This window comes from Paraburkholderia unamae (assembly GCF_003268775.1).
Taxonomy (GTDB): domain Bacteria; phylum Pseudomonadota; class Gammaproteobacteria; order Burkholderiales; family Burkholderiaceae; genus Paraburkholderia; species Paraburkholderia unamae.
The window spans coordinates 1-57,671 of record NZ_QLSU01000043.1; the positions used below are offsets into that span (position 1 = coordinate 1).

Here is a 57,671-nt window from a genome sequence, read left to right on the forward strand (position 1 = left end):
TTATGTCGGCGTGGAAGCGAAGTTCGGCTGGTGATGAAAGGTATCGACAAGGGGAACGTGATGAGCACGCATCTGCATGAACTGGAACTCGCGCGGTTGCGTGCCGCCGTGCGTGCGAATCTCGACGACGCGCGCGTGTGGCGCTGGTACGCCGACCTGATGGAAGACGAGCGTGTAAGCACCACACGCACGCGCGACGGCTGGCAGATCACCATCGACGGGCGCTGCACCGTGGAAGATGAATCGTTCGATCGCGCGGTGCGGCTTGCGGCGCGCACGTGGCTTGATATTCCGCGCGCGCCGCTGACGCTGCGCCGTCGTCGCAAGCGCGCGGTGAAGGCGGCAGTCGCGCTGTTTCCGCAGATTATCTAATCATCTAATCATCTAATACGCACGCGCCTCCGACCGCCGTGGCGCGTGCTCAATTCAGGCTGTTCCGGTCGTCCTTCACCACGATCCCCAGTCGATGCGCGAGAAGGACAAGCTCTGCGAATGAATTGGCGCGCATCTTGCGCATCGCGCTGCTGCGGTACACCCGCACGGTGACTTCGCTAATGCCAAGCTCATCCGCGATCTGCTTGCTCAGTTTTCCGGCCGCGGCGGCGGCCATCACTTCGCGCTCGCGCTCGACCATCGCTTCGAAGCGCACGTGCACGTCGTTATCCTGCCGCTCCTGAATCAACCTCGCGGCGTCGCGTTCCAGCGAGATCGCAATGGCGTCGAGCAGATCCTGATCGCGAAACGGCTTTGTGAGGAAGTCGATGGCGCCCGCTTTCATCGCCCGCACGCTCATGGGAATATCCGCATGACCGGTGACGAAAATCACCGGAATGGGGTCGTGCTCCGACTTGAGCAGGTCTTGCAGCGCCAGGCCGCTGCTGCCCCTGAGCCGGATGTCGAGTACGAGGCAGCTCGGCCCCGCGCTGCGCTTGCATGTGAGGAAGTCCTGCACGTTCAGAAAGCCCTGTGCGTCGACGCCAACGGAGCGTGCGAGCAGGCAGATGGCCTCGTTCATGATGATGTCGTCTTCGACGACATATACCGTGAAGACTTCGCTGGCTAGTTCGTGGTCTGAGAATGTCGCTGATTTCACGATTCAACCCGGATGGCGTGGGACGCCTGGATAGGCAAGAGGCTAACGCGCGTCACCGAGAATGTCTTGAATGTTAATGCTGCGGGCGCTGGGGCATGATGTCGCGTCAGGCGACGGGCAGCGTCATGACAAACTCCGCGCCGTCCTGCACGTTGAACGCATCGAGCGTGCCGTGGTGGCTCTCGACGATGGAGCGGCAGATCGCCAGCCCCATGCCCATGCCCGAAGACTTCGTCGTATAGAGTGGATCGAAAATCCGCTCCAGCACGTCGGCCGGAATGCCCGTGCCGCGATCGCGCACGGACATCACGACTTTGCCTTCACTGACTCGCGTGGCGATCGCGAGCGTGCGCGTTTCAAGCGCCGTTTCGCTCATCGCCTCCACGGCATTGGTAAACAGATTGAGCACCACCTGCTGTAGCTGGATGCGATCCGCCTGAACGATCGCGTCGCGTGCCTCCAGTTGGGTGGCGACGCTGATTTGCTGAGCCTCGGCTTCGGGGTGGAGCAGGTCCAGCACGTCGCGCACGACGTCGTCCATGCGTAGCGGCGCGAGAACAGCGGGTGCCTGCTTGGCGAGTGCGCGCAAGGCGCGAATGATTTCGACCGCGCGCAGGCTCGTTCGCTTGATGTGGGCGAGGCCCGCCGCGACTTCCTCGAGATTGGGCGTGGCGCGCTGCAACCAGCGCAGGCTGGCGTCGACCGACGTGGTGATCGCGGAAAGCGGTTGATTCACCTCGTGGGCGATGGAGGCCGCCACGTTGCCCATCACCGTGAGATGCGAGGTGCGGGCGAGTTCGTCGCGCGCGGAGCGCAGGCTGACTTCCGCATTCAGGCGGTGCTCGCTTTCCTCGACGAGCTTCTCGTAGAGTCGCGCGGTTTCGAGCGAAACCGCCACCTGCGGCGCGAGCACTTCGAGGTCCGCGACGCGGTTCGGGTCAAAGACGCCCGGCGCGAGATTGTTCTCCAGATAGACGACGCCAACGAGCGAGCCGCCACGCAGGAGCGGCATGCAGAGCACCGAGCGTTGCATGCGCCCGGCGGAAGTCCGCGCGCGCAGCGATGGCGATTCGATGCTCGCTTCCGCGAACACCAGCGTCTTGCGCGTGCGCACGACGCTGTTGAGCACGGCCAGCGGCAATGCGTCATCGTCGGGTGCCACGCCGCTTAGCGTGACGACCACGTGATTCGATTCCACGCGCGCCGACGCTTCGATTTTCGGCCCGTCGTCGTGCATGAGCAGCAACAGGCCGTATTGCGCCCCGGCGTACATGGTGATGCCCGTGAGCAGCTTTTCGACCAGACGATCGGTCACAGCTTCGCCCGAGATCGCCTTCGCGGCTTCGACGCCCAGATCGACAAAGGGCTGCTGGCGCGCTGCATTGCGCGGGCTCGCTTCGTCGGCTGCCTGGGACGCCAGTTGCGGGTGGCGCTCGTGAATACGCTCCTCGGCAAACGCCGCGCCCCAGCGTCGATAGCAGATCGCCGCCTGACGCAAGTGATGGCGCGCGGAGGACTCCAGCGCGTGCGTCATGCAAAGCTCGCCTGCGAATTCGTGCGCGAGCGCCTGTTCGTGCATGAATCCCGCTGCTTCAGCGGCTTGCGCGGACTGCTCGTAAGCCACCAGCGCGCCGAAGGCATCGCCCTGGAGCCGCGCGATTTCGGCGTCGATCAGGAGGAGCTTGTTGCGAAACGTCGCACCGTTCTGATTGGCCCAGCGCGCGAACTGGCCGCGTTGCGTGCGAAGCTCGAAAAGCGCGCTGTCGTGCGAGGTGTATTGGCCGCGGGAAATCGCGATCGCGCCGTACAAGTGGCAATCGGCCACGTTGATATGCGCGGGCACGGTCCAGGCAAGCGCGCTCGCATTGTCGAGGCGAGTGCGCGCGGCGGAATAATCCCCGGCGAATACCTTCGCGAGGCCGTCGTAGAAGTACAGGAAGAAGCGGGCGATTTGCGAAACCGCCGCGCCGGTCTGCTCAGGGCGATCCGTGCTGTTGTTTCCCCGCTGCAACTGGTGGACGAAATCGCGTTGCGCCAGCAGGACCGCTTCGATATCGCGGTACTGGATGATCGCTGTGAGCTCGAGCCCCCGTTCGACCTCTTCGTCGACGAGCGATAAATTCTCGCCCATGGCAATCAGGTCGGAAACGATGTGATTGCACGCGTAACAGGCCATGCCGATGTCGCCCGAGGCGCGTCCGAGCACGCGCGCCTGCCGCACGTGCTCCAGGGCGAAGGAGAGCGGGCGTGTCCATACGCTGACCTGATCGATGGCCACGAGCGTGGCCACGCGCTGCGCTTCGAAACCGTGCTGATCGACCAGCGCCAGCGCCGCCTGCCCGTAGGCGAGCCCTTCGTCGGCGGCTTCGTACATGCCCGCGAACAGGACGCCGAACCACGCGAGGCCATACGGCGACTCCGGCGTCACGCCATGTTCGAGCGTGAGTTCGACCATCTTGGCGAGATGCAGGATGCCGAGTCCGTCGGTCACGAAGAACGAGGACGTGAGCGTCGCGAGCAGGCCCATGACCACCTGATTGCCCCGGTCCTCGCTGCGCGGGAGATGGCGCACGCTCGCAATCGCGCGGCCCCGCAGCGCGATCTGCACCGACTCGCACGCGGCGCGCATCTGCTCGGCGGTGGGCGAGCGGTGCAGATGCACGCCAAGCAGCGAAAGCCCGGTCAGTGCGGTGGACAAGGCGCCTTCGTAATCGGATTGCACGGTCTGCAAGACGGCCTTGAGCCGGTGCACGTCGGCGCGGTCGAGAATCGCGAGCGGGTGGGCGAGCAACGCGTCAATGCGTTGTTGGGCGTCCGTGAGTCTGGCCTGCGCCAGCAAACACTCGCAGTGCAGCAGTTGGGCTCCGTAAGTCAGGCCGTAGTGGTTCGACCACCACTGGTCATCCACCATGCCGAGGGCCGCGTCGGCGTACTCCGTCGCCTGGTCGAGCGCAGCGGCGTTACGCGCTCGCTTGCCCGCCAGAATCAGTACGCGCACATAGGCCACCCGCGTTTCGGAATTGAGCGCCTCTTTGGGCGCACGCTCGATCTGACTGGCAATATCGAACGCATACTCGGGAAGACGCGCACACCAGTAGTCGATCATCACGGAGGCGATACGTGCGTGATAATGCGGCTTCGTTTGCGCTTCGATGCGCGCGTAAGCGGATTCGAGCACGCGATCGTGCAAAAACGCATAGGCGTCGGGTTGGGCCGCCAGCAGATTCGCGTCGACGAACGGACGAAGACGCTCATGAACCTCGTCCGGCGTCATGCCGCTGATTTGCGCGAGCAACGCCACGTCACAGCGCATCCCGACGCAGGCGAGCCACTCGACCAGTTTCGTGCTTTCCTGCGGAAATCGATCGAAGCGGCGAATCAGCAGGTCGATCACGTTGTCGGAGTAAAGGCGCTGCGCGATGCTCGCTTCGTCCCACATCCAGGCTGCGGCTTTGATGCTGTAGCTCAGCACTTCGTCGTCGATCAGCATGCGCAGGAGCTGGCGCGAGAAGAACGGATTGCCGGCCGTTTTCGCGTGAACGGCGCGCGCCAAAGGCTCGACGCGCTCGGCCGCTTCGCTGAGCGTCGCGCCGATCAGCGCGGCGAGGTCACGCACCGAAAGCGCGTGCAGGCGCACTGGCGTCACGCGCATCGTCTTGCATGCGTCGAGCTCGCGCCGCCACTGGAGCTGGCCCGGTCGGTCGACGGAGAATTCGCGGTGCGCGCAAAGGAGCAGCACGTTCGACGGCGGTTCCGCAGAGAATGCCCTCAGGAACGCGAGGCTCGCGGGGTCGGCCCACTGGACGTCGTCGAAGAAGAGGACGAGCAGCGCGCCCGGCTGCGCGAGCGCCGCGAACGTGTGCAGCAGGGCGCGCACGAGACGCGCCTGGGCGAGCGGCGCGGCCACGTCGGCAAGCGGCGCGCCGGCGCCGATGATGTGTTCGACTTCCGGTACGAGTTCGGCGATCGCTCGGCCTTGCCCTTCCAGGCGTTGGGTCCAGCGCTCACGAACGGACGCGAGCAGGTTGTCGTCCTCGCCTAGCAGCGCCTGCGTCAACGCGCGCACGATCTGGACGATCGGCGCGTAAGGAATATTGGTGCGAAGCTTGTCTGACTTGCCGGACGCGAATCGGGAGCCGCGCCGCTGCACGTCGTTGAAAAGCGATTCGGCGAGCGCCGACTTGCCGCAGCCGCCGCTGCCGGAAATCAGCACGATCTCGGTCTTGCCGGTTGCGGCCACGCGCGCAAGGGCATCGTCGAGCAGGGCTTTCTCGGTTGCCCGGCCAAACAACCGGCTCGACATGCTGAGGAGATGAGACGAGGCCCCGGCATCCACGGCATAGGGGGCCTCGCCGCCAGACGCGCAAAGCGAGTCGCAGATGCGTTGCAAGTCCGCATAGGCTGCGGCGGCCGTGGCGTAGCGTTCGCGCGGGTCTTTCGCGAGCAGCCTGAGCAGGACTTCGGAGAGCGGCTCGGGCACGTCCGCGCGGCGGCGGCGCGGATGAACGGGTTCGATTGCCAGGCGCGCGTGATACCAGCCCGCCGCGCTTTGCGCGTCGATGGGCAGTTCGCCGGTCAGCAGGGTGTAGAGCGCCACGCCCAGCGCATAGAGGTCCGCGCTTTTGTGATCGGCAGGGGCGTCGTTGAGCGCGACTTCCGGAGCCAGATAGGGCTGTGCGCTCAAGCGCTCCCGGTAGGCTTGCGGCGGCGCGGGATCGAAACCGGTCAGGCTGATCGCGCGGGTGGCAACGTCCGCTTCCACGCCGGCTCGGCCTTTATCGATCACGATGCTGGACAGCTTCAGATCGCCGTGGCAAAGGCCCGCTGAGTGCGCTTCGCCTAGTGCGCGCGCGGCGCCCGCGGCCACGGCGAGAAACGCTTCGAGGCTGAGTTGCCGAGGGTCCAGAGACGAAGCGAGCGTGCTGCTCGCGCATGCCTCGTACACGACAACGATGCGCTCGCCACCCCAGAGGGTCGCCACCGGTGGCAGGCCCCAGGGCAGGCGAATTCGCGCGCCTACGGCGAGTTCGCGCTTCAGGCGCTCGGAGCCGATTGCCGACGTGTTCGGCGCATGGCGCGCGAGCCAATACCTGCCGTCACCGGTCTCGCCGAGCAGGCTGGTCGTCACGCCGTCGGCATGGTCGAGTTCGCGTTTCTCGCAGCGCTCGAACCATGCGATGTCGAATGGCACGCCCGGGAAAGCGGCGTCCGCTGCCGCGCCATTCCCAATCTGTGCGGCAACCGAGCCGGAGGGCTTTGCGTGCGTGGTCATGTTACGGCCATGCGTATGTCGAGTTCCTGAACGATCGATAAGAGATTGGCGAACAGGGCGCGGCCGGCTGCGCCTTGTTTCTCGCCTGCCCGATTTCGATGGATTTTCACCATGACTTCGCTAATGCCTTCTTCACGAAGCGACTGCGCACGCGTTTCCTGTATGGGCAGCCTGTTGGCTTCGCGCTCGCCGGCCGTGGATGTGCCGTTGCAAGAACCTCGTGGAGCAGTATTCAAGGAATACCACAATGACCTATTCCTCGCGCGTAAGCGGAAGTATGCGGGACGGACGCCGGCAACTCCAGCGTTTGCCGCCCGCGTTCATAACACTTAAGAATTTTTAGCGAATTCAGGCGCGGTCGTAATGATTGAGCAAGGCGACTCAATCGTTAGCGCAGGGTTTAGGAAAATCGTCCGCGTGCCAAAATGTGGGACAGGTTATTCTGGAATCCGGCAAGCCCGCTTTTAATGCGAGTAAAGCTTGCTGCTTGAGTCGCGCAGTGGCCGAAGGTTGGCGTGATCGGCTGCAAGGGCGCGCGAAAACGGGCTCTGCGGCGCAACCGGGACACGCTCGCCGGACTCGGCCGACCGCTCGGCCGCATAGGTTCGCACGACGGGAAAGAGCGAGTAGAGCCGATTCGCCCCTTCCGCATGCGAATTCAGCAGCGATTTCGCGGCGAGTCCGTGCACGCATTCCAGAGCCGTGTCGCGCTGAATGCCGTCGACCGCGGCGACTTCGCACGCGCTTGCCAGGTCGAATGGGCCTTCGAAAGCGGCCAGACGATGCAGCACCGCGCGTTCGGCTTCGCCAAGCCGCAGATAGCTCCACTCGATCGACGCGCGCAGGGTGCGCTGGCGAGGATGCGCGGTTCGCGACCCGCCTGCGAGACCCAACGCGCCACCCTGTAGCTCCTGCGCGAGCGCCTGTGCGCCCAGCAACGCGGCGCGCGCAACCGCGAGTTCGAGCGCGAGCGGCAAGCCGCTCAGGCGCCGGCAAACGTCGGCGATTGCGGCGAGCGTTTGCGGGTTTTGCGGAAATTCGGTTCCCGTGGCTCTCGCGCGATCGAAGAACATCGTCACTGCACCGCTGGCGAGAATGGCCCCTTCGTCTGCACCTTCATGGGGCAGTGAAAGCGGCGGGACCGCGTAAAGGTGTTCGCCCTTTGCGCGCAGCGGCTCACGGCTGGTCGCGACCAGCACCGCATTGCGGTTCGCGGCGAGAATGGACTCGCAGAGTGCGGCGACGGTTTCGACTTCACGCTCGCAATTGTCGAGCATGAGCACGATGCGCCGGTCGCCAATCTCGCTCGTGATTTCCGCAATCGCGGCGCTGCCGTCGCGAAGCTCCTGCAACAGCATGGGCAGACGCTCTGCATAACAGGAATAGCGATCGATATGGTCGGCGAAATCGGCGTGGCAAAAAGCGGCGCGATTGTCCTCGGCCCACGCTTTCGCCACGGTGAAAGCAAGCCGCGTTTTGCCCACGCCGCCGGGCCCGGTTAGCGTGACGAACGATTCATGATGAAGCCGTTCGTATAGGCGGCGTGCCTGATCTTCGCGGCCGGCGAGCGCCCACGCGCGCTGGCGGACTTCGCTGCCCTGGTCGAGCACAGCCGCTGCCGCAACCGTGCTCGCAGCGCCCGATGGCTGCGCCGTGGGGCGCACAAGCTGATAGCCTCGCCCGGAGACGGTGCGAATCCATCCTTCGCCAAGCAGCTTGCGCAGCGCCGAAATGTGGACCTGAATATTATTTTCGACAACGAAGGTCGTGGGCCAGACGAGCCGCAAGATTTCGTCTTTGGTCACGAGGGCGCCCTCGGCACGAATGAGCAACTCGAGAATGTCGAACGCCCGTGCGCCCAGCGCCAACGGCTCTCCGTCGAGATACACCTGGCGCCTCCCGAGGGAGACCGAAACTCGACCTAAAACGTACACGTTCTGCCTCCCTTCTTTAAGGCTGAATGGCGCGTGGCCAAATGGGCGGGGGAATTGAGTGCACAAGTGTAAACGCGCTTCATTGCAATGTGTTGCGTGTTACGTTTTAAATGGAGATGCTCTCGACAAATCGAATGAATGCGCGAACTTTGCGCGACAGGCGCCGGTTGGGAAGGTAGGTCGCGTAGACGAAAGCTTCGCCCGCGTCGGCCGTGATTTCCCGGTCCTCGAACAGCCTCACGAGGCGTCCGGCCGCGACGTCGGGCGCGACGAGCCATTTGGGCAGCAAGGCCACGCCCTGGCCGCCAATCGCGGCGCCCGCGATCATGTCGAGGTTATTGGTCACGAGTTGACCGGTCACGATAACGGGCTCGATCGCGTCGCCCGAGCGGAAATTCCAGCGTTGCCGTCGACCCGGCTTATAGGCGAATTGCAGGCATTCGGCGCGCGCCAGGTCCGTTGGCGTTGCGGGGCGTCCATGCCGCTCCAGCCACGCCGGGCTTGCCACGAGAAAGCGTTCGCTTTTGCCTAGCGTCTTGACGATGAGGCGGTCGTCGAGGTCGGGCACGCCGACGCGCAGGGCCACATCGAGGCGGTCGTTCACGAGATCGAGGTGGATGTCCGACACCACCAGGTCGACGGTGATCCTGGGATAAGCCTGAAGAAACTCGGGAATGCGCGTGGCGAGGTGAAGGCGCCCATAGGTGGCGGAGACCGAAACACGCAAATGCCCCGTGAGTTCGGTGCCGCGATCGATCACGCTGCTATCGGCATCGTTCAGGTCGGACAGCACCTGGCGCACCTGTTCGACATACGCGCATCCCGCGTCGGTGAGCGAGACGTTGCGCGATGTTCTCGTGAGCAGGGGCGTGCCGAGCGATGCCTCCAGGCCGTCCATGATGCGCGCGATTGAAGACGTCGTTTTGCCGAGCTCCTGTGCCGCCGCCGTGAATCCCCCGCAATCCGCGACTTTCAGCAAGGTACGCAGGGCTAACAACTTGTCCATTTCGGTTCCCGATTGGCCTGTGGGCCCGTTCGATTTTAAGTCAACCCGGTGTCTGGACGAAAAGAGGCGCGCGCGAAAACGCGCGCGCCTGCGGGGCTTTTCTTGCGTCCCTTTTCTTTTGCCCCTTTCTCGTCCCTTTCTCGTCCCTTTAGAACTTGTGCTTGATCCCCAGCGTGACGACGAGCTGGCGATTGCCGCTGGCCGATCCGTAGCCGAGTATGGTTGCGTGGTGAGCATCGCCCGCGGCTCGCTGCATGAACGTGAGCATCGAAAGATCCGTGCGTTTGGACAGCGAATACACGACGGCAAGGTTCAGTTCGTGCCACATGGGAATTTCGCGCGGGTGATCGTAGACGCCGCGCGTGAACACATAGGCGGCACCGAGCAGCAACCACGGTCGCACGTAATAGCGCGCGCTGACGTTGAAGTTGTTGAGCGTGAGGTGCGTGGCGTCGAGATAGTCGTAATTGACGTTGCTGTACATCGCGCCGAATATGGCCGACCCTGCCGTATAGAAACCACCGGTGCCGAAGATCTTCTGGCGGCTCGCGTAGGCCTTCGGGTCCGCCGCGCTGTGCGTAAAGATCAGATAGCTCGCCGAGTAATCGTTATCGACCGCGCCCGGCTGATTCGTCGAGCTATACGGCGAGTCGTATTGCGCGTAGGCGACGTTCCAGTTCAAACCGCCAAAGTCGTAACTCGCGCCGAAACTGAATGCGCGATTGTTCGAGAATCCGCCGGGCGCGTTGCTGAATCCGTAAAGCGCGGTCGCCTTGAAGCCCTTGATGTTCGGCGTCACGTACTTGAGCGAATTCTGGATTCGAATATTGTTGAACGTGTTGTCGCTGTCGCCAACGCTGCCTAGCCAGCTCCACGCCGTGTTCGGCCCAAGGTAATCGACCACGGCGTCATATTGACGGCCGGCCGTGAGCGTGCCCCATCGCTGGCTGGAAAGACCCACATAGGCCTGGCGTCCGAACAGGCGGCCGCTCTGGCTCGCGCTGCCGTTGTAGGGATTAAAGCCATTTTCCAGCGTAAATACCGCGCTATTGCCGCCGCCCAGGTCCTCGGTGCCGCGCAGGCCCCAGCGCGGGCTTTGATTCTGTCCGCTCAGCGCTTGCCAGGTGTGATGGCCGGATTGATTGGGCGACCACGCAATGCCCACGGAAATGAGACCGTACAGGGTCACGGTGCTTTGTGCGTTGGCTGCGCCGGCATGCGCGCCGGCCAGACAAATCAGTGCGAGTGCGTGTGTTTTTAGTTTCATTCTGGATTCCGGTCATTCCGCGGACCAAAGCGCGTTCAATGGACGTGACGATTCCCGCGTCCGCACGCGAGTGCGCGGACGCCGCTATAACGCGTAGCGAAAACGGGAGATCAGGAAGCGACGGGACTGACAGCAGCGCGGCGAATCACCTTTTCGCCTGCGTCGGTCTGGACACCCACGGCGTAGAGGCCGGAGTGCTGCTTGTTGTAGCGAATTTCAAACGGAAAGTCGGCGGGGCGCGCGATATCGCCAAGCCAGCGCGCGAGCGCGTCTTCGTCCTCGCCGATTTCAATCCAGTTGAGGCCTTCGCCGCGCACCGATCCCGAGCCCGGCACGACCGGCAGCGTGGCCGGATGCGGACCGTTCGTCATCTTGAAGTACAGGTTCGGCTTGCCCATGGGCCAGGCGGTCAGCGCGCTCGGCGTCTGCAAGGCAGAGCTGCGGTTGCCGTTCATCATCTGGCGGCCGGCCTCCTTGCCCGTGGTGTTCGGATCGACCACGGTATTGTGATGACGCGCGAAGGCCTCCAGTTCATCGAGCGTGTCGGCGCGCAAACACCAGCCAACGAAACAGTCGCCCGCTTGCGTTTGCCGCGCGAAGAACTCCGCGAGCGGCTGCCCGCGCTTGAGGATCGTATGATCGACAATGCTTTCGACCTCGATGTAAATATCTTCGGCGAGCGGCACGACGCGATGCCCGATGCCATAGAGCGGGAAAAATCCGCCGTCGTAATTGCCGATGCCGGTTTCCTGGCTCAGTCGAAATGTGGCTTCGTACACGTTTTGCGCGGCGAGGCAAATATGATCGAAGTGAATCATCGTGAGTGCATTCCTTGTTGTGGTGTGATGAGAGGGCGAGCCGTTGCTGCCTTGCTTTGCTGCGTTGAATTCGGGCCAGGCTTACTGGTTATGAAGCGATGGCTCGATTTGTGGCGAATTCGGTGACGAATTCGCGTTTTCCGTTGAAGCTTCGTTCTGTCCGTATCGAGGCATCATGGCGAACACGGCCGAGGCGGCGATGGCGAGCACCGCGCTGAGCATGAGGCCGGGCTGGTAGCTGCCGAACTGGTCGGCGAGCCAACCGATGGAAAACGGACCGATGCCGGCGACGATGCAAAGCGAGCCGTATTGCCACGCGTAGACGCGGGGAAACACGCGCAGGCCGAAATAGCGCGTGCACATGTACGAGACGAGATCGATTTCGCCGCCGAACGTCCAGCCCACGGAGAACGCGTAGAAGGCCGCGTAGCGAATGCCGCCGAAGTGGATCGCGAGTAGACCGGCCGCGCCGACCAGACACGAAAAGACCATGAGCCAGGACGCCTGAACGTAGTCGGAGAGCCACCCGCAGATCAGTCGCACGCAGATCGTGCCGATGCCGACCAGGCTGATGTATTTGGCGGCCGTACCCGGCGCGGCGCCGGACTCCGTGAGCAACGGCGCCATGTGCTGGGCGTTGCCGGAAACCACGAGGGTGGAGAGCGTGAAGGCGACGAACATCAGCCAGAATGCGCGGCTGCGTTTGGCCTCGGAGAACTCGCGCTCGAGCGCTTGCATGTCGACGGGGCCGGGTTTCCCGGCGCGCTGTGGCGGCGCTTCGGACGCCGTTGTTTCTGCGCGACGATCACGCAGCACCAGCAGCGCGATGGGCACGCCGGTCGCGGCCAGCGCGGCCAACGCCATGTAGCCGACATGCCAGCCTTGCTGGTGAATCACGGCGGCGATCAACAACGGGAACGCCGCGCCGCACAGGCCCAGGCCGACCTGCGTGAGGCCGAGCGCAAGCCCGCGGCCGCGATCGAACCAGCTGCTGACGACGCGCGTATAAGGCAGGCCGCTCGTGCCGCCGCCGACGAAACCAAGGAGTCCGATCAATCCGATATAGGTGACCGGGGAGCGCGCGCCAGCTGCAATCGCGAGAAAGCACAGCGCGAGCGCCAGGGCGCTGGCGGCGACGGTGCGCGCCGCGCCGAAGCGCGACAGCATGCGCCCCCAGAACTGCAATCCCAGGGCGAGGCCAAGCGTGAACGCCAGATAGCCCGCGCCATACTGTGTTTTCGTGAGGCCGAAGGCGTGTTCCAGGTCTTTGGCAAACAGGCCAAGGTTATAAGACCCCAAGCCGATCACCCCGACACCGAGGCCGGCCGTGCAAGCGATCAATTGAGGCCAGCCTCTGTAAAATTCGTCAAGCTTGCGCATACATTTCCTGTGTCTGGATTATTTCCGGCCGCCGAGCGGATCGAGGCCGATGGTGTCGTGCCGACGCACGCGTGAAATAAACCGGGGTTATCGTTCAAGCGCCGATGCCGCTGCATCGACGGGCTCAAGAATAGGGCCGACAAAAAGCGCGATAAACGGGGGATGGTGCGAACGCCGCGTTGCGTTTTCTGCAATGCACGGGCGCGAAGACGGGCATGCTCGGGTTGCGAGATTCGGCGCGAGATTCGTGGGTGCAACCGGCGACTGGTGAAATGGATAAATGGAATACGCCGCGCGGAAAAACGCGCGAGCGCAGGCCGAACCGAACGAACCACGCCGGCTCAAGGAAGGGAGGCGGACGCGCGACGCCCCGCGCGGTGGCGGGACGCTCGCGTGTCGAGGCGGGAGGGGCGGCTAGATGCGCAGCAGTCGCGCGGCGTTGCGGCCCACGATCATGTTGCGTTCGGCGTTGTCGAGCGGCACGCGGTCGAGAAAGCGCACGGGTTGTTCGTAACCCATGTCGAAGCAGTAGTCGCTGCCAAGCACGAGTCGATCCACGCCGACGTTCTTGATGAGAAACTCCAGCACGGGCCCGGAATGCGAAACCGAGTCGTAGCTGAAGCGGCGCGCGTAGCTGCTGGGCTGCTGGGCGAGCTTGCGCGTTTCGGGCCGCACATTCCACCCGGCATCGATGCGCCCCAGCAGGATCGGCAAGGCGCCGCCCGCGTGCGGCAGCGTGATTTCCAGCGTGGGATAGCGGTCCATCACGCCGCCGAGAATCAGATGCGACGCGGCAATGGCGGTGTCGAAAGGATTGCCGAGCAGATTGCTCAGATAGTAGTCGGCGAGGCGGCTACCGCCCACGGTTTGCTGTGGATGCAGAAAGACCGGCAGCCCCATCTGCGCGATGCGGGCGAAAATCGGATCGAAACGCGGATCGTCGAGATCTCGATTGTCGATATTCGTGCCCATATACACACCGCGCACGCCCGGCAACGCCGCTGCGCGATCGAGTTCGTCGAGCGCGTCGTGCGCGTCCAGCATCGGCAGCGTCGCCAGTACGACGAATCGTGTGGGGTGGGCGCGATAGACGTCCGATGCGGCCGCGTTCCACGTCTTCGCCAATCGCGCATTGAACGCGCGGTCGCCCCAGTACGCCATGGGCACGCTCAGGGAAAGCGCCTGAACGTCCACGCCGCTCGCGTCCATGTCCCGCAGGCGCTGGTCGACGTCGATGAACTTCATCGGCAACGGGCCAAGGCCGCCCGCCGGCGTCTTGAAGGTGAACGAGTGGCCGTCGCACACGAAACTGCCGCCGTAGTTCGAGCCTTCCTTACCCACGAGGTCGCAGTACGATTCGGGGTAGTAGTGCGCGTGAACGTCGATCGAACGCTGCGAGGTGGGTGCAACCGCCGGTCGTGTCGCTTGTGTCGCTTGTGCGGCCTGCGCGGGTTTGCCGCTCACGCCGAGTGCGGCTCCCCCGGCAACCGCGCCCAGTGCGCCGAGCAAGCGGCGGCGTGTCGGGGAAATACAGCACGTGCAATCCATACGTTGTCTCCTTCTGCTTTTGTGTTGAGTGTGTCTTGAGAGGCTTACGCACCATGCGTGGCGCCCATTTCACATCTGACGGTTTGCGAATCGAACAGCATGCGCTCGCGTTGCGCGCGCGCCGAGCGGTCGGTGACCGAGAAAAACCACGTGCCCGCGAATGCGCAGATCATCGAAAAGAGCGCGGGATACTCGTACGGATAAGCCGCATGAGCGTGGCCGAGCACCTGCACCCATACCGTCGGGCTGAGTATGGTCAACGCGACGGCGACGGCGAGTCCAATCGTGCCGCCCGCCACGGCGCCGCGCGTGGTCATGCCTCGCCAGTAAATCGACAGCAGCAGCACCGGGAAATTCGAGCTTGCGGCAATCGAAAACGTCAGGCTGACGATGAACGCGATATTCTGCTTTTCGAAAGCGAGCCCGAGCAGAATGGCGAGTACGCCCAGAACGAGGGTGGTGATGCGCGAGACGCGCATTTCGTCGCGCTCGGAAGCGTTGCCACGGCGCAGCACGTTCGCGTACAGATCGTGCGAGATCGCGGAAGATCCGGCGAGCGTGAGACCCGCCACGACGGCAAGAATGGTCGAGAACGCAACGGCGCAGATAAAGCCGAGAAAGACGTTGCCGCCCACCGCGTGCGCGAGATGGATCGCGACCATATTGACACCGCCGATCACCGCGCCCGAAGGGGTGTGATAGCTCGGCTGCGTTGCCACGAGCGCGATCGTGCCGAAGCCGATCACGATGATGAGGGCGTAGCCGATGCCGACGATGCCCGTTGCGTAGAGAATGCTCTTGCGCGCGGCCTTGACGTCGCGGACCGTGAAAAAGCGCATCAGGATATGCGGCAAACCGGCGGTGCCGAATATGAGCGCGAGGCCTAGCGAAACTGCCGAAACCGGATCGGAGACGAGACCGCCCGGCCGCATGATCGCGTCGTGCGCCGGATGCACGGCGACGGCCTGCGCAAAGAGCGCATTGAGGCTGAAGTCAAAGCGCGCGAGCACCATGAACGCCATGAACGCCGCGCCCGCGAGCAACAGCACCGCCTTGATGATCTGGATCCACGTGGTGGCGAGCATGCCGCCGAAGAACACATAAACGACCATCAGCACGCCGACCATCACCACGGCCACGCTGTAGTGCAGGCCGAACAGCAGTTCGATCAGCTTGCCCGCGCCCACCATCTGCGAGACGAGATAAAGCAGCACGATGACGATGGAGCTCGACGCCGCGAACGCACGGATCGGGCGCTGCGCGAGACGCCAGGACACGACGTCCGCGAGTGTGTACTTGCCGAGATTGCGCAGCGGCTCCGCGATGAGGAACAGAATGATCGGCCAGCTTGCGAGAAAGCCGATCGAGTAGATCAAGCCGTCGTAGCCGCTCGTAAATACCAGCGCGGAGATGCCGAGCAGCGAGGCGGCCGACATGTAGTCGCCCGCAATCGCCCAACCGTTCTGGAGCGCGGTGATCTTGCCGCCCGCCGCGTAGTGGTCGGATACGCTGTTATTCTTGCGCGCAGCCCATTTGGTGATGAAGAGCGTGGAGGCGACGAACACGAGGAACATGCCGATGGCGAGCGTATTGTGGCCTTGTGCGATGGACGAAGCCGGCGCGGCTTGCGCCGCTACGGGCAGGATCGCCAGCGCAAAACAGGCGAGGAGTGCCAGGCGTTTCATGACTTTTCCCCTTTGGCGCAGGCTTCGACCATCGCGTCGTGTACGCTGTTGGCGCGTGCGACGTAGATGGCCACGAGCGCGAACGTGAATACGAACATGCCGAAGCCGACCGGGAACCCCCAGGTCATCGGCTCGCCTTGCGTGATGGGCATGCCAAGCCATTTCGCGTTGAAGGCAAGCGACAGGATGAACGCGAAATAAGCGCTGAGCATCAACGCAGTGAGCCCCCACGAGAAGGTGCGGCGCGTTTTCACGAGCGCGGTGAAGCGGGGGTTGCCGACCAGTGTCTGCGGGGGATCGGCGGGCAGGGCCGCCTCTTCGTGCCCGTATGCGCCGTGAGAGGAAAGAGTGTGTTCCACGTTGTCTCCGTTTGCGTCGTGTTTGAATCGCGCGGCGTCGCGTGGGGCATGCATCGCTGTGGCGCGCCGCGCTTGCGTCGTCAAGCCGCCCAGGGAACGGCCGTCTCGCGCATCACCGCTTCGGGCGTGCGGTAACGTTCGGCCATCTCGCGCTCCGACTCGTCCTTGAGTTGCGCCTGCATGTACGCGCCAAGGTGGCGTGCATGCTGAACAATGGCGGCGCCGAACTTGGTGCGAACGGCGCTATAGGCTTCGAGCGCGCCGCGCACGTCGGCGCCTTCGCGCAATGCCTTCACGAGTTCCATCGCGTCGCCCGCGGCCTTGGTCACGCCCATGCCGCAGTGCGGGCGCGCGACGAACGCGGCGTCGCCGAGCAGTGCGATGCGGCCAAAGGCCATGCGCGGCACTTCGAGGTCGAAAATAGGCTGGAAAAGCGGCTGCGCGGCCTTCGTCACGATCTCCGCGAACTGCGGCGCGAGCAGCGCATGCGCGGCGTCTTCCATGTCGGCCAGCACGTCGTCGCGAATCAGCGTGGGCGGGATGCCGCCTTCCCAGCGCTTGCCCGACGCGTCGGTGAGCATGTCGCGCAGCGCCGCCTGCTCGTCGGTCGCGCGGTACCAGACGAAGTTGTAGCGCCGCTCGCCGGGCCGCGTGCTGTTGGCGTGGCCGGCCACCGGGTAGCCAAGAATCTGTTCGCGCGGGGGCAGGCAGAACGCGAACTTGTCGAAGAGGGCCGCGTGCGTGGGCGCGGAGATGGCCGCTTCATCGACAAGACCGCGCCATGCGACATAGCCCGCGTACTGCAAGGCCACGCGCGGCAAGAACTGCTCGCGGATTGCCGAACGCAGCCCGTCCGCCGCGATCACGAGATCGGCCGTGTGCGTCGTGCCGTCGGCCAGTGTGACGGTGGCGCGCTCGGCGTTTTCGTCCACGCGCACAACCGACATGCCGGGGTGATAGTGAGTGTCGTCGATCGAGCCGCGCAACACGCTGTACATCTTGCCCCATGCGGTAAGCACCTGGGGCATGTCGCAATCGGAGATCAGTTCGCCATCCTGAGCGAATGTGGCGCGTTTGTCGACGCTCACGCCGATCGTGTCGTCAAAGCGGATGTCCGCCGCGCTCAGCGCCGCAAACAGCTCCGGATGCGTGACGATGCCTGCGCCGCGCCCAGAGAGCGCTTCCGGCACGCGTTCGAAAATCTTCACCGTCCAGCCGTCGCGCGCGAGCAGGTTGGCGGCGAACAGGCCGCCAAGCGAGCCGCCCACCACGATCGCGGTGCCCTTCGTAGTCTTGCCGTTCATCTCAGTTCCCTGCCTTTGCCAGATCGCCTGCTTCGTTCAGTGCTGATAACGCTTTTTCCTCGCCGTGTTCGACTTCAGCGGCGGGGAAGTTCAGTTCGATGGTGACGCCCGAGGGGTCTTCCACGAAGATCTGGTGCAGGCCGAGGCTCGGCACCGTGCGGTCACGCCATTCGAGCCCTTCGGCGCGCAGCGTTTGCCACATCGCCTGCACGCCGGTTGCGAGAAAGGCGATGTGATCGACAGTTCCCGTGCCGCTTTCCACCAGGGCCTTGTCGCCCAGGTACGCAGTCAGTCCGTCGGGGTTGTCCGCGTCCACGCCGATGATGTGGACGATGCCGTAGTCGGCTTCGTCGCCGCCCCGGTAAAGCCATGCGCCGGGAAAGTCGAAGGGCGGGCGGTAGCCGCGCTTGAAGCCGAGCACGCGTTCGTAGAACTGGCACGAACGTTCGAGATCGGTCGTGCGGATCGAGTAGTGGGCGAGCCGGGAAATCGGCATGAGATGCTCCTCGTAATTTATCGATCGATAACTGATCGGTTGATAAATTGTAGGGAAGAACGCGCCTGAATACCAAGCGCAAAGGCGCGGGTGTTTACCCTGGAGCGGGCGGGCGCTCCAGGGGACATATCGCTCGAATCAGGCGAGGCTCAGGGCTTCATGGGGGCGCAGCAGGGCCGCGCCGCGCCAGTGGGGCGCGCCCGCGCGTTCGTACTGCGGCGGGTATTGAATCGCGTCGAGCGCATCGAGTCGTTCGGCGGCGTGCCACACCCAGCGCGGATCGTCCAGAAAAGCGCGGCCAATGGCGACGATATCGGCCTGGCCTTCAGCGATGATGGCTTCGGCCTGGTGCGGATCGACGATCATGCCGACGGTTCGCGTGACGATGCCGCTCGCGGCCTTCACGTGCTCGGCGAGCGGCACCTGGTAGCCCGGCGTGACCTTGATCGAGGCATGCGCCACGCCGCCCGATGTCACGCACACGTAGCTCACGCCGCGCGCCTTCAGGGCCGTGGCGAGCGTCGCCGCTTCTTCCACCGTGATGCCGCCCGGCAGCCAGTCCGAGCCGGTGATGCGAAAGCCGAGCGCAACGTGCTCGGGCAGCGCGGCGGCCACCGCGTCGGCGACTTCGAGCGCGAAGCGCATGCGGTTTTCGAGGCTGCCGCCGTATTCGTCGTCGCGCTGGTTCGCGAGCGGCGAGAGGAACTGATGCAGCAGGTAGCCGTGGGCGGCGTGGATCTCGACGATGTCGAAGCCCAGGCGCGTGGCGCGTCGGGCCGATTCGACGAAGTGTTCGCGAACCCGGGCAATGTCGCTCGCCGTCATGGCGCGCGGGGTGTGCCAGTCGGCGGCGAACGGGATGGCGGAGGGCGCTTCGGTCGTCCACGGTTGCTCGTTCTCGCCAAGCGCGCCACGGCCTTCCCACGGCCGTTGCGCCGACGCCTTGCGTCCCGCATGGCCAAGCTGGATGCCCCACCGCGCGCCTTGCGGCGCGACCGCGCGCGCCGATGCCATGACGCGCGCGAGCGCCGCTTCCGTTGCGTCGTCATAGAGTCCGAGGCAGCCGTGCGTGATGCGCGCGCGCGGCTCGATGGCGGTTGCCTCCAGCATGATCAGTCCCGCGTCCGAAATGCCGAGCTGCATGAGATTCATGAGGTGCCAGTCGTTTGCCTCGCCGTTCGTGGCGCTGTACTGGCACATGGGCGAAACGGCAATGCGGTTGGGCAGGCGAACCGGGCCGACATCGACGGGGGAGAAAAGCTTGCTGGACATGACGATCCCTTTGCGTAGTGTGTGACGTGGTGGGATTCGCGCTTTCGCGAATCCCGTAACGAAACCTTACGCGGCGAGCGTCATGCTGAGAATCACGGCAAAGTGGAAAGCGACGTTGCGTCCAGCGCAATATGGGCTAGATGCCGCAACTGCTCGCGCTTTGATTCGCCGCCTCAGCCTTGCCGTAGCGCACCTGCATGTGCGCGGGCACGAACACGCCGTTTTTCGCGGCGGTCAGCTCCGCGAGGATCGATATCGCGATTTCGGGCGGCGTGCGGCTGCCGATATGCAGGCCGGCGGGGCCGCTCATGCGTGCGATCTGCTCGTCATCGAGATCGAACTCGCGCAGACGGATGCGTCGTGCGTCGTTGTTGCGCCGCGAGCCCAGCGCGCCGATATAGAACGCGGGCGTTCTGAGCGCCTCCATCAGCGCGAGGTCGTCGAGCTTGGGATCGTGTGTGAGCGCAACGACCGCGCTGCGTTCATCCAGGCGCATGGCCGTCACCACGTCGTCGGGCATGTCGCGCACGAGCTTCACTTCGGGCACTTCCCATGTATCGGCGTATTCTTCGCGCGGGTCGCATACGGTCACGTGGTAGTCGAGTCCCACGGCCATGCGCGCGAAATATTGCGAGAGCTGGCCGCCGCCGATGACCAGCAGGCGGTAGCGCGGGCCGAGCACCGTGTGCAGGCGCTCGCCGTCGAAGCGCAGCCCTTCGGTCGCGAACGCGGGGCCCATGCGCACGGCCCCCGTGGCGAGGTCGAGCGTGCGGGTCACGAGCCGCCCGGCCTGCAACGCATCGAGGAGCTGCGGCATCTGGCTCGCAACGCCCAGGGTTTCGAGCACGAGTTCGAGGGTGCCGCCGCACGGCAGGCCGAAACGATGGGCTTCGTCGGCGCTGATGCCGTAGCGCAGCACGCGCGGCGGGCCCGCGTCGATTCCCGAGGCGCGCACCTGCGCGATCAGATCGTCTTCGATACAACCGCCCGAGACGGAACCGGCCGCGAGCCCGTCGTCGCGGATCGCCAGCATCGAGCCCGGCGCGCGCGGCGACGAGCCCCACGTCTTGACGACCGTCACGAGCAACACCTTGCGATGCTCGCCAAGCCACCGGGCCGCCGTTCTGACGACCTCCATGTTCACGCTGTCCATACGATCCCGCCGGGTAATGAGTGCGCGCTTCGCGCGCGGGGCGCGCGCGAAATCGCGGGTTGTTTGCGAAGTGGAACGTGTAGCTTAGGGAGGGCGCGGCGAGGCGGGAATCTGCGGCGAGCGCAATCCCGCGTTGCGGATTGCGCAACATGTGCAACATGCGCGACGTTCGCGTCAGCGCGCTCGTCCCCCGCAAGAAGCGCGAGGACGAGCGAGCGCGTCAGGACGCCGCTTTCGCCTGTTTTGCGCGGGGCGCTTTGGCCGCGGGCGCGGGCCGCAGATGCTTGAGCGCCGCCGGAACGCCGTTGAGGAAGGCGTCGATCTGCAAGGCGATCTGGGCTTCGAGGTCGTCGGGAACCGGCAGCCCGTAAATCCATTTGCGCACGCCGATATAGAAAATGCTGGCGTGCAGGCTCCAGATCAGTTCGAGATCGGCCGCGCGTTGCTGCGCATTGTTCGCGGGTTCGACGTCGTACGCCTCGCGAATCTCGTTCATCACGGGAACGAACACACGCTCGCGCAGGCGCGCGAGGTATTTCGAGTTGATGCCTTCCTTGGTCAGCCCCGCGAAGATGAAAATGCGGATCCACTCGCGGCGCAGGATGATGCGGGAATAGCCGTGATAAAACGTGACCATGCGTTCCTGAATGGGAATCGTGCGGTCGAGAATCAGCTTTTCCCACGACGAGTCCCACTGGTAGACCTCGTCGTACACGCGGTCGATGAGCGCTTCCTTGCTGGGGAAATAGCGGTAGAGCAGGGGTTGCGTGACCCCGATCTGGCGCGCCAGCTCGCGCGTGCTGCCCGAAAAGCCGTGCGTGGCGAAGTGGTCGATGGCCTTGAGCAGGATCTGCCGCTCGCGCACTTCGGGTGCGAGGCGGCGCGCCGTGGCGGGTTGCGCCTGCGGCGTCGCGGCTTCCTCCGTTTTCTTTCGCGGCATGCTGGATCACCACTGGTTGCGTCGTGGGGATCATACAAAGATTGCCCGCCGATGGCTAGCGGGCGCCATGCCGCGCCCGCCCGTTCCCGCGAGCGCGCTCATGAAAGACGCTGCCCCTGCAAGGCCGGAATGTCCGCATAGAGCGCCGAGAGCCATTCGATGAACACTTTCAGCTTCGGCGGCATGTGGCGATTGGGCGGATACACCACGGAAACCGGCCGTGGCGGCGTGTTGCACTCGGGCAGCACCTCCCGCAACTGGCCCGCGCGAATGGCGGGTTCCACGAGGTAGAGCGACGTTTTGACGAGGCCGAGACCGGCGAGCGCGCATTCGACCTGCGCGTCGGCGTCGCTCACCGCGATCGCCCCGCGCATGGGCACCGTGCGCCGCTCGCCGTCCACCATGTACTCCCAGGGGCGCGGGCGTCCGGTGTCCGCCGACACGTAGGCAACGGCGCTGTGATGCGTGAGGTCGTCCACGCTCTCGGGCGTGCCGTGCCGCTCCAGGTAGGCGGGCGTCGCGCAGGTGCAGGTGGACATGCTGCCGATGCGCCTCGCCACCATGGCGGAGTCCGGCAATTCGCCCACCCGCACGACGCAATCCACGCCTTCGCCCACGAGGTCCACCTGGCGGTCGGTGACCGCGAGGTCGATCGAGATGTCGGCAAAGCGCTCGACGAACTCGGGCAGCGCCGGAATCACGATGCGCTTGGCCATGGCCGTCGGCATGTTGACGCGCAGCTTGCCCTTGGGCGCGACGCGCGCGCGCGACAGCGAGGCCTCCATGTCGTCGATCTCGCCGAGGACCGCCACGCAGCGCTGATAGTAGGTGCTGCCGTCTTCCGTGGGCGACACGCGGCGCGTGGTGCGGTTGAGCAGCTTGCAGCGCAGGTGCTGCTCCAGTTGCCGCAGGAGCGCGGAGACGCGCGGCGTGGTCAGCCCCGTGAGTTCGGCGGCGCGGGTGAAGCTGCCGGTTTCGACAATGCGTGCGAACACGCGCATCGACAGTAGCGTATCCATGGCCATTTACACCTCGATGAGCTTGCGCAGCGCGTCACCGGCCAGCGGCATGTCGCGAACGCGCTTGCCGCTCGCGTCGAACAGCGCGTTGCCGAGTGCGCCGGCGGTCGGTCCCATGGCCGCTTCGGCCGCGCCGAGGAAGGGAGCGCCGGGGCGGTCGATCAAGTGCACGTTGATCTGTTTGGGCACCGACGAGTAGCGCAGGATGGGGTACGTGCCCCAGTCGAAGCTGCGGATACGCTGCGTGTCGAATTGCAGGGACTCGTGCAGCGTCCAGCTCGCGGACTGGATGATGCCGCCCTCGATCTGGTTGCGGATGCCGTCGGGATTGACGATCTGCCCGCAATCGACCGCCGCTTCCGCGTGCTCGAGCGTCACCTGGCCCGTTTCCGGCTCGATCGAGACTTCGACGGCCACGGCCACGTACCCCATGAGGTTCTTGTACTTGGCGAAACCGAAGCCCACGCCATGATTGCGGGCGCGCGGCGCGCGCGGCCAGCCGAACTGTTTCGCGGCGAGCTTGATGACATCCTTCGCGCGCTCGTCGTCGAGATGGCGCAAGCGGAACTCGACGGGATCGACGCCGGCCAGATGGGCGAGGTCGTCCATCGTGCTTTCGATGGAAAACACGTTCATGTGCGCGCCGAGCGAACGCATGGCCGAGGTTTGCAGCGGCATGGTCGGCGAGAAGTTGTTCATCACGTAGATGTTCGGCAACACGTAGAGCGGAATGCCGTTGCGGTCGCCGCCGCCTTCGGGTTGCAGCATCGGCGTGGAAGGCGCGGAGACGAATGGCTTTTCCAGCATGCGCGCGGGCAACAGCCGCCCCGCGTTGACGATGCGCTCGTTGTGCGAGCTGCTCCACAGCGCGTAGTTCCAGTCGACGATGCGGCCGTTCGCGTCGATGGCGGCTTTCACCTCCGTCACCATGGCGGGTGTGTAGTGGTCCCAGGTATGTTCCTGCTCGCGCATCCATTGCACGCGAACCGGATGGCCCGGCATGGCGGCCGCGATCAGCGCCGCATGGGCGGCCACGTCGTCGGCCCCGTTGTGCCCGTAGCAGCCCGAGCCTTCCACGTGTGCGCAGCGCACCTGCTCCTTGGGCAGCGAGAGCATTTCGGCGAGCGCGTCGCGCAGCGGATACACGCCTTGCGAATGCGTCCAGACGGTCATCTGCGTGCCGTCGAACAGGGCGACCGAGCACGACGGACCAATCGAGCCGTGCATCATGTAGCGCTTCGTGAACTGCGCGCTGAGCGTCTTGACGGCGGGCGCCATGGGCGCGTGGTGATCCGCGATCTTGATGGGATCCGTCGCGATGACTTTCAGGTCGCGATGCACCGTGTGCGGATCGGGCAGCGCGCGGCCATTCGTCCAGGTGCTTCCTGCCGAGAGCACGCGTTGCGCCTTGACCGCTTGCCATTCGCCTTTCGCCACGACGGCCAGCATGCTGCCGTTGCGCACGATCTTGACCACGCCGGGCATCTTCATGACCGTGGCCTCGTCGTACGCCGTGAGGTGCGCGTCGTAGACCGGCGGCATCACCACGCGCGCGTGCAGCATGCCGGGTAGCGCCATGTCCTGAACGTAGCTCACGCCCCCGGTGACTTTCGAGGGGATATCCACGCGCGGCAGTGAGGTGCCGATCACGCGAAACGTTTTCGGGTCCTTGAGCGGCGAGGTGGGCGTGGCGCTGCGATGGAGGTCGACGAGCCCGACGGCCTCGCCATAGCTCATCATGCGGCCGTCGCGCGCGCGGATCACGGCGTTGTTCGCGACGAGCATCGCGCCGTCCACGTTGAAGTGCTTCGCGGCGGCGTCCACAAGAAGGCCGCGCACCTGGGCGGCGGCGTTGAGCAGCGCCGTGCCGCTGTCGGCGATGGTGTGGCTGCCCGCGGTCAGGCCTTCGTCGGGCGACGCGCCGGTGTCGGCGGTCAGGAAGGTGATGAGCGCGGGCGCCATATTCAGCTCCTCCGCCGCGACCTGGAGCAGGGCCGTGCGCACGCCCGTGCCGAGTTCGACCTTGCCCGTGAATACGGTGACCTTGCCTTCGGGCGTGATCTTGATCCACGCGTCGAGCATCGGGTTGGTCTTGAGGCTGCCCGCGAGCGCCTGGGTCTCCTTCGAGACATGCACCGCCGCGCCTTCGTCGGCGATCACTTCCTGGGCGAACGCCTTGGCGCCGGGCGCCATGCTGAAGGCGACGAACAGCGCGCCCGAAATCATGAAGTGGCGGCGGCCTTCGTCGACGAAATCGTCCTGGTGGCTCATCGTTGCGCCTTCGTTTCGGTGTGGGGTTGAGCGACGGATTGCGCAACGGATCGAACCACGGGCTGGGGCATGCCCGCGACCTCGCGCACGGCGGCGAGAATACGCATGTGCGTGCCGCAGCGGCAGAGGTTCGGCTCCATGTGATCGCGCAGTTCCTGCTCGCTCGGATGCGGGTTCTTGTCGAGCAGCGCCTGGGCGCGCATGATCATGCCCGCGATGCAGTAGCCGCATTGCGCCGCCTGGTGCTTGATGAATGCGTTCTGCAAGGCGCCGGGATGCGCTGCGCTGCCGAGTCCTTCGAGCGTGCGTACGGGGCGTGCGCCAATCGCGCTCACCGGTACGAGGCAGGAAAACGTGGCCTCGCCATCGACGATCACCGTGCACGCGCCGCATTGACCGAGGCCGCAGCCGAACTTCGCGCCATGCAGCTTGAGATCATTTCGCAGTGCATACAACAGCGGCGTGGACGGGTCGATATCGAGCGTGTGCGGGGCGCCGTTGACATTCAGGGTAATCATCGCGCACTGTCCTCCTTTCTGAGCTTGGCGACAAGCGGGGTGGCGTCGGGCCACGCGGGTTTCGCGGACCACGTTGCGCGCACATAAGCGAGAAGATCGGCGACTTGCCGGTCGTCGTATACGCCGCTGAATGCGGGCATGTAGTTCATGGCGTCCTCGCCGTGCCAGTTGATGCCGTTCAGGATCATCTGGATCGCGTTGCGCGGCGTGTCGGCGTTGATGGCCGTGCTGAAGGCAAGCGTGGGGCGTTCGCCGATTGTCTGCATGGGCGAGCCGTTGCCGTGGCACTGCGCGCAGGATGCGTTGAACAGCACCGCGCCACGTTGCTCGGCCGGTGTCGTCTCATGCGCGGCGCTCATCGCCGTGGCGGCCGTTGGCGTCGTATGCGCCGCCTCGCCCTTTTGAAGCGACAGGAGGTACGTGGCGATCGCCTCGACGTCCGACTGCGGCACGGTTGCGAGGTCGCGCGTGACGGGCAGCATCGGGCCCGCGGCCGCGCCATGCTCGGAAGCGCGGCCCGTGCGCAGATAGGTGACGAGTTGCTCGCGCGTCCACGGCTTCGATGCGGCGTAGAGGGCGTTGAGCGGCGGCGCTTCCCAGCCGTCCACAATGCCGCCGTCGAACGCCTGCCCCGACTTTTCGCCGCCAATGGCGTTGAGCGGCGAGTGACACGACGCGCAGTGGCCGAGCCCGTCCACCAGCAGCTTGCCGCGATTCCATTGCGCGTCTTGCGCGGGGTCCGGCGGGAGCGGGCCGGGGCGCAGGAACAGCACGTTCCAGAAGGCCACGAGCGGGCGGAAGTTCAGCGGAAAGACGAGCGCGTTCGCGGGCGCGGTGGCCTGCACCGGCTCGCGGCTCATCAGGTAGGCATAGGCCGCTGAAACGTCATGTTGGGACATGTGCGTGAAGTGCACGTACGGAAAGGCGGGATAGAGCTGATGCCCGTCGCGCGCGATGCCGCGGCGCAACGCGCGGGCGAACGCCGCCTCCGACCAGTTGCCGATGCCCGTTTGCGGGTCCGGCGTGATGTTCGTGGCATAGATCGTGCCGAACGGCGTAGCGAGCGGCAGACCGCCCGCGAACGGCTTGCCGTTCTTCGCGGTATGACACACCACGCAGTCGCCCAGGGCGACCACGCGCGCGCCTTCCTGCTTGAGCTGGGCGTCGAAGCTGTCGGGGGACGGGGGCGTGACGGGCGCGATGGCCGGCTCGTACATGATGGCGCCCGCCACCGCCAGCCCCACGACCGCGAGCGCGCCAACGGCCAGCGCAATGCGTTTGCGATTCATGCTATCTCCTCGTTTCCTCGTTTCCTTGTTTAAGGGCGCCTTTGCGGTAAAGCGTCACGAGGAGAGGGCGTCGGCCGGGACCGGTTCGCCGGAGGGGGCGCCATGCGGCGGGTAATCGACGTAGCCGACGTTGTCGCCGCCATACCAGCCCACCGGGCGCGGCGCGGCCAGCTCGATGTTCCCGGCGATGCGCTCGACGAGGTCCGGGTTCGCGATATACGCGCGGCCGAACGCGACGAGATCGGCGTCGCCCGTGGCGATCAGGCGATCGGCCGCCGAAGGCGTAATGGAGCCGTTGAGCATCAGCGTGCCGTTGAACGCGGGGCGCAGGGTCTCGATCATGCGGGGCAAGTCGGGCTGGCCGCTCCAGCCGTTCGTGTCGGCGGCGTGCAGATACGCGATGCCCGCTTCGTCGAGCATACGCGCGACGTACGCGTAAGTGCCATCGGGATCGGCATCGCGCACGTTGTTGTAGCCCGCATACGGCGAGACGCGCACGCCCACCTTCGCGAGCGGCATGACTTCGCCCACGGCCTTGATGACTTCGGCGAGAAAGCGCGCGCGGTTGGCAAGCGAGCCGCCGAACTGGTCGTCGCGCGTATTCGTCGTCGACGAGAGGAACTGATGCAGCAGATAGCCGTTGGCGGCGTGAATTTCAATGCCGTCGAAACCGGCGGCGAGTGCATTGACGGCGGCGCGCCGGTACTCGGCGATAGCCTGGATGACTTCGTCGGTCGTCATGGCGCGCGACGGCGTGGCGTGGATTTTCGTGTAGTAGCCGTTTTGCAGTTGGCCCCACACCTGGAGTTGTTCCAGGTCGTCGTTCAGGCCCGAGGGCGAGAGCGGCTGATTGCCGTCGAGCAGCGCCATCGAACTCACGCGGCCGCTGTGCCAGAGTTGCGCGAAGAGGCGCCCGTGCCTGGCGTGCACCGCTTCGGTCACGGGCTTCCAGGCCTGCACCTGGGCGTCGGTCACGAGGCCCGGCGCGAGTTCGAACGCGGCGGAGTGCGGGCTGACGTTCGTGGCCTCGCTGATCAAGAGGCCCGCTGACGCGCGCTGCGCGTAGTACTGCGCCATCAGCGCGGTGGCTTCGCCGTGATGCGGCGCGCGGGCGCGCGTCATGGGCGCCATTGCGATCCGGTTGGGCAGCGCGAGGCCGGACAGGTCGTAAGGAGTAAGCAAGGAAGACATGGCGAGTTTCCTGTGGGGCACGTTCTTGGAGTTGAACTATGGGTACAAACTTCGGGTACAAATTTCGGATACAAACTTCGGGTTCTGACTGCGGCTTCTATCGGCCGGTGCGCACGTGGGTGCGTCCGACGAACAGGAAGTGGACGAACGCGATGAGCGGGAAAACCAGGGCGACGCCGGCAACGAGCGTCCAGCCGCCGCGCTCGAACAGCGTGCTGGCGAGCGCCGAGCCAATCGCGCCGCCCACGAAGATGCTCGTCATGTAAAGCGCGTTGAGGCGGTTGCGGCTCGACGCATGCAGCGCGTAGATCTCGCGCTGGCCGAGCACCATGTTCATCTGCACGGCGAAATCGAGCGTGATGCCGGTGACGACGAGGCCGAACACGCCCCATGCCGGATGCACGAGGGCGGGCAGGAACGACAGCGCGGCCGTGATCAGGGCGACGAGCGTGGCGCGCACGGAATGACCGGCGTCGGCAAGGCGCCCCGCCACGGGCGCGGAGGTGGCGCCGATTGCGCCCACGAGTGCGAACAGTGCGATTTCCGACTGCGTGAGTCCGTACTGGCGCGTCAATTCGATCGGCACCGCCGTCCAGAAGAGGCTGAACGTGGCGAACATGAGGCCCTGGTAGAGCGCGCGATGACGCAGCACGGGCAGGCTGCGCGTGAGCGCGACGAGCGAGCCGAGCAGTTCGAGGTAAGTGGCGCGATGCTCGGGACGGCGCTGCGGGATCGTGAGCGCGAGCACGGCCGTGACGAGCGCCATCAGAACCGCCGCGCCGCCGAACACCACGCGCCAGCCCAGGTGGTCGGCGACCACGCTCGCGAGCGGACGCGAGAGCAGCACGCCGAGCAGCAGGCCGCCCATGATGGTGCCGACGATGCGGCCGCGCGAGTGGTCGGGCGCGAGGTGCGCCGCGAGCGGAATCAGGATCTGCACGGCGACGGAGCTGAAGCCGATCAGGAAGGAGAGCACGAGAAACCAGCTCGCCGAATGCACGAGCGAGGCCGCCGTGAGGCTCGCGATCGAAACCAGTGCGGTCGCGATCATGAGCTTGCGGTTTTCCAGCAGGTCGCCGAGCGGAACGATGAAGAACAGCCCGAGTGCATAGCCGATCTGCGTGAGCGAGACGACGAGGCTCGCGGTGTCGCCGGACATGTGGAGCGACGAGCCGATCAGCAGCGTGATCGGTTGCGCATAGTACAGGTTCGCGACGATGGCACCGCAGGCGAAGGCAAACAGCGCGACGAGTCCCGACGTGAGCCGGACCGATTCTGCTTTGCCGCCGAGGGTCCGTGAGGGCGTGGACATGCTAACTCCTTGAACGATGGCCTCTTGGTTTGGCGAGGCGGGTCCGGTTGCCCCGTATTCGCGGCCGTTGAGCTCTGGCGCGGACGAAGGGCAACCTTTGTCAGATCGGAAGGTTAGAAGAGGCGCCTGCCCTGCGGAAGCCGGACGCCACGCAACCCCACGTTGCAAAAATCGCAATGCAAAAGGGGGGTCAGGCGCAGTGTGCGCACGCCGGAACGCCCGTGTTTGCGGGCGGCGGCCCGCTTTTCGGATTCGCACGCTGCCCGTTTGGCATGCGCTGCGCGACCGGCTACCGCCGCGCCGACGGCGTGAGCGTCACCGTGCAGGTCATGCCCATGGCAAGCTTGACGCCCTCGGGAACACGGTCGAGATGAATCCGCACGGGCACGCGCTGCGCGAGGCGCACCCATGTGAAGATCGGATTGACGTCGGCGAGCAGGTCGCCGCGGCTCGTGGGGTTGTCGCGATCGGCAATGCCGCTGGCAAGGCTCTCCACGTGCCCTTCGATCGGCGTGCCGCCCGAGAGCAGGCGCACCTGCGCGGGGTCGCCCACACGCACCGAGGGCAGCTTCGTTTCCTCGAAATAGCCGTACACCCAGAAGGAATGCGCGTCGATCAGCGCCATGCGCGCAACGCCCGCGCTCGCGAAGTCGCCGGGGTAAAGGTCGAGGTTGGTGATATAGCCGTCGGCGGGCGCGTGCGCCTCGCTGCGCGCGAGATTGAGCACGGCCGTGCGCTGCGCGACCTGGGCCGCCTTCACCTGCGCCTGTGCCGACGCGTAGGCCGCCGCCGCGCCTTCATAGGACGACTGGGATTGCAGGGCCAGCGAGTCGGCGTCGGCGCGGTTTTCCTCGGAAATCGCGTCGCCCGCGAGACTTGCGCGGCGCGCGGCCTGGGCGCGCTTCATCCCGTACTCGGTCTGGGCCGCCGTCATGCGCGCCTTCGTTTCGGCGAGTTGCGCCTGGGCGCGCTGGAAGTCGGCATCGGCCTGGTCGATGGCGTACTGAAAGCGCGCCGGGTCGAGCACGAACAGCACATCGCCCTTGTGCACGTACTGGTTGTCGTGCACGCGCACCTCGCTCACGAGGCCGGACACGTCGGTCGCGATCTGCACGACCTTGGCGCGCACGCGGCCGTCGCGCGTCCAGGGCGAGAACATGTAGTCGAGCCAGAGCGCTCGCACGAGCGCGATGGACACGACGAGCAGCACGAGCGTGGTGGCGGCGCGCAAGAGGGTTCGGGTAGTCATCGTCGATCACACAGGGGGGCGCGGTCACTGACGCAACAGCAGTGACGCGCCGCTGAACAGCGCCGCGAACAGCGCGACGCGAAAGAGGCCGGGATGCCAAACGAAGCGATAGAGGCCGAGCCGCGCGAGGGCGAGATCGACCGCGACGAACAACACCGCACAGGCCGCGAGAATGGGCAGCAAGCCCGGCACGAGCAGCGAAAAGAATTCAATCTCGCGCGGCATCGCTCGCTCCTTGCGTGGGGGATGCGGCATTCACCGGGCTCGCCGGACCATAGCCGCCGCCCAGTGCGCTCATCAGCAACGCCCACGCGTCGAGCCGCTGCGCCTGCACCTGCGCGAGGCTCTGCTCCTGCTGCAACTGCGCGTTCTGCGCGGCCAGCACGTTGAGAAACTCGCTGATGCCGCTGCGGTAGCCCGCATCGGCCAGGCGGTATGCCGTGCGCGCGGCGTCGAGCGTCGCCTGGGTCGAGGCCTGCTGATCCTCCAGCGCGCGCACCGACACCGCCTGCGCGGCCACGTCGCGCATCGCGTTCACGACCGTGCGGTTGTAGACGTCCACGGCGGCGTCGCGCGACGAGACCGCCACGCCATACTGGCCACGCCGGCGTCCGCCGTCGAAGATCGGCAGCGAGATCGCCGCGCCGACGCCATGCCCGATGCCGTCGCTATTGAGGAAGTTGAAGAAGCCGCCGAAGGTGGCCGCCGAGCCGAGCGAAGCCGTCGCGAGCAGATTGATGTCGGGATAGAAGTCGGCGTGCGCGGCGTCGATGCGCTTGTCCGCTTCGAGCACGCGCCAGCGCGCCGCCACGACATCCGCGCGATGACCGACCAGCTCCGCCGGCAAGGCGGCCGGCAGCGCGAGCGGCACGCTCAGGGCGAGTTGCGGCCGCGCCAGCGCGTCGCCGTAACCGGGGCCTTTGCCGCACAGCGCGGCAATCGCGAGACGATCCAGGGCGATCTGCTGCTGCGCGCGTAGCAGGCGCGTCGCGCTCACGGAGAGTTGCGTTTGCGCCTGGGTCGCTTCGAGGCGGCTGCCGATGCCCGCGCGCCAGCGCTGCGTCGCGATCTCGAAGGTGCGCCGCTCCTCGTCCTGAACGGCGCGATACACATCGGCGAGCGCGTAGTCGAGCGAAAGCTGCACATAGGCGCGCACGACGCTGGTTTGCAGCTCGACCTCGGCGAAGCGTGCGTCGGCGGCCGTGGCGTGCAGATTGTCGAGCGCGCCCGCGCGGATCGCGCGCTGCTTGCCCCAGAGATCGAGGTCGTAAGACAGCGTCGCGCCGATGTCGTTGCTCCACACCGTCGTGCCGCCCGGCGGCGCGGGCGTGGTGTAGCGCGCGTAGCGGCGGCGCTCGAACGAGCCGTCCATGTTCGCCTGAGGCAGCGCGCTCGCCCCGGCGATTTCCGTCTGGAAACGCGCGGCTTCCACCCGCGCGGCGAGCGCTTGCAGGTCGGGATTGTCCGCCGTGGCGTCGCTCACCACACGGTCCAGTTGCGCGTCGCCCCAGTGCCGCCACCAGTCGCCTTGCGGCCATTGCGCATCGGCTTGTGTCGCGCGCAGTGCGGCGCCGGGGTCGAGCGTGCTCGCATCGACCATCGTCGCGTGCGTGTGGATGCCACCGCTGTTGATGCAGCCGCCGAGCAGGAGCGCCGCCGACAAGGCCGCCGCGAATGCGCTGGTGCGAGGACCGAAACAGGAGAGCACGGTGCGCGTTTTCATGCGGAACGCTCCGTGCGAGCCCAGAGCGCGAGCGCGTCGTCGCGCAGCGCCAGTTCCGTGAAGTGCAGCAACGCCTGCATGCGGCAACGAATGAGCGCCTCGTGATCGGCCGGGGCGTCGCCCTGCGTGCTCGCGCCCAGATCGATGCCCGGCGGCAGCGCCGCGAGCGCTTCGTCCGTGGCGGCGAGCGCGCGTCTGGCGCGCTCGGGCGCGGGCGCGTCGAACAGCTCGGCAAGCGCCTCTAGCCACGCTTGCAGACGATCGGCCCATGCGGCGGGCAGCGCGTCGCCAAGCTGCTGCGTGTCGAGGCGCATCAGGATCATCGCGCGGCCCGCTTCGAGCACGGCGAACGCCCACGCGATCATATGCTCGCGATCGACGCGCGGATCGGCGGGCGCGGAGGCGATCTGCATGATGCAGTCGCGCACTTTCTGCTCGAACGCGTAGAGCAGATCGTCGTCCAGTTCGCCGTCGCGCGCGTCGCTGGCAATGAGGGCGCGCACGTCCGCGAGATAGCGGCGCGCGATCCACTCGCCCGCGCGCGGCGCGAGCACGGAAAACGCCACGGCGGCGGTGGCGATCCCGCACAGCAGCGCGAAGCCCGTGTCGAGATACGCGCTCGGGTTATAGACGGCCGGATTCGAAATGCCGACGATGAAGCAGAAGTAGATGTTGAAGCCGAGGCCGAGCACGGCCGTCTTCGGGAACGTGTTGAGGTAGCCGCCGACCATCACGACGATGGCGGTCGCCGCCGCGAGCAGCGTGAAGGTGCCGAGGTGAGGCAGCGCGAAAAAGCTGAAGCCGAAGCCGGTGAGCCAGCCCGCGAGACAGCCCAGGAAGATTTGCCACGCGGCCGTGGGCGGATCGGGCACGAGCGCGAACAGCGTGCTCGTGATGGCCACCGCGACGATCGCGGTCGCGCCGCCCACCCAGCCCGAGGCGACCCACACGGCGCCCACCAGCAGCACCGCGAGCGCCGCGCGCGTGCCCGCGACCAGCGCGGCCGTGCGGTTCGCCACCGCGTGCTGGCGGGCGATACCGGCGATACGGCCGATCGCCTGGAGCACGGAGACGGTCCAGGGCTGGCGGTCGGCGTTGCGCGCCTCGATATAGCGGCGGCAGAGCAGGCGCAGATCCGCTGTCATGAAGAGGAGCGCGGCCCCGGTGCTGGCCACCACTCTGCGTTGCGCGGGCGGCAGATCCGCGAGCGCCCGGAGTTGCGCGTCGAGCCGCCCGGGCAGCGCCGCTTCGAATGCGTCGAGCTGCGGAAGCAAGGCGGCCACGGCGTCGTCCGCGACGCCTGTTGCGCCCGCCTGCGCAGGCATGAGCGCGAGCGTGGCGTCGGTCAGCGTCGCGATGGCGGCTTGCGCGCGGGGATGCGCGTCGACGATCGCGTGCGCCTTGAGCCGTTGCAGCGCATAGAGCCACGTCACCGTGTCGAGAAAACTGCGGTCGAGATCGAGAAACACCGAATGCAGGAGCCGCATCGACGGATCTTCGAACAGCGCGCCGGTGCGCAGCAACTCAACGTTCGCACGCTCGCCGATCAGGCCCAGCAGCGCGCCCGCTTGAGGCGCGGCTGGCGGGGGCGTCTGCGGCGTCACCGTCGCGCGCTCCAGCGTCGTGCGCAAGGCGCCCAGCAGATGCGTGAAGCTCACGCGGCTCGCGGCATAGAGCGCTGGCGCGACGTTGCGCGGCAGCACGATCGAACTCACCACGCTCGCGCACACCACGCCGATCACGACTTCGCTGATCGTATACACCACATTGTCGAACACGCCGTACGGATTCGATATCGCGGGCATCGCCGTGATCGCCGTGGCAAAGCCGGTGAGCACGAGGCCGTACGACTGGAAATTGCGGAAGTACGCCGAGCCGAACGCGCACAGTCCGATCCACGCCGCGAGCGCGAGAAAGAAGGGCAACGGCTGCTGGGCGAACAACGCGATCAGCACGAGGCCCGCGAGGCTGCCGCCCACCATGCCGAGGCCCCGATAGAAGCCGCGCGCGATCACGATGCCGCTTTGCTGGTGCATCATCACGATCACGCAGGAAAGCATGGCCGTGGCCGGCGAGCGCAACTCCAGGCGCATGCACAGGCCCATCGACAGCACGACCGCCAGGCCCACCTTGACGATGTGCAGGAAGCGCGGCGCGTCGTCGTTCCAGTACGCGAGCCATTCGTCGCGCAGGCGCGGCGGTGTGGCGCCAGCGGGCGTCACGTTCATGGGTGTCCTCTTCGATCTTTTCGATCTTTTCGATGTCGGTCGCGCGTGCGTCACGCCGTTGTGATTCGCCGGTATTTCGATTGCGTCCGGCTCAATTCAAAGCACCCGCCGATGCGCGCCCGACAGGATTGCACAGGGCAAAAATGTTTGCGCTTAAGCACCGGGCGCGGCTTCGGGAGCCGTTTCAGTTGCCCCTTCAGTTGCCCCTTCAGTTGTCCTTCAGTTGGCCTTCAATACGTCTCGCCCGCGCAGCGAAAATGCTCGATCGACTGGCCCGCCGCCACCGCGCGATTGAGCCACGGCGGCGTCGCGCCCGCGCCGTCCCACGTATTGCCATAGGCGTCGCGGTATTGCACGGCCAGCGCGGCGCGCGTGTCGGCCATGAGCGCGTGCTCCAGCGCCTCCAGCGTGATGCCCGCGCGCGCCATCTTCTGGCGCATCCAGACGATGAGGCGCTCGCGTGCTTCGCCGCTCATGGGCGGGGGCGAGGGCGCGTTCGCGCCGGGTGTCGTCAAGGCTTCGGAAAGGGGCTGCATGGTCGTGTCTCTCTCGTCGGGTTCCTGCCTGCCAACGATAGCAACGCGCCTGCGCCCGCACCATCAGCCCGTGATATGTGCGTTTCAGACCATCGATTGATGTTCCATACCTTGGTTTAGGTTGGGCGCACGGCATCGTTCGAATCTGAAAACGCGGGCAAAAATCACGCACTCGGGCTCGCCGGGCTGTCCATCATCCACCTCGTCGCCAGGTCACGCGTCCCGGCATGCGCTACGGCGCCATTCACAGGTGGAGAGTCTCGCTATGGACATGTTCAAGTCACTCAAGGCTTTTATCGCTGTCGGGCAACTGGGTAGTTTCACGGAAGCCGCGCGCGTGTCGGGCTTGTCCACGCCCGCCGTCAGTCGCGCCGTGTCCGACCTCGAAGGCGCGCTCAAGGTCCGGCTCTTGAACCGGTCCACCCGCAAGGTGAGTTTCACGGAGGAGGGCGCGCTCTTTTTCGCGCCGCTGCTCGAAGGGATTCAATTGATCGAAACGGGCATGAGCGACGTGTGCCGCTCGAACGCGGACCTGCGCGGCGTGATTCGAATTGGCGCGCCGCCGGTGATTGCGGGCACCATGCTTTCGCCGCTCATCGCCGCCTTCAGCGAGATGCATCCCGAGATCGAATTCGACGTGTCGATCGACGAACGCCACAACGAGACGCTCGACGAGCAGATCGACGTGGCCGTGCGCGTGGGCGTGGAGCCGGACTGTAGCTGGATCGTGCGCGCGCTCGGCACGCTCAAGCTGGTGCAATGCGCGGCGCCCGCGTATCTGCGCCGGCGCGGCGCGCCGCGCACGCCCGATGAACTGGCGCGGCATCGCTGCATCGGGCTACGGGGCTCGCGTGGTTCGCGCGCGCAGGCCTGGGAGTTCGCCGCGGGCGGCGTGCCGCTCAGTTGCCCGATCGCGGCGGCCGCCACGTTCAACGAGGTGAGCGCAATCGTGCATGCGGCCCGGGCGGGGGTGGGCATTGCGCAGATTCCGCAGTATCTCGTGCGCGGCGATCTCGCGACGGGGCGGCTCGTGAGCGTGCTGCCCGACTATGTGAGCGAGCGCCGCAAGGTGCTGCTCTGCTATCCCCGGCGCGCGCCCATGCCCATGCGGGTGCGAAGTTTCATTGATTTCGCTTTCGCACGCCTGAGCGACGAGTTGCACGGCGCGCCGCGGCCCGCCATGCTCCCGCAGCACGCGCCGCAGGAAATGGCGCTTGCGTGAGCGCAGCACCGCTCGCCGTTTCAAACCGCTTGAGGCCCGATGAGTGAAACGTTAGCCGCTCTATACTTAGATATAGTTGTCACACATCGAGATATAGTGTTACTCGACGACGCTCCTGTCTAAGATAACGAACATGAGCGGTCAGCACTTCTCGAGCCCCGCCCGAAACGCTGTACTGGACGAGGACCATTCGCTTGCAAACCCCCATGATAGTTTCCATCGTCGACGATGACGAAAACGTGCGTCTCGCGACTTGCAGCCTGCTGAGGTCGCTGGGTTGCGATGTGCGGGTGTATGCATCGGCCGAGGCATTTCTGGATTCCGGCCGCCTTGGCGACGTGAACTGCGTGATTTCCGACGTGCAGATGCCCGGCATGGGCGGCATCGAGATGCAGCGCAAGCTCAACGAACTGGAGTCCGCCCCGCCCATTATCTTTATCAGCGCATTCGGCTCCGAGGCGCGGCGCAAGGAAGCGCTTGCCAATGGCGCGCTGTGCTTTCTCGACAAGCCGGTCAACGGGGATGCGATTCTCGCATGCCTGGAAAAACTCAGTCGTTCCACTTGAACGCCACCCTCATTCGTTCCGACGCCACACGACATCGCCCCGAAGGGGGCCTTGTTTTCTGGCTCGCCGCGCTCGTTGCGCTCGGCGTATTCTGCGTCGATGCGTTCACGCCGCTCGATATCGCCGTTGCGGTGTTCTATGTCGTGGTCGTGCTGCTCGTCGCGTCGAGCGGATCGAGCATGGCCGTGGTGGGCACCACGGTCGCCGTCGGCGTGCTCACGCTGGCGGGATTCCTGTTCTCGCACGGCAGCGACTACACCGGCAGTTCGATCGCGCGTTGCGTGGTGAGCCTGCTCGCAATCGGTTCGACCTCGATCCTCTCGCTGCGCAATCTCGCCAAAACGGCGCAATTGCACGAGCAGATCGACATGCTCAACCTCACGCACGACGCGATCCTCGTCTACGACCTCGGCGGCAAGATCACGTTCTGGAATCACGGCGCCGAAACGCTCTATGGCTGGAGCCCGGCGCAAGCCGTCGGCCAGCGCATCCACGATCTCACGCAAACGCACGCGGCCGCGCCGCTCGACGAGATTTACGCCACGCTGCTGAGCAACGGCCACTGGTCGGGCGAACTGCAACGCGTGCGCCGCGACGGTCGCGCCGTGAGCGTCATGAGCCGGCTGGCCGTGTGGCGCGACGCCAAGGGCGAGCCGCGCGCGATCCTCGCGACGAACAACGACATCACGCTGCAAAAGCAGATGGGCGAGGAACTCGCGGAGCAGCAGAAGGAATTGCGCGCGGCGATCGACGCGATTCCGGGCATGGTCTGGAGCGCTTCGAACGAAGGCGACGTGATGTTCGTGAACCGGCGCTGGCAGGAGTCCGGCATCGACACGAAGGACCGGGGCGCGGACCTGTGGGCGGGTCTCGTGCATCCCGACGACTTGAGCCGCATGCGCGGCGACTGGCGGGCCTCGGTGGCGTCCGGCCGGCCGCTCGACAATCTCTCGCGCGTGCGCCAGCGCGACGGGCGCTACCGCTGGATGCATATCGCCGCCGAGCCGCAGCGCGACGCGAGCGGGGCGGTGCGGCGCTGGTATGGCGTGAACACCGATATCGAGGCGCGCAAGCGCGCGGAGGACGCGCTCACGCGCAGCGAAGCTTTCCTCGTCGACGCGCAGCGGCTGAGCAAGACCGGCAGCATCGGCGTCGCCCCCGCGAACGGCGAGATGATCTGGTCGAACGAAGCCTGGCGCATCTTCGGCTACGACCCCGCTTCGGAGGTGACGCCAAGTCTTGCGCTCATTCTCGCGCGCACGCACCCCGACGACTGCGCCCAGGTCGAGGCCGCGCACCGCGGCGGCGACACGCCCGCGCCGCTGATCGATCTGGAGTACCGGCTGGTGATGCCGGACGGCGCGCTCAAATACGTGCACTATGTCGCGCATCTCGGGCCGCCCGCATCGACCGATCTCGCCTATGTGGGCGCGCTCATGGACGTCACCGACTCGCGCCAGACGCAGGAGGCGCTTGCGCGCTCGATGGCGGAACTCGCGCACGTCACGCGCATGACCACGCTCGGTGAAATGGCGGCCTCGATGGCGCACGAAGTCACGCAGCCCATGGCCGCCGTGGTCACGTCGGGCGACGCGGCGCTGCGCTGGCTCAACCGCGTCGAGCCCGATGTCGAGGAGGCGGCGCGCTCGATCGGGCAGATGATCAAGTCGGCGCGGCGGGCCAACGAGATCGTGCGCCAGATACGCGCCATGGCGCAAAAGCGCCCCGCGGCCTTCACCTGCATCGCGCTGGACGACGTCGTGGACGAAGCCGTGGAACTGATGGCGCGCGAATTCCAGCGCAACGGCGTGCGCTGCGACGTGCAGCGCTCGCGTGAAAAACCGCTCGTTCATGCGGATAATGTCCAGTTGCAGCAGGTGGTCATCAATCTGCTGATGAATGCGGTGCAGGCGATGGCCGAACGCGAGGGCGCGCCGCGCCGCGTTGTCGTCGCAACCCAAACGCTGAACGAACAGGAGGTGCAGTTGAGTATCGAGGATTCCGGCCCCGGTATCGGCGAGCAAGATCGCGAACGCCTGTTCAATCCGTTCTTTACAACCAAGGCCAACGGCATGGGCATGGGATTGTCGATCTGCCGCTCGATCGTCGAAGCGCATGGCGGCAGCATCGGCCTTGACGCGGCGGCGGCTCCCGGTGCGCGCTTTTTGATTACACTGCCGCTGGAATCCGCACAAGAGGAGATCGTCACATGAATGTTCAGCGCGATGCAGGGGGCGTGGCGCCGGGCCGGCTCGTCTACGTGGTCGATGACGACGAGTCGATGCGCGAGGCCGTGGGCACCTTGCTGCGCTCCGTCGATCTGCCGGTGCAGATGTTCGCCTCGGCGCGCGAATTTCTCGCTTTCGAGCGGCCCGATGTGCCGAGCTGCCTGATTCTCGACGTGCGCCTCAAAGGACAGAGCGGCCTTGCGGTGCAGGAGCAGATTGCCGAGACCGATCTGCGCATTCCCATCATCTTCATGACCGCGCACGGCGACATTGCCATGACGGTCAAGGCCATGAAGGCTGGCGCAACGGACTTTCTCGCCAAGCCGTTTCGCGATCAGGACATGCTCGACGCCGTCGATCACGCGCTCGCGGCCGATGAAAAGCGGCGCAGCGCCGATCGCTCCGTTTCGGACCTGCGCAAATGCTATGGATCGCTCACGCAGCGCGAGCGCGAAGTGATGGCGCTGGTGGCCTCGGGGCTGCGCAATAAACAGATTGCCGCCGAAATGAACCTGAGCGAAATCACCGTGAAGATTCATCGCGGCCAGGCGATGCGAAAAATGGAATCGAATTCATTCGCCGATTTCGTGCTCAAGGCGAAAACGCTCGGCATTAGCGCGTCCGCCGACGAATCCTGAATTGCAGCGCCCGTAATATTCCCTGTTTTCCACGCTTGCACGCCCGCCGATTTCCGCTATTGCGCGAATGACCGGGCGCGCCGTCGTTCACAGCATTTCTCTTTTCTCTTTAGCACGCTTTTTTATCGGCGGCTTATACCAAGGTATGAGTGGAACGGCGCGCCGCTAATCAACGGCCGCCGGAAACAGGGCGTGCGCGGGGCGCCTCGGCCTTCGCTTCGTACTACCGGATATTCCGGCGGGCATTGGGTTAAACGTCGGTATGAGTGCCTCAAACATTCACGCCAAAGGCGCAATCCATTGTACGACTAGTGGGCGCGATATTCGTCGGGTAACGTGGAGCCTGATCACATTACTCATCTTCGCGGCGCTTCAGGTCGGCACTTCGACACGACGGCGGCGAGAAAGGAGCGAATCTCATGAGCAATCTGTCCGACTGTCTTCTGCCGCCGCACGCGGCGCGCCAGCCGATCGACGCGGAAACCGAATGGCGCGTGCCGGGCGGCAAGCTGCAATCGTCGCCCGAGATGCAGGTCCTGCGCTGGTCGCGCAAGCCGCGCGTGCCGCTCGATGTCGTGAGCGACGGGCATGCGTCGATGCATTGCGTGGCGCTCAATCTCAAGTGCACCGTGGTCGATTTCGACTACGGCGCGCGTCCGCTGATTCGCGGGCGCGTGTCGGCGGGCGTCGCGCACGTGGGCGCGCCCGGCGTGGCCGCGCGGGCGTGTTTCTCGTCGCCATGCGATGTGCTGCATCTGTACGTGACGCAAAAAGTGCTCGACGAATGCTACGCGGACCTGTTCGAGCACGCGCACAACGGCGACCTCGTGCTCGGCGACGGTCGCTTGCTGCGCGACCCCGCGATTGAACGGCTGAGCCAGGCGCTGGCCGTTTCGCAGACCAACGACGCCGCGCTTGGCAAGGTCTTTACGGACAGCGTGAGCCTCGCCATCGTTTCGCGCCTCGTGAGCCGCCAGTACGCGGGAACCTCGCGCAGCGCGCGCGCCGCGGCCGAGCTGCCGAAATGGCGCATGACGCGCGTGATGGATTACGTCGACGCCCATCTCGGCGACCCCATCGGGCTCGCGGAAATGGCGCAGAGCGCGGGCCTGACGCGTATGCACTTCGCGGCGCAGTTTCGCCAGGCAAGCGGCCTGCGCCCGCATGAATACCTGCTGCGCCGGCGTATCGACCACGCACAGTCGCTGCTGCTCGGCTCGCAGCACAACGTGCTCGACGTCGCGCTCGCCTGCGGTTTTCGCTCGCAGGCGCACTTCACGACCGTCTTCAAGCGTTTCGTGGGCGAGACGCCTTGTTCCTGGAGGAAAAGCAACCATGGGCTTCGATAGCGACCTCGTGCGCTTCATGGCGCACAGCACGCAGTATCTGCTTGGTCATCTTGCCACGGATGCGGCGCACGAGCCGAAGGGGGAAACGGCGATGCCCCCGTCGCTCGCCGCACGCGCATCCGGTTTCGAGCTTCCACGCGGGTTTGCCGGCATCGAAGCGGAACCGCTCCCGGCCTGATGCTTGACCATTGACGCTGCTGCCGCGAATCGAATGTTGGCGCAGCGAGATCCTAGAATCCACAGCAAAGTTGATTGCCGTAATAACAGGAGTCCGAACTATGGAAGCGCAAACGCAAGTTGTCGACCCGTGGCAAATGACGATTGGCCTGCTTGGGCTGTTGTCGGGCGAGACGTGCCCCGGCAACCCCGTTCCGGCGGCGCGCAAGCCCGCGTCGCGCCGCAGCGCGGACAAGCCCGTGCCCGGCCTCACGATTCGCGTGCTGGAGCGCGCCACCGCCACGCGCGTGACGCTCGCCTGGCGCGACCCCTCGCGTTGCGCGTACTGCGATCAGGAGTGGTACCGCACGCGCGCGCGCCGCTCGGGCGTGTGCGCGGTGAGCGGGCGCGAGATTCGCCGCGGCGAGGACGTCTATCGCCCGCGCCCGATGCGACCGCAGGCGCTCAACGCCGACGCGATGATCCATAGCGTCGTTCTCGACGAAGCGGGGCGCGCTTGAGGGGAAAGCCGCGCTCGGCGCGATGCAAGGTGCAAGGCAGTCGAAGCCGCAAACGATGAAGGTCGCGAATGTGAAAAGAGGGGCGCTCCACCGGAGCGCCCCTCTTTCATTGGGCGTTCAGAACGAACGCCCGAGCTTCACGCGTTTTCCTCCGCATGCGCGGGCACGCCGACCTTGCCGCGGAAGATGTAGTACTGGTAGAGGTTGTAGCCGATCATGATGGGGAACACGAAACCGATGCCGATCAGCATGAAGGTGAGCGTCGCGCTATCGGAAGCGGCGTCGAGAATGCGCAGCTTGCCCGGCACGAAGTCGGGAAAGAGGCTGATGGCGAGACCCAGAAACGAAATCAGGAACATCGCGATGGTGGCGCGAAACGGCAGGCCCGCCGCCGCGCGCCGCAACCCGACCAGGATCGCGACGAAGGCCAGCGCCGCGAGCAGGCCGAGCGCGCCAAGCACGTGCACGACCGGCGCTTGCGACCAGCGGTCGTGGCCCACGCTGCTGTAGAGCCAGGTCGCGGCGCTCAGCGCGAGCGCCGCCGCCACGCACACCACGGCGTACACGCGCGCCGCGCCGCGTGCCCACCGTTCGATCGCGCCCTGGGTCTTCTGGACGAGCCAGGTCGCGCCCAGCAGGCTGTAGCCCGCGACCACGCCCACCGCCGAGCAGGCGACGAAGAGCGCGCTCACGGGCCCCGGTTCGAGCGCGGTGATCACCTTGCCGAGGATGACGCCCTGCGCGGCGGCCGCCACGAGGCTGCCGACGCCGAACACGCGGTCCCATAGCGCGCCGCGCGTCGCGCTGTGGCGGAATTCGATGGCCGCGCCCCGCATGATGAGGCCCGCGATCAACACCATCACGGGCACGTACAGTGTTTGCAGGAGGAGGGCGTAGGCGAGCGGAAAGGCGCCGAACAGCGCGCCGCCCACCACGACGAGCCAGGTCTCGTTGGCGTCCCACACGTGGCCGATCGAGGCGACCATCACGTCGTGATCGGTGCGCTCGCGGCGCAGGAGCGTGAGGATGCCGACGCCGAGATCGAAGCCGTCAGTGACGACGTAGAACGCGAGCATGAGCCCGATGAGGCTGAACCAGGTATAGGCCAGCATGACATGCGTGGAAGTTTCCATGAGGATTCCTTCGTTCATCAGCGGGAGGCGGCGGCTTCAGCCCACCGTGGTGTATGAATCGGCGCGTCGCGATGCGGCGCGCGCCGGGGCGATGAGCAGATCCGGTCCCGTGCGCAGCCAGCGGCGCGCGAGGAGGAAGAACGTGACGATCAGCACGAGGTAGAAGCAGAGGAACATGACGGTGCTGGCGGCGACATGGCCGGGCGGCACGGTCGACACGGCGTCGCGCGTGCGCAGCAGGCCATAGACCACCCACGGCTGGCGGCCCACCTCGCGCACGATCCAGCCCGCCTCGACGGCGATATACGGCAGCGGGATCGCCGCCACCCACGCGCCCAGCAGCCAGCGGCGCTGGAGCAGCGCATCCAGGCTGCCGCGCGCGCGCCGCAGGCACCAGGCGGTCCACAGCGCGAGCGCCACGAACAGAAAGCCGATGCCCGCCATCACGCGAAACGCGTAGTAGAGCAGCGGCAGCATGGGCGGCTGGTCCTCGCGCGCAAAGTCGGCGAGCCCCTTCACGGCGCCGTGCAGCGTGTGGGTGCCCAGCACGCTCAACAGGCCCGGCACCTCGATCGACCAGTCGTTGCGCTGCGCGTCCTGATCGGGCCAGGCGAGCAGCGACCACGACGCCCCCGTGCCCGGCGCATTGGTGTGCCAGTGGCCTTCGATCGCCGCGCCCTTGGCGGGCTGCGTGGCGAACACGCTCACGCCGCTCGAATCGCCGAGCCATACCTGCAAGGGCGCCGCGACGAGCAGCACCGCGAGCGCGAGCTTGAACGAGCGCGCGAAGAATTCGGCATGACGCCCGCGCAGCATTTGCCACGCGGAAATGCCCGCGACCACGAACATGCCCGTTTCGATCGCGGCCACCCACATATGGCCCACGCCCCACGCGACATCGGGGTTGAAGATCGCGTGCAGATAGCTCGTGACGACGATCTTGCCGTCGACGACCTCGACGCCCGCCGGCGTCTGCATCCACGAGTTCGCGACCATGATCCAGAACGCGGAGAGGCTGGAGCCGAGCGCGACCATCGCCGTTGCGAACAGATGCACGCCGCGCGGCACGCGATCCCAGCCGAGCAGCATCACGCCAATGAAGCCCGCTTCGAGCATGAAGGCCATCGCGCCTTCAAAGCCGAGAATGTTGCCGATGAATTGCCCGCTGAACTGCGCGAAACCTGCCCAGTTGGTGCCGAACTGGAACTCCATGGGAATGCCGCTCACCACGCCCACGGCGAAGTTCAGGATCAGCAGCTTCGACCAGAAGCGCGCGTGACGGTAATACGCGAGATCGCCCGTGCGCAGCCACAGCGCCTCGACGAGCAGGACGAAGGCCGCGAGACTGATCGTGAGGATCGGCCAGAGAATGTGGAAGATGGCCGTGAACGCGAATTGCAGGCGCGAGAGGGCGAGGGTGTCAAAGAACTCCATGGCGGCTTCCTTGTTGCGCGGCGGCGGCGCGCCGGATCTTCACGGGCACGCCCTTATAGGACGGCGTGCGGCTTTGCGGGTCATAGGCATAGAGCGGCACGAGCGGATTCGCCTCGGGGTAGTAGGCGCCGCAGCAGCCGTCGGGCAACGCATATTCCACGAGCATCAGGCCGCGCACGACGCGCTCGACGCCGTCGCGCGACAGGGCGACGAGATCCACGCTCTCGCCCGCCTGCATCTCGCGGCGGCGCAGTTCCCCGGCGTTCACGAACACCACGTCGCGCTGGCCGAATACGCCGCGATAGCGGTCCGAATGCGAGTAGAGCGTGGTGTTGTACTGGTCGTGGCTGCGCATGGTGGTGAGCCAGAGCGCCTCGGGGTCGCCGTGCGCGGGGTCTTCGTCGAGCCCCTGAAACACGAGGAAATTGGCCTTGCCCGTGGACGTCGCCCAGATGCGATCGCGCGCGGTCGAGCCCAGATAGAAACCGCCCGGCACGCGAATGCGCGCGTTGTACGCCTGGAACGCGGGAAACACGATTTCGATGGCCTCGCGAATGCGGTCGTAGTCGGCCACCATGTGCTCCCAGGGCACGCGCGAGCGCGCGCCGAGCGTGGCGCGCGCGATGCCCGCGACGATCGCGGGCTCGCTGCGCAGCTCCGGCGAGGCCGGCGGGTTGCGGCCCGCCGAGGCGTGCACCATCGACATCGAATCCTCCACCGTGATCGATTGCGGGCCGTTCGCCTGCACGTCGATTTCGGTGCGGCCGAGGCAGGGGAGGATCAGCGCGTCCTTGCCATGCACGAGATGGCTGCGATTGAACTTGGTCGCGATGTGCACCGTGAGCGCGAGGCCGCGCATGGCCGCCTGCACGCGCGGCCAGTCGGGCACCGCCGCCGCGAAGTTGCCGCCCAGCCCGATGAAGACCTTCGATTCGCCCTTGAGCATGGCCTCGATGGTCGCGACGACATCGCGGCCATGCTCGGCGCCCGGCCGGAATCCAAAGGCGCGCTCGATGCCGTCGATGAGGGCCGCAGACGGCTTTTCCGTGATGCCGACCGTGCGGTTGCCTTGCACGTTCGAATGGCCGCGCACGGGGCACACGCCCGCACCGGGGCGACCCACGTTGCCGCGCATGAGCGCGAGGTTCGCGACCTGCTGCACATTGGCGGTGCCGCAGTGATGCTGGGTGATACCCATGCCGTAGACGAGGATCGCGTTCTTTGCCGCCGCGTACAGGCTCGCGGCCGATTCGATGTCCGCCTGCGCGAGGCCGCTATGGGCGGCGATCGATTCCCATGACGTCGCGCGCAAGTCCGCTTCGAGCGCTTCGAAACCCAGCGTATGGCCCGCGATGAATTCGGTATCGAGGATGCGCGGGCGGTCGTGCGCCACCGCGTCGTCGTCCATGTCGAGCAGCGCCTTCATCATGCCTTTGAGCACGGCTGCGTCGCCGCCCACCTTCACCTGATAGAGACAGGTGCTGATGGGCGTCGAGCTGAAGGTGGCCATTTCGATCGGGTTCTGCGGCGCGGCGAAGCGTTCGAGCGCGCGCTCGCGAAACGGATTGAACGAGACGATGCTCGCGCCGCGCCGCGAGGCTGCGTGCAGGTCGCTCATCATGCGCGGGCTGTTGGTGCCGGGGTTTTGCCCGAAGATGAAGATGGCGTCCGCGTGCTCGAAGTCCTCCAGCAGCACCGTGCCTTTGCCCACGCCGATGGACTGCGGCAGGCCCACGCTGGTCGCTTCGTGACACATGTTGGAGCAGTCGGGGAAGTTGTTGGTGCCGAACTCGCGCACGAACAGTTGATAGAGAAATGCGGCCTCGTTCGAAGCCCGCCCCGACGTGTAGAAGTCCGCTTCGTTCGGGCTTTCGAGCGCGTTGAGGTGCGCGCCGATCAGCGCGAACGCTTCGTCCCAGCCGATGGGTACGTAGCGGTCGGTGGCGGCGTCGTAGCGCATGGGGTGGGTGAGGCGGCCGGCCATTTCGAGGTCGTAGTCATCCCACGCGGCGAGCTCGCTCACGCTGTGCGCGGCGAGAAAGTCGGGCGTGCAGCGCTTGTCCGTGGCCTCCCAGGCCACGGCCTTCGCGCCGTTCTCGCAGAACTCGAACGAGGACGTGTGTTTCGGATCGGGCCACGCGCAGCCGGGGCAGTCGAAGCCCTCGGGCTGGTTCATGCGCAGCAGCGTGCGCGCGCCGGAAACCGCCACGCCCTGAAGCGCGAGCGCTTCGCCCGTGGCGCGCAATGCGCCCCAGCCGCCGGCCGGTTCCGTATAGATGCGGATTGTTTTCTTGTCGCTAGCCATGTCGATTCCTTCGCGGCGAGGGAGGACGCCACGTGTGCGAAGGGTGACGCGTTCGCGCCGCCTCAGCTTGCGGCGCATGGACGGCGATTTCGAAATCGCACGGCAATGCGCGCGGGGGCTTTCGAGCGGGGTTGTCCACGCGTGGGCTGGTGGCGCAGATGAGCGTGCGAATCCTGAAAGGCATCGTGCATTGACAACACCGGTGTTGCCGCACGCCCCGATACTGCAACGCAATGACCGAGCGGCCGGGCCTCATTGATGAGAGGCGCGGCAATCACGGTGTGGAGACACGACCATGAATCACGATGATGCTTTGAAACGCGCCGCCGCCGACGCGCGCACGATGGACGACGCGCCTGAGTTCGCCGGTTTCGCGGCGTGGCTGCGCGGGCGTGGGACGGCTGGTGCAAGCCACGCAATGGCGGCCGGGCTCAACGGTGCGTGGACCCGCAGGCTTGTGAAATTTTCGGCGCTCTGGGCGCTCGTTGAGTTGCCCGTTGCGTACTGGAGCGCGGCTGACGACCTGGAGCGCGCGGCGCTCGCGGTATCGACGTTGATCTGGCTTGCGATCGTGTTTCGCGTGCTCAAGGGCGGCGCGACGGCACGCGGGGTATTCGTTTTTCTCTGTGCGCTCAGCGTGCTTGCCGTCGCGCCCGCGCTGCTTGCCGAATACGCGAATTTTCGTCTCGCGTTCTGGCTCTCGCTCGTGGAATGTGTCGTGAAATGCGGGCTGTTCGTGGTGTTCGTGTCGCGCTATATCGCCATGGAGCCGTGAACACGCGCGATGCGTACGCTCAAGTCCAGTACTTGTAGTCGCCACGCACGCGCCGCACGGCGGGCGTGGCTTGCAGGCGCGTGAGTCGCTTGCGTTGCCCGCGTGCCGCGCGGGTGGGTTCAGTCGCATCAGTCGATTCAATCGCCTCGGCCGGTCTCGCCTCGGCGGGCGCGTCATGCGCGCGCGAATGGCGCGATGCGGCCTCGCCGATACCCAGCGCGACACGTTCGAGCGGCAACTCCGTCTGACCGCCAACCTCGACGAACGCCGCACGCAAGCCGGAGTCGCCCGGCGTTGCCGCACCGATCATCAGGAACACGCCCGTGGCGATGAGGGATGGTGCGAGAAGTCGAACGTACATATCGGGGCTCCGGGTGCGAAGGGAATCGTCTGCGAGGCATGATTCCGATTGTGGTGCGGCGCGTGGCGCGTCGCTTTCGAATTCGCACCCGGTTGATGACGATACGCACGGCCGCGCTGTGCGTGTCGTCGAGTAGCGCCATTGGCGCAGCGGGAAATCGCTAGAGCACTTCAGATCGATCGCATTCGCTATGGATACCTTATTGATTGAGGCGGTCTTGTCGCGGGATCGCTTGGATTGGGGGAGTCGGACACTTCGATTTTGTAGACTTTCGAGCCTGATCGTTGGTTTTTCCGCCGACACCCCATGAGCACTACCCAGTCGGACATACCGTCCTCCGATTTCATTCCGGCCGACGTGCGACAGAGCGTTGGCAGTCAGGTATTTCCCGGTGGGAAAATGGGCATCAACCGGCTGAAAAGCGCGCGCCGGAACATGGGGCGAACCGCGCCATACGAACTCGAAAACGCCGATCTCATCGTGTTGCAGCTGCGCGCTTTCGGGGAGCAGTGACCTGCTCCCCGAGATTAGTACGCTGACGGTGTAGAGTCCGTTCCGACAAGGAGCGGTCATGAAGGAGCGATTCACCTAAGAACAGATTATTGGCGTGCTGAAGAATATCTACGACGTGTTCCTTCAGGTGCACCACCAGGGCATGCGGATCCAGTCCAGTTCGGCACTCGTGGAAATCGACGGCAATATGATACTGAAGGACCGCAACCGGAACCTCATTGCCTATACGCGGTACCTTCAGTCCATCGTGACCGATCGCCAGTCATTCATCAAGGAAGAACTGCTGGAACTCGTCGGCAAGCTCATGTACACCACTTTACCGCGGCTGTTCCGGCAGACACTCGAATGGGTTTCGGACAACTACCGGCAATCGGGCGGCAAACGCATTGGCGAGTTGCTGGACGAGGCGCTGATCCACAGTTTCGACTGTCTCGCGGAAGAGCGCACAATGGTACGCAACCATGTGGATTTGCCCACGTTGCTCGCGCGACTGCGTGGCGTCTACACGTCGTCCAGAAGCATCGATCCAGCACTGTTCTCTTTGCGTGAGAAGGCGGAGTGGTGCGTTAAAAAGGCAACGGGAAACCGCAACGAAAGTGTGATTGCTTCCGTGCGTACGGCTGTGCTGCTGTACATCGTGATTCGCACAATGACGATGCGCCACTATACGGGTGGTTAGTGTAAAAGTTCGAAGGCATACAGGCCGGAGTGCGCACTCCGGCCTGTATGCCGCATGGTGTTATAAAAATGCAGTACCGTCGTTAGGGGTGCGCCGGTGGCCAAATTCCAGGGGCATCGAAACGGCGCATCCAAAGGTCGGTCAGTCTGTCGTTAAAACGTAGTTCACCACCAATAGATGCAAGCCCGATCGATTGAACTTTGGTCGTTCTCGCTGGGCGTACAATTTTGTTGACTGCGACATACAGTGGCGGGAGCCCTTTAGCGACTGGCGCCATCTGAGGCCCGTCTCCGGCCCGAATGACGACTCCGCCACTATTCAAGTGATAAATCCTGAATGCGGGGTCAGTGAGTTGAGAATGAATCGACTGAGCACCGCCTAGTTCTTCCGTATAGCGGGAACCAAGTACCGTATACCAGTTTACTCCCTTGATTCCCTTCCATCCCTCCGTCATCAGCGCCACAAAAACTGGCACGTCGATCTCGAGGCCGAAGTACCGCTCTGCCAACTCGAGTTCGTACGGCTGCCACCGGGCGAACTCGTCAGGTAAAGCAAGGGAGAATCCCGCGTAGCCGTGAGTCGCATTCAGTCGATTGCAGCAAGCCAGAACAAAGTCGTGAATCGGGAACGTTCCCTGATCCCAGATGCCACGTAGGAAGCCTGTCAGGGGCGACCCAGAAGCTGAGATAAGAACCGTCGACGTTTTTAGCCTGATGCCAGTCCGGCACAGTCATGCATGTGATACCGTAATTACCGACGTACTTCGGATTAAAGCTATCGTAGAAGGCGAGGTCAATTTCACTATCAGGTGGCGAAGTCGTCAGTGTCTGATGCACCTCGTTTGCCAACCTTTCCTCGAAATGCCATGGGTTGGGATCCGCTCCTTTCGGAAGCGGATCCCAACCCCATTGAAGATGGTTGCCAAAGGCCTTGAAGTAATCTGAAAAACACGTCCACAGAGCGCTACGAGTAGATGCAGTGTGGCCATCCCGGAAGAAGAGGGTTACGCGCAATACGAGTTTGACAACGTATCGATAATCCGGCTTTGGGCTGTCCGGCGCGATGTAGTCACAGTCGTAGATGTAGTCTTCAAGCTCGTCGGACGTCATGGAGTTCCTACATTCCGGAGGGTGAATCGGACTCGCTGCCAGTTAGGTCTGGCATCGGTATAGCTAGCAGCAGGAGGGACGCGCCCATAGACTCTGGGGCCCCGCAACAGCAACCGCTCTGAGGAGCAAATAGCCACCAACTACGACCACGGTCCAGCCAGCGACCTTTGCGGTCGACTGTACATCCTATCTGGAGCAGCACTTCACCCCGTTCTAGCGATTTCGCAATGAACGCATTCCTTTCGACAGGGAAAAAAGCCCCCATATTGAAATTGCGACAATAATGAACCAAACCGGTGAAATGTAAAATAAGACGAAGCCAGTTGTTTCGTGGCAGTCATCGCTATTTGCCCCGAATTGGTGAAAGAAAGTAGCGATATCGTAAATATATGTCGCTGCAAGGGCGAAAATAAGTACGAGAACAAGAATGCATAATTTATGCGCGGACCATATAAGTTTCTGCATGGATATTTTCGGCAAAGAGTAATTTATACTCGTCACAAATTATCGCCTGAAATCTTCTCCCGTGCCAGACGGTCTAAATTTCTCAGACTCGCTTCATATTCGATATAGTTATCTTCGCTGAGAAATTTCTGGCGACGAACTTTTTAAATTCCATACCCTCTCCTTTGATAGTCAATCTATACCGCCAACCCCACCGCCGGCTTTAGTTGTTCCCGGCTTTCTTGGCTTCGGCGTAACGGATTCCAGATCCCAACCGACGTCGACTATATCCAAGAGTACGTACAATTTTGAGGAGGTTCCGACTGGGCCCGGCATGCAAGAGAACATCCACCGAGCGTAGCTGGCCTGATTTTTGGAGAGTACATATGCAAGGAATCCCGGGAGTTCTCCATTGCTGTACCCGTTCTGGGGCATCAAACCCATAGTCCAGTGACAGGGACCCAACGATGTCAACGCATCATCGTACGCGTATGCCATCTGGATTACCGTTCCAAGTAACAGATCGATAAGCTGATTTTCAAAAGCGACAGATGCACTCTTCCCGTCTACCTGAAAGTCGTATAGCTTGCTCTCAATTCCAGCTCCCCAGTACCCTGATGGGAGATTACTCGATGGTTCGCCAACAATCACTAGCACAAATTCGCGTTCATCAATGACGTGAGATTTTGGATCAGGAAAGACAATTTCCGCCACCGTAATAGATTGGCCCAATTTTGACGGCACATGGATGTTAATTGACCGCTCGTGGTCGTCGGTCAAGTCAAGCTCATGAACGGCGTCTATTTACCACACTAACGATCATCACTTGACTTTGCGGACCGCAAAAAAAATCTCCTTTGTTCTCGTATTAATCAAATATCCTCCAACAACATTCTGAAAATTTCCACTTTGTCCAAGGCCATCAAAATTAAACCTAACGCAAAAGAATTTTTCTCGATTCTTCTTTGCGATACTCCATTGTGCAAGCGTGGGGTCAAATTCACTGGGTTTAATTTTATGATTATCTCCGACAGGCAAGGCTGTCGATATCTTATAAATTCTGTTTAGATATATTAAAGCATGATTAGACTTGCTTTCGGCGTAGCCTACATCAACGCCGTTGTATTTAAATATGTAGGTCGCATTGAAACCATCAGCGTAATTATCTTCCTGCGAGATTTCGTGCGGATTCAGTGTAAGAACAGTTACAGAAGGCACGTAAGCGCGTGCCAAAAGACAACTTTTGACAAGACTTTCGTCCGGCGGCACGCCGTATGCCAAATTACAGAACGTCATTATCAAGGTTGGGAATACGATATTTTTCATTTATATTCCTTCGCCTTGGTTACATCTCGATATTCTTGACTGAATTTCCAGAAAATGGTGCCACCGTGTGCTGCCGTCGAGTCATACACATGATCGTAACGCCCGATCTCCTCCTTCTTTATCGTTACCTTATGAGATTTCTTATCCTTTATTTTTATGGTCTTATAAAGAATTTTTAAATTAGTGGAATCGTTAATCTGGTATATGTTGTGACTCGGATCCGTAATTTTGATACCTTGCCTTACCTTGAAATGATTCGCGTAATTTGTCTTGATATCTGCGCCATCCCAGAAATAGGCACCATTTGATTTGTCAGGCCCACCTGCTAGCGCGTTTCGGGCAGCGCTGATGGCCGCTTGCATTCCAGCGTCCTTCTCGATCTTTTCATCCTTCGCTTTCATAAGCGCGTTATAACGAGGATTTCCATCGCCAACCACAAAGGAGAACGTTCGATCATTCTTCGTGAACGTTGCCATGTCGGAATATCCACGGGCATTGCGCTGCCGGACGAGTACGCTAGCAATGGCCATCATCTCATCAGAGTCGTTTTGACTAGATGCCTCGCCATATGCCATCGCAGCAAGGAGCTTTGTTTGGGCGTCGACTGGTTGCTTCGCCGTTGTTTCGCTTGCGGGAATAGCGGCACTTGCCGCTTGATCTGGATTCAACGAATTAGAATCGCTCATGTATTTTTTCCTGCCGAGTCTTGTGCCAGCCACGTTACGAGTTTCAGGGTAGACTGTCCTGCGACGGAGGTTGTATTACCGACCGAATATTCCCCTCTTTGCGTATGAAGATTGTCTTCACTGAATAGATCGTAGTGGTATCCCTCCGCTGGTGTCGTTCCATCTTGCAGCAGACTGAAACTCTGCTCAATCACTTCTTCGTCCGGATCCAGCGAAATTGGCAAGCTTGGGATTGGTAAGTGTACTGACTCCTTACCCTGCCTCTGTACCGTAATGGTCTTGAGGAACAGATCGCCTGGCCCGCCTAGTGTAATGCTGCCGTCCTTGATCTGGACGAACGCGCCGCCACATTCGAAAATTATTTCTTTGGCTGCGGCAAGATTGACCTTGCCGTTGACGCTACCGAAACTGACGTCCTTATCGGCGGTGAACGACATCGGTCCGCTCTGCGCCTGCAATTCGACAGGCCCCTTCGCGGCGTAGATCTTGATACCGAGCTTCTGAGCGAAGAGCGAAATCATTTCGCCTGCGGCGACCGTAAAGCGCTTGAGCACGCTCCAGTCGGCGTTTTTGCCGGCCACGCTCGTGATATTGTCCTGCGCGGCGAATTGCAGGCCTTGACCCGTCACGAGCGCAGCAGAGGCAGGGGTGCTCATGAGCATTCCTGCCTTCTTCAGTTGGTCGAGGTCGTCCTTGACCTGCTGCTGAGCATCGGTGTCGGCAGGCTCGGCCTTGGAGGTCGTCGCCGAGCTCGCTAGTGCCTTGGCGGTGGCCAGTGCGCTCTCGAGCTGCGCGATAGCTTCCTGCATGTCGAGCTGCTTGCCAGTCGCTGCGGGCCGGTCATACGTGGTCAGGTGCAGGCCCTTGCCTGCACGGTTCACGCCGTAGCCCGAGGTGCGCAGTTCATAGCCTTCGCCGCGGTATTCGAGCTTCTGGTTGACGAGGTAGCCGAGGTTTAGCTGTGACTTGCCGGAGTGCTCGGTGCTGAGTTTGACGCCCTCCTGGCCCGCCCAGTCCTCCATGCGCAGCTTGTTGTTGCTCTGCGTGCGGATGGTATTGCGCGAGAGCCAGCGGCGATCGCTCGTGATGAGATCGCGCGCCTGCGAATGATGATGAAACGCAATAATTTCCGGTTTATCAGGGTCGCCATCTCGAAAAGAAATCACGGCTTCGTCATTGTCCAGCGCCACAAAGTGAAAGCCTGTTTGCAGCTTGCCGGCGAAAGGCTTAGCAAGCCGCAGGGGCACGCTTTCGCCACCATTGGGCCATTCGCCAAAGTCGGTATCGAGCCGGACGACGTAATAGCCGGCGGCATTCAGATATGCATAGGTGTACTTATCCGGACTACACACTCGGGCGCTGAGCGTACCCGAGATCTTCCTCCATTTTTCCGGTTCGAGCTGGAGCCGAAAGCGGCGATCTGCGGGAATGGCTTTGTAGGTGTTGGTGTAGGCCTTGTAGCGCCCGCCGCTGTGCGCGATCTCGGTGATCACCTGACCCTTGGGCGCATCCGGCAGGACGATGTCCGTCTCCAGCACGCGCCCACACTGGAGCTCCAGCACATTGCTTTCTCCGTCATACACCACCTGCCGTGCGATAGCGGCTTCATGCCTGAGCTGCGCCTGCCACTTCGCCTCGGCCTGGCTCAGATGGTGAGTGCCGTAGATGTACGGTTGGCCATAGGTGGTGGGGTCTTCGGGCGCTACGTTGGCGGAGTCCTTGAAGCGCTCCCAGGCTTGCTCTGGGTCGTAATCGGCGACCGTGTATGAAGCCGGTACCGTCACCGCATGGGTCTTGAGTGAGGTGATCGCTTCTACACCGTTTGATTCCAGGCCCGCGGCTTCCCGGTACGGTACGATCAGTCGCGGATCGTAGATGTAGTGATCGATGTCATCGCCGAAGACGACCTGGTCCCCAAACTCTGTTTCCAGGATGTAGGAGTAAATGCCGACTTTTTCCATGAGCATATGCACATAGTCGAAATCCGTCATCTCGTGCTGGAAGCGCCACAGGTGGATGGGGTACTTGCCGCGTAGCTCGAATGACATCTGGTGTTCCCTGATGCCGTGCGAGCGCAGGATCTTCTGGATGACCTGGGGCGTGGTGAGATGCTGAAAGGTTTGCGTGTTGACGACACCTTGCAGGCGAGCGAAGTGGGACTTCAAAACGATCTCGTATTTCGTGAAATCCTTCGTCGTCTGGACCGTCGAAATGCGCTCAATGAAACCCGAGAATTTTCGTGGTACGCCGTCGTCAGGCACGATCCGGAAGGTGGCGTCGCGATTGACATAGTCAGCACGCGCGAGCTGCGCAGGGTGGGTCAGCTCGATGCTGACCTCCACGGGCGCCCCCATCTTCTCGTTCGCGCAATACGAGACAACGGACAGTGCGCCGGCACTGTCCGTGCCAGGAACTTCGAGAAAGCTCGACTGCCGACCTGAGATCGATTGCAGTGCGCTGAGCAGATCCGCCATGGGTGTGTGACTCCCTGAAAATTTGGGGAAGCACGGCCTGGCGAACGTGGCTGCAATTTCGGGAAAGGCCGTGATTGCGACCCTGTTAAGGTCCAACCGACCTTATATCTGTCGCTGCACCATGGAGCAATGATTCGAACCCCTGTGAATCGCGGTTTCTTGTCGGCGCGCAATGCGCTCGTATAACAGGTCAGACTGCGAGATGCAGACTGATTATCTTCAATTCCCGCTTGCGCGAGAATGCGCGATGATACGTGATACAAAACGCGATGCGCCAAGCATCGCGCGGCGCAATCGGACATATCCGAAACCACTCATCACCAGTTGCCCCGTTTGAGCGGGTGAACGTTGGCGCCGGGAAGCGTGTCGCTGAAGAACCCCTGCCGTGCTGGCCCCGGCGTATCGACCACTGTTGCCGCGCGCCGCTGCCGCTGACGTTCCCGCTTTCTCTCTTTCGCCTGGTTGATCAGCGTATCCATGCTGAAGATCTCCCCGTCCTCCAGCACGATCCTTCTGTCGAGCAGGCGCATCTGGTGGTCGATGCGCGCTGCAATCCACTCGCTGGGTTCGCTCGAAAGTGCGTCGTACAGGTGCTTGATCTCATCCTGAATGGCCTGCTGCTCGAGTCGTCTCTGGTGAGCGCCAGCGCTTTCGGCGCCACCCACCTTCAGGGCCGACCCGATGCGCCGGTCGTCGATGCCATAGAACGACAGCATCTTGCCGCGCGTGAGCAGCCAATGTGCGAGGAGCCAGCCGATCACCATGTCGTCATGCAGGCCGACTTCGTGATCGATGCGTCCGTTGCGCTGTTCCAGTATGAGTCGCGCCGCCAGGTCGACGACGAGGCGCTGACCGGCCGGATGATAGCCATCGCAGCGCAAAAAGCGTCGCTATGGTTATCGGCGCATTCATGTGCTGTTGCGGCGCGAGGGCTGGCTGGCAAACCATAAACGCATCTGGCGGCTGTATAGCAAGGCTGGACTGAGCGTGCGCAGGCGGCGACGCAAGCGCATAGCCGCTGTCGAGCGCAAACCGCTGCCGGTGCCAACGGGGCCGAACCAGAACTGGTCGATGGACTTCGTCAGCGACGGGCTGACTTATGGTCGGCGCTTTCGCTACCTGAACGTGGTCGACGATTACACGCGTGAGTGCCTGGCTATCGAGGTCGATACCGCATTGCAGGGTCAACGGGTCAAGCAGGTGCTTGAACGGTTACGCGAGATGCGCGGCTTGCCCGGGTCCATCACGGTGGACAACGGCCCGGAGTTCGCTGGTAAGGTGCTGGATGCATGGGCTTACGAAGTGGGCGTTACGCTGTCGTTCATCCGGCCCGGCAGGCCGGTGGAAAACGCCTGCATCGAGAGCTTCAACGGGCGATTCCGGGACGAATGCCTGAACGAGCACTGGTTCGTTTCCATGCGTCGCGCCAAGCGTTTGATTGAAGATTGGCGTATCGAGTACAACACCGAGCGCCCTCACAGTTCGCTCGGGTATCTGGCGCCGGTGCAGTTCGCGCAGGCGCACGAAGCGCGGGAATTATAACCTCGGACTCTAACGGCGCTTCGTACTAATACCGGGGGCAGGTCAGAGGAAGGCGGCGGGGCCGGTGAAAGCGAACCTGAACAGCAGGAACCGGAGCCGGAACCGGAGACGAATGAACATGAACCGGAACCAGCCTCTCCAGAGAGCAACGAGGCGCCGGCGGGAACCGAGGGCGAGGGTGGCAAGGAAGGAAAGGGCGAAAACGACGAAGCGGAAGAAGACGAGGATAAAGACAGGAAGGCGTCGGGCAAGGACGATCAGGAACCAGACTCGATATTCTGATCGAGCATCGTGCCACTGCATCTCACGTGGCCATAGGAGCACGCATAGAGCACCTGAATCCCCAGGGTGACCGGTTCGTCGACGCTTAGTCCATAGGTCAGGAAGAGTTTTTCGCCAGCGGCGATGTTACGACTCGCCTCGATATACACGCGGCCAGCTACTTCCACGGCTTCGCAGTTTGCCGAGCACGCATGGTTGAACCAGCGCGAGCTGTTACCGCCGCGGCCGCCGTCGATCACGTCGCCATCCTCGAGCGCAAAGTAAAAGGTGTGGCCCGGGGCACCGTGCTTTGCATAGCGACGGATGGCCGCTGCCCAGGATGTTTTCTTTCCTTTGTATTCAATGATGCGCTCGCCAGCCTTCAAGGCATGCAGGGCGAACACGCCCTTGCCGTGAACGGAAGATTTCCGGACCGTGATTCGCCGCATGGCAGGTCTGTCTGATTGCACTATGGTTGCAGGATCAAAGCGTATCAGTCGACACAAGTCGTCAGGCGCGCGCGGCGCTCAGACGAGTCTGGAGGCGTGTTTTCGTCAGGCTACATACGGTCGGCTCTCACGATCACGGGCATGATAAAGACGACCTTGCTTTTCGCGAACCCCGTTCCGTGGCGCTGGAGGCGAAAGTGTCCGCGACGCCAGTGCGGTGAAATCTCTGCGCCCTCACCTGGCCCTGCCTTTCGCGGGTGCGTCTGTATTCGGGGTAGAACTTCCGGCCCAACAATGTATCGGTCGTAGAGTCGTTCAATTTCGCGGCGTCGCTCGTGTTTTTTGCGTTTTCCGAGGCCTGCAAAATTGCGGGGTGCATTGGTGTAGGCGTTGTCCTGTCTTATTTGCGGGTGGTCGCTGGCGAGATAAATGAGGACCTTGACGGAGTAGCTGAGCACATGGAGCCAGAATTCGTATTCGTCATCGACAAAATCTGCTTGAGTTGCAGCGTCGCTCGCGCTGAGGCATTCTTCGATGGCCTCGCGAATGCTCAGGCTGTCATCATCAATACGCAGACGCTGCATACGGATCGACACATAATCGTTCGGGTTAGGCTTTCTTCTTGGGACAAAAAACG

52 protein-coding genes (1 of these 52 running past the window's edge) are annotated in these 57,671 nt (G+C 63.9%); 12 read left to right on the top strand and 40 right to left on the bottom strand.

Annotated features, from left to right (window positions below):
• Positions 1-60 precede the first annotated feature (60 nt).
• Positions 61-372, top strand: a complete 312-nt coding sequence (locus C7401_RS40200; protein ID WP_112177671.1) for a hypothetical protein — start codon at positions 61-63, stop codon at positions 370-372.
• A gap of 49 nt (positions 373-421) precedes the next feature.
• Here the strand turns inward: C7401_RS40200 and C7401_RS40205 are convergent, their stop codons facing one another.
• The 27 genes from C7401_RS40205 to C7401_RS40330 all read right to left on the bottom strand — a co-directional run bounded on the left by C7401_RS40205 (position 422) and on the right by C7401_RS40330 (position 34,803).
• On the bottom strand, positions 422-1,093 hold the full coding sequence (locus C7401_RS40205) for a response regulator transcription factor (protein ID WP_258397416.1): 672 nt from the start codon (positions 1,091-1,093) through the stop codon (positions 422-424).
• Positions 1,094-1,199: 106 nt separating this feature from the next.
• Positions 1,200-6,365: a trifunctional serine/threonine-protein kinase/ATP-binding protein/sensor histidine kinase gene (locus C7401_RS40210; RefSeq protein ID WP_112177619.1), complete on the bottom strand. Its 5,166-nt coding sequence runs from the start codon at positions 6,363-6,365 to the stop codon at positions 1,200-1,202.
• Positions 6,362-6,613, bottom strand: coding sequence for a hypothetical protein (locus tag C7401_RS44685; RefSeq protein ID WP_146758076.1), 252 nt, complete (start codon positions 6,611-6,613; stop codon positions 6,362-6,364). Before C7401_RS44685 ends, C7401_RS40210 begins: the two co-directional genes overlap by 4 nt.
• Positions 6,614-6,829: 216 nt before the next feature.
• The gene (locus C7401_RS40215; RefSeq protein ID WP_181565815.1) at positions 6,830-8,254 is read right to left on the bottom strand and encodes an ATP-binding protein; all 1,425 of its coding nucleotides are present in this window, start codon (positions 8,252-8,254) and stop codon (positions 6,830-6,832) included.
• A 151-nt stretch (positions 8,255-8,405) separates the two neighbouring features.
• Positions 8,406-9,305, bottom strand: a complete 900-nt coding sequence (locus tag C7401_RS40220) for a LysR family transcriptional regulator (protein ID WP_112177621.1) — start codon at positions 9,303-9,305, stop codon at positions 8,406-8,408.
• 148 nt (positions 9,306-9,453) lie between these two features.
• Positions 9,454-10,572 carry a porin gene (locus C7401_RS40225; protein WP_112177622.1) on the bottom strand — a complete coding sequence of 373 codons (1,119 nt, stop codon included), beginning with the start codon at positions 10,570-10,572 and terminating at the stop codon, positions 9,454-9,456.
• 110 nt (positions 10,573-10,682) lie between these two features.
• Positions 10,683-11,390, bottom strand: coding sequence for a VOC family protein (locus tag C7401_RS40230; RefSeq protein WP_112177623.1), 708 nt, complete (start codon positions 11,388-11,390; stop codon positions 10,683-10,685).
• 81 nt (positions 11,391-11,471) lie between these two features.
• Positions 11,472-12,770 carry an MFS transporter gene (locus tag C7401_RS40235; RefSeq protein ID WP_112177624.1) on the bottom strand — a complete coding sequence of 433 codons (1,299 nt, stop codon included), beginning with the start codon at positions 12,768-12,770 and terminating at the stop codon, positions 11,472-11,474.
• Positions 12,771-13,184: 414 nt separating this feature from the next.
• The gene (locus C7401_RS40240) at positions 13,185-14,318 is read right to left on the bottom strand and encodes an amidohydrolase family protein (protein WP_112177625.1); all 1,134 of its coding nucleotides are present in this window, start codon (positions 14,316-14,318) and stop codon (positions 13,185-13,187) included.
• Between the two features lie 44 nt (positions 14,319-14,362).
• The gene (locus C7401_RS40245) at positions 14,363-16,003 is read right to left on the bottom strand and encodes a cation acetate symporter (RefSeq protein WP_112177626.1); all 1,641 of its coding nucleotides are present in this window, start codon (positions 16,001-16,003) and stop codon (positions 14,363-14,365) included.
• Positions 16,000-16,362, bottom strand: a complete 363-nt coding sequence (locus C7401_RS40250) for a DUF485 domain-containing protein (protein WP_309252022.1) — start codon at positions 16,360-16,362, stop codon at positions 16,000-16,002. The genes C7401_RS40245 and C7401_RS40250 overlap by 4 nt, the downstream gene beginning before the upstream one ends.
• Before the next feature lie 80 nt (positions 16,363-16,442).
• Entirely contained in the window at positions 16,443-17,666 is a 1,224-nt protein-coding gene (locus C7401_RS40255) for an FAD binding domain-containing protein (RefSeq protein WP_112177627.1), read from the bottom strand.
• 1 nt (position 17,667) lies between these two features.
• Positions 17,668-18,162, bottom strand: a complete 495-nt coding sequence (locus C7401_RS40260; RefSeq protein WP_112177628.1) for a VOC family protein — start codon at positions 18,160-18,162, stop codon at positions 17,668-17,670.
• Positions 18,163-18,300: 138 nt separating this feature from the next.
• A complete protein-coding gene (locus tag C7401_RS40265) occupies positions 18,301-19,434 on the bottom strand; it encodes an NADH:flavin oxidoreductase/NADH oxidase (RefSeq protein WP_112177629.1) in 1,134 nt (377 codons plus the stop codon).
• A gap of 136 nt (positions 19,435-19,570) precedes the next feature.
• Entirely contained in the window at positions 19,571-20,587 is a 1,017-nt protein-coding gene (locus C7401_RS40270) for an XdhC family protein (protein WP_112177630.1), read from the bottom strand.
• Positions 20,588-20,807: 220 nt separating this feature from the next.
• Positions 20,808-21,527: a TetR/AcrR family transcriptional regulator gene (locus C7401_RS40275; protein WP_112177631.1), complete on the bottom strand. Its 720-nt coding sequence runs from the start codon at positions 21,525-21,527 to the stop codon at positions 20,808-20,810.
• A 98-nt stretch (positions 21,528-21,625) separates the two neighbouring features.
• Complete coding sequence (locus C7401_RS40280) at positions 21,626-22,546, bottom strand: LysR family transcriptional regulator (protein ID WP_112177674.1); 921 nt, start codon at positions 22,544-22,546, stop codon at positions 21,626-21,628.
• Between the two features lie 6 nt (positions 22,547-22,552).
• Positions 22,553-24,817 carry a xanthine dehydrogenase family protein molybdopterin-binding subunit gene (locus C7401_RS40285; RefSeq protein ID WP_112177632.1) on the bottom strand — a complete coding sequence of 755 codons (2,265 nt, stop codon included), beginning with the start codon at positions 24,815-24,817 and terminating at the stop codon, positions 22,553-22,555.
• Positions 24,814-25,335: a (2Fe-2S)-binding protein gene (locus tag C7401_RS40290; protein WP_112177633.1), complete on the bottom strand. Its 522-nt coding sequence runs from the start codon at positions 25,333-25,335 to the stop codon at positions 24,814-24,816. Before C7401_RS40290 ends, C7401_RS40285 begins: the two co-directional genes overlap by 4 nt.
• Positions 25,332-26,624 carry a c-type cytochrome gene (locus tag C7401_RS40295; RefSeq protein ID WP_112177634.1) on the bottom strand — a complete coding sequence of 431 codons (1,293 nt, stop codon included), beginning with the start codon at positions 26,622-26,624 and terminating at the stop codon, positions 25,332-25,334. The genes C7401_RS40290 and C7401_RS40295 overlap by 4 nt, the downstream gene beginning before the upstream one ends.
• 54 nt (positions 26,625-26,678) lie before the next feature.
• A complete protein-coding gene (locus C7401_RS40300; protein WP_112177635.1) occupies positions 26,679-27,815 on the bottom strand; it encodes an alkene reductase in 1,137 nt (378 codons plus the stop codon).
• 97 nt (positions 27,816-27,912) lie between these two features.
• Positions 27,913-29,127 (bottom strand): MFS transporter, encoded by a 1,215-nt coding sequence (locus C7401_RS40305; protein ID WP_112177636.1) that lies wholly within the window; start codon positions 29,125-29,127, stop codon positions 27,913-27,915.
• Positions 29,128-29,416: 289 nt separating this feature from the next.
• On the bottom strand, positions 29,417-30,376 hold the full coding sequence (locus C7401_RS40310) for an HlyD family secretion protein (RefSeq protein ID WP_112177637.1): 960 nt from the start codon (positions 30,374-30,376) through the stop codon (positions 29,417-29,419).
• Between the two features lie 24 nt (positions 30,377-30,400).
• On the bottom strand, positions 30,401-30,601 hold the full coding sequence (locus C7401_RS40315) for a DUF1656 domain-containing protein (RefSeq protein WP_112177638.1): 201 nt from the start codon (positions 30,599-30,601) through the stop codon (positions 30,401-30,403).
• Entirely contained in the window at positions 30,585-32,099 is a 1,515-nt protein-coding gene (locus C7401_RS40320) for an efflux transporter outer membrane subunit (RefSeq protein ID WP_112177639.1), read from the bottom strand. Before C7401_RS40320 ends, C7401_RS40315 begins: the two co-directional genes overlap by 17 nt.
• On the bottom strand, positions 32,096-34,327 hold the full coding sequence (locus C7401_RS40325) for an FUSC family protein (RefSeq protein WP_112177640.1): 2,232 nt from the start codon (positions 34,325-34,327) through the stop codon (positions 32,096-32,098). The genes C7401_RS40320 and C7401_RS40325 overlap by 4 nt, the downstream gene beginning before the upstream one ends.
• Before the next feature lie 230 nt (positions 34,328-34,557).
• Entirely contained in the window at positions 34,558-34,803 is a 246-nt protein-coding gene (locus C7401_RS40330) for an H-NS family nucleoid-associated regulatory protein (protein ID WP_112177675.1), read from the bottom strand.
• Positions 34,804-35,128: 325 nt separating this feature from the next.
• Here C7401_RS40330 and C7401_RS40335 point away from each other — a divergent pair, with 325 nt between their 5' ends.
• From C7401_RS40335 to C7401_RS40365, 7 genes are all read left to right on the top strand, one after another.
• Positions 35,129-36,085 carry a LysR family transcriptional regulator gene (locus tag C7401_RS40335; protein WP_112177641.1) on the top strand — a complete coding sequence of 319 codons (957 nt, stop codon included), beginning with the start codon at positions 35,129-35,131 and terminating at the stop codon, positions 36,083-36,085.
• A 206-nt stretch (positions 36,086-36,291) separates the two neighbouring features.
• The gene (locus C7401_RS40340) at positions 36,292-36,651 is read left to right on the top strand and encodes a response regulator transcription factor (protein ID WP_112177642.1); all 360 of its coding nucleotides are present in this window, start codon (positions 36,292-36,294) and stop codon (positions 36,649-36,651) included.
• Positions 36,621-38,864: a PAS domain-containing sensor histidine kinase gene (locus C7401_RS40345; protein ID WP_112177643.1), complete on the top strand. Its 2,244-nt coding sequence runs from the start codon at positions 36,621-36,623 to the stop codon at positions 38,862-38,864. Before C7401_RS40340 ends, C7401_RS40345 begins: the two co-directional genes overlap by 31 nt.
• Positions 38,861-39,517 (top strand): response regulator transcription factor, encoded by a 657-nt coding sequence (locus C7401_RS40350; protein WP_112177644.1) that lies wholly within the window; start codon positions 38,861-38,863, stop codon positions 39,515-39,517. The genes C7401_RS40345 and C7401_RS40350 overlap by 4 nt, the downstream gene beginning before the upstream one ends.
• Positions 39,518-39,936: 419 nt before the next feature.
• Positions 39,937-40,866 carry a helix-turn-helix domain-containing protein gene (locus tag C7401_RS40355; protein ID WP_112177645.1) on the top strand — a complete coding sequence of 310 codons (930 nt, stop codon included), beginning with the start codon at positions 39,937-39,939 and terminating at the stop codon, positions 40,864-40,866.
• Positions 40,853-41,044, top strand: coding sequence for a hypothetical protein (locus C7401_RS40360; protein WP_112177646.1), 192 nt, complete (start codon positions 40,853-40,855; stop codon positions 41,042-41,044). Before C7401_RS40355 ends, C7401_RS40360 begins: the two co-directional genes overlap by 14 nt.
• Before the next feature lie 100 nt (positions 41,045-41,144).
• Complete coding sequence (locus tag C7401_RS40365; RefSeq protein ID WP_112177647.1) at positions 41,145-41,543, top strand: DUF3331 domain-containing protein; 399 nt, start codon at positions 41,145-41,147, stop codon at positions 41,541-41,543.
• A 137-nt stretch (positions 41,544-41,680) separates the two neighbouring features.
• Here the strand turns inward: C7401_RS40365 and C7401_RS40370 are convergent, their stop codons facing one another.
• The 3 genes from C7401_RS40370 to C7401_RS40380 are packed head-to-tail and all read right to left on the bottom strand — an operon-like array spanning position 41,681 to position 46,415.
• Positions 41,681-42,676, bottom strand: a complete 996-nt coding sequence (locus tag C7401_RS40370; protein ID WP_112177648.1) for a cytochrome d ubiquinol oxidase subunit II — start codon at positions 42,674-42,676, stop codon at positions 41,681-41,683.
• A 36-nt stretch (positions 42,677-42,712) separates the two neighbouring features.
• On the bottom strand, positions 42,713-44,110 hold the full coding sequence (locus C7401_RS40375) for a cytochrome ubiquinol oxidase subunit I (protein ID WP_112177649.1): 1,398 nt from the start codon (positions 44,108-44,110) through the stop codon (positions 42,713-42,715).
• Positions 44,097-46,415 (bottom strand): FdhF/YdeP family oxidoreductase, encoded by a 2,319-nt coding sequence (locus C7401_RS40380; protein ID WP_112177650.1) that lies wholly within the window; start codon positions 46,413-46,415, stop codon positions 44,097-44,099. Before C7401_RS40380 ends, C7401_RS40375 begins: the two co-directional genes overlap by 14 nt.
• A gap of 295 nt (positions 46,416-46,710) precedes the next feature.
• Between C7401_RS40380 and C7401_RS40385 the strand changes: the two genes are divergently transcribed.
• Positions 46,711-47,190, top strand: coding sequence for a hypothetical protein (locus tag C7401_RS40385; protein WP_112177651.1), 480 nt, complete (start codon positions 46,711-46,713; stop codon positions 47,188-47,190).
• Positions 47,191-47,209: 19 nt separating this feature from the next.
• On the opposite strand, the gene C7401_RS40390 is transcribed toward C7401_RS40385, so the two are convergent.
• Positions 47,210-47,551: a hypothetical protein gene (locus C7401_RS40390; RefSeq protein ID WP_112177652.1), complete on the bottom strand. Its 342-nt coding sequence runs from the start codon at positions 47,549-47,551 to the stop codon at positions 47,210-47,212.
• A 306-nt stretch (positions 47,552-47,857) separates the two neighbouring features.
• On the opposite strand from C7401_RS40390, the gene C7401_RS40395 reads away from it, so the two are divergent.
• A complete protein-coding gene (locus C7401_RS40395) occupies positions 47,858-48,064 on the top strand; it encodes a hypothetical protein (protein WP_258397417.1) in 207 nt (68 codons plus the stop codon).
• Positions 48,065-48,158: 94 nt separating this feature from the next.
• Positions 48,159-48,743 (top strand): DUF8549 family protein, encoded by a 585-nt coding sequence (locus C7401_RS40400; protein WP_112177653.1) that lies wholly within the window; start codon positions 48,159-48,161, stop codon positions 48,741-48,743.
• Between the two features lie 82 nt (positions 48,744-48,825).
• Here the strand turns inward: C7401_RS40400 and C7401_RS46210 are convergent, their stop codons facing one another.
• The 7 genes from C7401_RS46210 to C7401_RS40420 form a co-directional block, all read right to left on the bottom strand.
• A complete protein-coding gene (locus C7401_RS46210) occupies positions 48,826-49,389 on the bottom strand; it encodes a type VI immunity family protein (RefSeq protein WP_373864490.1) in 564 nt (187 codons plus the stop codon).
• Complete coding sequence (locus C7401_RS45850) at positions 49,286-49,852, bottom strand: hypothetical protein (RefSeq protein WP_258397418.1); 567 nt, start codon at positions 49,850-49,852, stop codon at positions 49,286-49,288. Before C7401_RS45850 ends, C7401_RS46210 begins: the two co-directional genes overlap by 104 nt.
• A gap of 636 nt (positions 49,853-50,488) precedes the next feature.
• A complete protein-coding gene (locus tag C7401_RS44690) occupies positions 50,489-51,076 on the bottom strand; it encodes a hypothetical protein (RefSeq protein WP_146758077.1) in 588 nt (195 codons plus the stop codon).
• A 42-nt stretch (positions 51,077-51,118) separates the two neighbouring features.
• Positions 51,119-51,622: a hypothetical protein gene (locus tag C7401_RS44695; RefSeq protein WP_146758078.1), complete on the bottom strand. Its 504-nt coding sequence runs from the start codon at positions 51,620-51,622 to the stop codon at positions 51,119-51,121.
• The gene (locus C7401_RS40410) at positions 51,619-52,308 is read right to left on the bottom strand and encodes a hypothetical protein (protein WP_258397419.1); all 690 of its coding nucleotides are present in this window, start codon (positions 52,306-52,308) and stop codon (positions 51,619-51,621) included. The genes C7401_RS44695 and C7401_RS40410 overlap by 4 nt, the downstream gene beginning before the upstream one ends.
• Positions 52,305-54,782, bottom strand: coding sequence for a type VI secretion system Vgr family protein (locus tag C7401_RS40415; RefSeq protein ID WP_112177655.1), 2,478 nt, complete (start codon positions 54,780-54,782; stop codon positions 52,305-52,307). Before C7401_RS40415 ends, C7401_RS40410 begins: the two co-directional genes overlap by 4 nt.
• A gap of 317 nt (positions 54,783-55,099) precedes the next feature.
• Positions 55,100-55,663, bottom strand: a complete 564-nt coding sequence (locus tag C7401_RS40420) for a hypothetical protein (protein WP_112177656.1) — start codon at positions 55,661-55,663, stop codon at positions 55,100-55,102.
• 31 nt (positions 55,664-55,694) lie between these two features.
• Between C7401_RS40420 and C7401_RS40425 the strand changes: the two genes are divergently transcribed.
• Positions 55,695-56,324, top strand: coding sequence for an IS3 family transposase (locus C7401_RS40425; RefSeq protein ID WP_181565817.1), 630 nt, complete (start codon positions 55,695-55,697; stop codon positions 56,322-56,324).
• Positions 56,325-56,581: 257 nt separating this feature from the next.
• Here C7401_RS40425 and C7401_RS40435 read toward each other — a convergent pair whose 3' ends face one another.
• Entirely contained in the window at positions 56,582-57,034 is a 453-nt protein-coding gene (locus C7401_RS40435) for an SET domain-containing protein (protein ID WP_112177659.1), read from the bottom strand.
• A 110-nt stretch (positions 57,035-57,144) separates the two neighbouring features.
• Positions 57,145-57,671: the 3' portion of an AcrVA2 family anti-CRISPR protein gene (locus C7401_RS44700; protein WP_146758079.1), read on the bottom strand. It continues 1,102 nt past the right edge of the window; only the last 527 of its 1,629 coding nucleotides appear in the window; its start codon lies beyond the right edge, outside the window; it ends in the stop codon at positions 57,145-57,147.

What these genes read in the sequence shown, in the direction of transcription:
- C7401_RS40200 (WP_112177671.1), top strand. Translation starts at nt 61, where the DNA reads ATGAGCACGCATCTGCATGAACTGGAACTCGCGCGGTTGCGTGCCGCC.
- C7401_RS40210 (WP_112177619.1), bottom strand. Translation starts at nt 6,365, where the DNA reads ATGACCACGCACGCAAAGCCCTCCGGCTCGGTTGCCGCACAGATTGGG.
- C7401_RS40220 (WP_112177621.1), bottom strand. Translation starts at nt 9,305, where the DNA reads ATGGACAAGTTGTTAGCCCTGCGTACCTTGCTGAAAGTCGCGGATTGC.
- C7401_RS40225 (WP_112177622.1), bottom strand. Translation starts at nt 10,572, where the DNA reads ATGAAACTAAAAACACACGCACTCGCACTGATTTGTCTGGCCGGCGCG.
- C7401_RS40230 (WP_112177623.1), bottom strand. Translation starts at nt 11,390, where the DNA reads ATGATTCACTTCGATCATATTTGCCTCGCCGCGCAAAACGTGTACGAA.
- C7401_RS40235 (WP_112177624.1), bottom strand. Translation starts at nt 12,770, where the DNA reads ATGCGCAAGCTTGACGAATTTTACAGAGGCTGGCCTCAATTGATCGCT.
- C7401_RS40240 (WP_112177625.1), bottom strand. Translation starts at nt 14,318, where the DNA reads ATGGATTGCACGTGCTGTATTTCCCCGACACGCCGCCGCTTGCTCGGC.
- C7401_RS40245 (WP_112177626.1), bottom strand. Translation starts at nt 16,003, where the DNA reads ATGAAACGCCTGGCACTCCTCGCCTGTTTTGCGCTGGCGATCCTGCCC.
- C7401_RS40255 (WP_112177627.1), bottom strand. Translation starts at nt 17,666, where the DNA reads ATGAACGGCAAGACTACGAAGGGCACCGCGATCGTGGTGGGCGGCTCG.
- C7401_RS40260 (WP_112177628.1), bottom strand. Translation starts at nt 18,162, where the DNA reads ATGCCGATTTCCCGGCTCGCCCACTACTCGATCCGCACGACCGATCTC.
- C7401_RS40265 (WP_112177629.1), bottom strand. Translation starts at nt 19,434, where the DNA reads ATGTCCAGCAAGCTTTTCTCCCCCGTCGATGTCGGCCCGGTTCGCCTG.
- C7401_RS40270 (WP_112177630.1), bottom strand. Translation starts at nt 20,587, where the DNA reads ATGGACAGCGTGAACATGGAGGTCGTCAGAACGGCGGCCCGGTGGCTT.
- C7401_RS40275 (WP_112177631.1), bottom strand. Translation starts at nt 21,527, where the DNA reads ATGCCGCGAAAGAAAACGGAGGAAGCCGCGACGCCGCAGGCGCAACCC.
- C7401_RS40280 (WP_112177674.1), bottom strand. Translation starts at nt 22,546, where the DNA reads ATGGATACGCTACTGTCGATGCGCGTGTTCGCACGCATTGTCGAAACC.
- C7401_RS40285 (WP_112177632.1), bottom strand. Translation starts at nt 24,817, where the DNA reads ATGAGCCACCAGGACGATTTCGTCGACGAAGGCCGCCGCCACTTCATG.
- C7401_RS40290 (WP_112177633.1), bottom strand. Translation starts at nt 25,335, where the DNA reads ATGATTACCCTGAATGTCAACGGCGCCCCGCACACGCTCGATATCGAC.
- C7401_RS40295 (WP_112177634.1), bottom strand. Translation starts at nt 26,624, where the DNA reads ATGAATCGCAAACGCATTGCGCTGGCCGTTGGCGCGCTCGCGGTCGTG.
- C7401_RS40300 (WP_112177635.1), bottom strand. Translation starts at nt 27,815, where the DNA reads ATGTCTTCCTTGCTTACTCCTTACGACCTGTCCGGCCTCGCGCTGCCC.
- C7401_RS40305 (WP_112177636.1), bottom strand. Translation starts at nt 29,127, where the DNA reads ATGTCCACGCCCTCACGGACCCTCGGCGGCAAAGCAGAATCGGTCCGG.
- C7401_RS40310 (WP_112177637.1), bottom strand. Translation starts at nt 30,376, where the DNA reads ATGACTACCCGAACCCTCTTGCGCGCCGCCACCACGCTCGTGCTGCTC.
- C7401_RS40315 (WP_112177638.1), bottom strand. Translation starts at nt 30,601, where the DNA reads ATGCCGCGCGAGATTGAATTCTTTTCGCTGCTCGTGCCGGGCTTGCTG.
- C7401_RS40320 (WP_112177639.1), bottom strand. Translation starts at nt 32,099, where the DNA reads ATGAAAACGCGCACCGTGCTCTCCTGTTTCGGTCCTCGCACCAGCGCA.
- C7401_RS40325 (WP_112177640.1), bottom strand. Translation starts at nt 34,327, where the DNA reads ATGAACGTGACGCCCGCTGGCGCCACACCGCCGCGCCTGCGCGACGAA.
- C7401_RS40330 (WP_112177675.1), bottom strand. Translation starts at nt 34,803, where the DNA reads ATGAGCGGCGAAGCACGCGAGCGCCTCATCGTCTGGATGCGCCAGAAG.
- C7401_RS40335 (WP_112177641.1), top strand. Translation starts at nt 35,129, where the DNA reads ATGGACATGTTCAAGTCACTCAAGGCTTTTATCGCTGTCGGGCAACTG.
- C7401_RS40340 (WP_112177642.1), top strand. Translation starts at nt 36,292, where the DNA reads ATGATAGTTTCCATCGTCGACGATGACGAAAACGTGCGTCTCGCGACT.
- C7401_RS40345 (WP_112177643.1), top strand. Translation starts at nt 36,621, where the DNA reads ATGCCTGGAAAAACTCAGTCGTTCCACTTGAACGCCACCCTCATTCGT.
- C7401_RS40350 (WP_112177644.1), top strand. Translation starts at nt 38,861, where the DNA reads ATGAATGTTCAGCGCGATGCAGGGGGCGTGGCGCCGGGCCGGCTCGTC.
- C7401_RS40355 (WP_112177645.1), top strand. Translation starts at nt 39,937, where the DNA reads ATGAGCAATCTGTCCGACTGTCTTCTGCCGCCGCACGCGGCGCGCCAG.
- C7401_RS40360 (WP_112177646.1), top strand. Translation starts at nt 40,853, where the DNA reads ATGGGCTTCGATAGCGACCTCGTGCGCTTCATGGCGCACAGCACGCAG.
- C7401_RS40365 (WP_112177647.1), top strand. Translation starts at nt 41,145, where the DNA reads ATGGAAGCGCAAACGCAAGTTGTCGACCCGTGGCAAATGACGATTGGC.
- C7401_RS40370 (WP_112177648.1), bottom strand. Translation starts at nt 42,676, where the DNA reads ATGGAAACTTCCACGCATGTCATGCTGGCCTATACCTGGTTCAGCCTC.
- C7401_RS40375 (WP_112177649.1), bottom strand. Translation starts at nt 44,110, where the DNA reads ATGGAGTTCTTTGACACCCTCGCCCTCTCGCGCCTGCAATTCGCGTTC.
- C7401_RS40380 (WP_112177650.1), bottom strand. Translation starts at nt 46,415, where the DNA reads ATGGCTAGCGACAAGAAAACAATCCGCATCTATACGGAACCGGCCGGC.
- C7401_RS40385 (WP_112177651.1), top strand. Translation starts at nt 46,711, where the DNA reads ATGAATCACGATGATGCTTTGAAACGCGCCGCCGCCGACGCGCGCACG.
- C7401_RS40390 (WP_112177652.1), bottom strand. Translation starts at nt 47,551, where the DNA reads ATGTACGTTCGACTTCTCGCACCATCCCTCATCGCCACGGGCGTGTTC.
- C7401_RS40395 (WP_258397417.1), top strand. Translation starts at nt 47,858, where the DNA reads ATGAGCACTACCCAGTCGGACATACCGTCCTCCGATTTCATTCCGGCC.
- C7401_RS45850 (WP_258397418.1), bottom strand. Translation starts at nt 49,852, where the DNA reads ATGACGTCCGACGAGCTTGAAGACTACATCTACGACTGTGACTACATC.
- C7401_RS44695 (WP_146758078.1), bottom strand. Translation starts at nt 51,622, where the DNA reads ATGAAAAATATCGTATTCCCAACCTTGATAATGACGTTCTGTAATTTG.
- C7401_RS40410 (WP_258397419.1), bottom strand. Translation starts at nt 52,308, where the DNA reads ATGAGCGATTCTAATTCGTTGAATCCAGATCAAGCGGCAAGTGCCGCT.
- C7401_RS40415 (WP_112177655.1), bottom strand. Translation starts at nt 54,782, where the DNA reads ATGGCGGATCTGCTCAGCGCACTGCAATCGATCTCAGGTCGGCAGTCG.
- C7401_RS40435 (WP_112177659.1), bottom strand. Translation starts at nt 57,034, where the DNA reads ATGCGGCGAATCACGGTCCGGAAATCTTCCGTTCACGGCAAGGGCGTG.